This is a genomic window from uncultured Porphyromonas sp., assembly GCF_905372525.1.
Taxonomy (GTDB): Bacteria; Bacteroidota; Bacteroidia; order Bacteroidales; family Porphyromonadaceae; genus Porphyromonas.
This window is the reverse complement of the sequence record NZ_CAJPPN010000012.1, coordinates 1-54,009: the sequence shown is the minus strand read 5'-3', so window position 1 is coordinate 54,009 and position 54,009 is coordinate 1. Positions and strand designations below refer to the sequence as shown.

The following is a 54,009-nucleotide window of genomic DNA, read 5'->3' as shown; positions in this document are numbered from 1 at the left end:
ATCGGGAGCGTGCGGGCTATCCACAATGCTCGCATCCACGATAGCCCCTTGGTCATTAGGGGGCTTGAATTTCAAAAAAAATGCGGAATTACCTAAGAAAGGCAATTCCGAAAGGATTTCTATTCAATTTAAGTTTTACCAGACAGCAATATTTAGCAATATAATATCACTTGTGTATCCCGACTATTCATAACTAGGATACCATTTTATACGCTCAACAGCAGCACGTGCATCAGTAATATTCTCTCTTGTATTCTGATGATCAATAGCATATTGTGCTACCACCTCAGCAAGATGTTGTGAAAAAGAAGTTATTTTGTTCACAGGAGGGAGTACTGCTGCACCAGGTTGTGATGCATTCACAATTCCGCCTAATGCATGCGCTGCAGCTGATAATAGTGATTGATCTACTAATTTTGCAGTAGAAGCTATCACACCTAGTCCTAATCCAGGATACATTAGAGCGTTATTTGCCTGTCCGATAGTGTAAGTTACTCCTTTATAATTGACAGGTGAGCTTGGTATACCAGTAGCGACGAGCGCACGTCCGTCGGTCCATTCTATCAAATTAGAAGCCTTTGCTTCTGCAAGTTCTGTTGGATTTGATAGTGGGAAGATAATAGGACGTTCTGTATGTGCAGCCATTTCCTTCACAATTTCTTCTGTAAATGCTCCTGGACATGTAGAAGTTCCTATTAATATGGTAGGCCGAATAGCACGAACTGCTGCGAGTAAAGTAGGTTGAGGCGCCTGTAAATCACTTGTCGAGCGTGCAAAGAACTGCTGTCCTTCTGTCAAATCAGTCATGTCATCAGTGAGTAATCCCTGCTTATCTACTAAATAAATATGTTGCTTTGCCTCATCAGAAGATAGTCCTTGTTGCATGAACTCTTCGTAAATCTGATGTGCAATACCGGCGCCTGCTGTTCCTGCACCAAACACCATCACACATTGGTTAGTAAATTTCTGTTTTGAGATATTCAGCGCGCCGAGAATACCCGCCAAAGCAACTATACCTGTTCCCTGTATATCATCATTGAATGTTGTAATCTTATTTTGGTAGCGTTCGAGAATGGCCGCTGCATTAGGGCGACCAAAGTCCTCCCAATGAAGGTATAAGTTCGGAAAGAGACGTTCTGCTGTTTCAACAAACTTATCTACAAATTCATGATATTTTTTACCACGGACGCGTTCATGACGATTGCCTAAATAAAGAGGATTGTCGAGCAACTGTTTATTATCAGTTCCCACATCAAGTACTAATGGCAATACCTCATTAGGGTTAATACCAGCCGCTGCAGTATAAACCATTAGTTTTCCAATGGCAATAGCAACACCATTTACACCCCAGTCACCTATACCTAATATGGCCTCGGCATCAGTAACCACAATGAGTTTTATATCTCTTCCTTCTGAAGCATTGCGCAATGATTTCTCAATATCTTCAGGATGGTCAATAGAGAGGAATCCTGCATCCTGTGGCTTCATGAATAATTCGTCGTATTGTCGAATAGCATCTGCAACAACTGGATCATAAACAATCGGCATGAACTCCTCGATGTGTTGCGCCATAAGTGCATAAAACAGAGTGCGGTTGGTATTGAAAAGTGTCATCAAATATACACGTTTCTCCAGATTATTTACCTTTTTCTGATATTCCAGATATGTTCTTTCTATCTGTTCCTCAAGTGTCTGCACAACCGGAGGGAGTAATCCTACGAGATTTAATTTCTCACGCTCAGCCATGCTAAAGGCTGTTCCTTTGTTAACGAAAGGGTTGTTCAAGATTTCATTAAATGTACCCATACTTTCTTGTCTAATCTTTCAGTGTTATATTGTACGTTGTCAAACAAAAGTGCACAACTGCAAATGTAGTTATTTACTCTGATATTTCATTGTTTTATTATCAAAAATTCTTTTGTGCACATTCCATCCCCAAGCGCGTCAGTTCAGCGCGAAAGCGACAGATGGTGCTGTGGTCTGGAGCTGGAAGGCCCATATCCAAGAGGAGGAATTCGCTGAAGAGGAGGGAGTCGTTGATCCGTTCTTCGACTTCGTAATCACTCAGGCCGTACCATGTCTGAAGCAGTAGGATCTTGAACATCATCAAGGCATCATAGGCTGGATTACCTGTGGCGTTCTGGGTCTTTGTATACTTCTTGTTGAGTAGTGTGCGAATACCTCGCCAGTCAACGCATGCGCTAATCTGTCGAAGGAACGAGTGCTTCATGTGGTCGCGACGCACCTGCGTATAAACTTGCAGGAAGCTCGGAGCGGATTCGGTTTGTTTGGTAGGCATAGCTATATGACTGTTTTGGTTATGAAGATGCTAAATATCAGTGATATATGAAGTAACCACAACCCTGTACACCTTTGAATACCGTGCAATGGTCTCATATATATAATGTAGTGTGTGGGGGGCAAGTGATGCTGGAAGGGGGGCAGGGCTGATGCATGATCTCTTGTTTGTATTCAGCCATCTTGGTCGCTTTTGGGGTGCTAATTATGTGTCCCATTGAATCTTATCTGTGTCTCTGGAGCTCCTAGCGTTAGCTCCGAGGAGAGCTGCATACGAGAGCCCTATAAAGGACATACCTAGAGCGATGTTGTGTACACGCGTGTACACAGTTGTATACACGTGGGTATACTGTTGTGTACACACGTGTACACTTTTCCCTCCTAGATAGTAGGTGTATCCTTGGCGCGTTTATGCCTAGAATACAGGTGTTTCTATCTTCGGTGTGTGCTTCTCGATTACTTTGTCTTCGGCCTCTAGTGCTTTCGTACGTCAGCCCTGTGGGTAGTCATGAAGCGCTTCCCGAGAGAGGGCTAGAGGACTCGGTATGCTCCCTAGGGTGGACGCGGTATGTTCGTATCCATCGCCTTACAAGGGTCACGGGTATGAGCATTATATGTCCTATGCCCCCCTCTATCGGTATGCTCTCTAGTGACCCTCTCGGTATGCCCGATGCGGAGGGCGTTGGGAGGGCTGTTCCCCCAAGTGGGGGGGCTCCTTGCTTCCTCCTAACGCTTGGGGTGGAGACGACTGGCCTAGAGAGGGGGATGTCGGAGGGGCAGTCGTGGGGGCTATTCCTCGGTGAATAGTGGACTAGAGGAGACCTTTTGTGGGGGAGTTTCTGGGAGCTATTGCTCTTTGGAATTATTTGCTACCTTTGCTACGACGCTTGGAGGGGCATCCTCTTCCTGCGCCGTTATCGCCGACCAACAAACATAATCAGATATGGACGCAAAGATTCAAGAACTGACGGACAAGATCTACACAGAGGGTGTCGAGAAGGGTCAAGTCGAGGCCAACCGCCTAATCGCGGAGGCAGAGGCCAAGGCTCAGAAGATAGAGGCAGAGGCTAGCCGTCGCGCTGAGGAGATCATCCGCTCCGCCGAGGTACGCTCCGCTGAGCTGAGGAAGAATACCGAGTCCGAGCTACGGCTCTACTCCACCCAGCTCATCGAGTCCCTCAAGAGTAGTGTGGCCGAGCAGATCCAGGGCGAAGTGGCTAAGTCGAGTGTACAAGCCCTCACGACAGACAAGGCCTTCGTGCAGGGGCTAATCCTGAGGCTCGCTGAGCGATTTGACCTCTCCCACGGGCTCGAGATCACGACGGCAGATGCTGATAGCCTCAGAGCCTACTTCACTGCTCATGCCAAGGGACTGCTGGAGCAGGGCGTGACGATCCGTGAAGTGGCTGGTAAGCCGACGGACTTCGCTATCGCACCACGAGATGGGAGCTTCCGAGTACAGTTCGGTGAAGCAGAGTTCGTGGAGCTATTTAAGAGCTTCCTTCGTCCAGAGATGACCAAGATGCTCTTCTAATACCAAGCCGGAAGTGCAATGGCTAAGTACTATGCCCTAGTCTCTGGGTTACCCACCTTAACTGCTGAGATGCAGCGTCCGCCACTGAGTGTGGCGGACTACTATGCCGACCTACAATCCCTACTCACCTCACATGACCGTGCCTATCTGGAGCTCCTACACCTAGAGCAGGAGCACCCTAGGCTCCTAGACTGGGTCCTCAGCCTCTGGGCCGGGGGAGCCTCTGCACGTGAGCTACCAGAGTCTGGGGAGGAGGCGGAGGAGCCCTTTGCCTGCCTACATGCCGTAGTCGATGCAGCGAGCCGTGGGAGTAAGCTACCCAGAGAGCGAGGTGTGCCTGCCTATCAGGCTCACTTCGTCTATGATCTCTTCTTCGTCCCCGATGAGCTGAGTGATGCCGAGGTGCGTACTGCTCGGATCGATGAGATCGGGGAGGATCGCCTCACGCTAGAGAACCTCCTAGCACAGTACTACTATGACTGGGCAGAGCGCTCTAGTAGCTCCTTCCTGAGGGCGTGGTTCCGTCTGAACAAGAATATCCGTAATATCCTCGCCGTCTCCACCTGTCGTCGCCTCGGCTGGGATCCGAGTAGCTACATCGTCGGGGAGGGAGAGGTCGAGGAGCACCTGAGACACTCCCGAGCCAAGGACTTCGATCTGGCTGGGGAGCTCCCCTATCTAGGAGACGTCCTTCGTATCGCTGAGGAGCGGGACATCGCCCGCCGAGAGCGCCTGCTCGACCTAATGAAGTGGCAGTGGATGGACGAATGGACATTTGTCCGTGTCTTCGATATAGACAATGTGCTCTGCTACTACCTCCGCCTCTCGATCCTAGAGCGATGGTCTCGGCTCGACGAGGCAACGGGTGAGCGTACCTTTAGGGAGATCGTCCTCGGCCTCAAGGGCGAGAGCGCACGGGTGCTGCAGGACTTCAAGCGGCGTCAGCACCACTAGAGCGTCAGCACCCTACACAGAACCAAGGAATAAAGAATAGAATACGATAGAATGGCAACAAAAGGTATAGTAAAGGGGGTCGTCGGTAACCTCGTGACCATCGAGGCTGACGGACCCGTGGCGCAGAACGAGATCTGCTATATCACTGTCGATGGTGTCGCCCTCATGAGTGAGGTCATCAAGGTGATCGGTAAGAATGCCTATGCGCAGGTCTTCGAGTCCACCCGTGGTATGCGGATCGGTGACCCCGTGACCTTCGAGGGACACATGCTCGAGGTCACCCTAGGTCCAGGGATGCTCTCCAAGAACTATGATGGGCTACAGAACGACCTCGACAAGATGGAGGGCGTCTTCCTCAGCCGTGGTACCTACACCTATCCCCTAGACGAGGATAAGCAGTGGGACTTCAAGCCCCTAGCTCAGGTGGGCGACCGTGTCGCTAGTGGAGCTTGGCTCGGCGAGGTGATAGAGAACTATCAGCCGATCAAGATCATGGTCCCCTTCACCCTAGAGGGGCTCTATAGTATCAAGAGCATCGCCCCAGAGGGTGCATACACTGTCAAGGATACCATAGCGATCCTCACTGATGAGGCGGGCACAGAGTATCCCCTGACCATGGAGCAGAAGTGGCCCGTCAAGCGACCCATCACCTGCTATGCCGAGAAGCCTCGCCCTCACAAGCTCCTAGAGACTGGGGTGCGTATGATCGACACGATGAACCCCATCGTAGAGGGGGGGACGGGCTTCATCCCTGGCCCCTTCGGTACGGGTAAGACGGTGCTCCAGCACGCTATCAGTAAGCAGGCAGAGGCCGATATCGTCATCATCGCCGCTTGCGGTGAGCGTGCTAATGAGGTCGTGGAGGTCTTCAAGGAATTCCCCGAACTCAAGGACCCCAATACGGGTCGCCCTCTGATGGAGCGTACGATCATCATCGCCAATACCTCCAACATGCCAGTCGCCGCTCGTGAGGCCTCGGTCTACACCGCTATGACCATCGCGGAATATTATCGCTCGATGGGGCTGAAGGTGCTCCTGATGGCTGACTCTACCTCCCGCTGGGCACAGGCGCTTCGTGAGATGTCCAATCGCCTAGAGGAGCTCCCAGGCCCTGATGCCTTCCCTATGGACCTCTCTGCTATCGTAGCTAACTTCTATGCACGTGCAGGCTTCGTCCACCTCAATAATGGGAAGACAGGATCTGTGACCTTCATCGGTACAGTATCACCTGCAGGGGGGAACCTCAAGGAACCCGTGACGGAGAATACAAAGAAGGTAGCCCGCTGCTTCTATGCCCTCGAGCAGGAGCGCGCCGACCGCAAGCGTTACCCCGCCGTCAATCCTATAGATAGCTACTCGAAGTACCTAGAGTACCCCGAGTTCCAGGCCTATGTCCGAGAGCGTATCAGCGCTGACTGGATCGCTGAGGTCAATGAACTCAAGCGTCGTCTACAGCAGGGGAAGGAGATCTCAGAGCAGATCAATATCCTCGGGGACGATGGTGTGCCCCTGGACTACCACGTGACCTTCTGGAAGAGTGAGCTCATCGACTTCGTGATCTGTCAGCAGGATGCCTTTGACGAGATCGACTGCAACTGCTCGCTAGAGCGACAGCACTACATGGTAGACAAGGTGATGCAGATCTGTCGGACAGAGTTCTCCTTCGAATCCTTCACCGAGGTTAGTGAGTATTTCAAGGAGCTGATCAATGCCTTCAAGCAGATGAACTATGCCATCTACCCCAGCGAGGAATTCTCTCGCAACGAGGCACAGGTAGAGGCTCTCGTCGCTCAGCGGACAAAAAACTAAACGACTATGGCAGCAAAAGCATTCCAAAAGATATACACCAGGATCGACAACATCACCAAGGCTACCTGTACGCTACGTGCTACAGGGGTGGGTAATGAAGAGCTAGCCACGATCGATGGACGTCTAGCTCAGGTCGTACGTATCATGGGGGACGAGGTGACCCTACAGGTCTTCGGGGGCACAGAGGGTATCCCTACCAATGCGGAGGTTATCTTCCTAGGCAAGGCTCCCTCACTCCAGGTCGGGCCACAGCTCGTGGGTCGGTTCTTCAACGCCTACGGGGAGCCTATCGACGGCGGTCCCGCTGTCTCGGGTAAGGAGGTAGAGATCGGAGGCCCTAGTGTGAATCCTGTCCGACGAGAGCAGCCCTCTGAGCTCATCGCCACTGGGATCGCAGGTATTGACCTCAATAACACCCTAGTGACTGGGCAGAAGATCCCCTTCTTTGCCGACCCAGACCAGCCCTTCAATGAGGTGATGGCTATGGTCGCCCTACGAGCCAAGAGCGATAAGATCATCCTCGGGGGGATGGGTATGACGAATGATGACTACCTGTTCTTCAAGAATACCTTCAGCAACGCAGGGGCACTTGACCGCATCGTGAGCTTCATCAACACCACTGAGGACCCCTCCGTAGAGCGACTCCTCATCCCCGATATGGCTCTCTCGGCTGCCGAGTACTTCGCCGTAGAGCAGCAGGAGAAGGTACTCGTCCTACTGACGGACATGACGAACTATGCCGACGCACTGGCTATCGTCTCCAACCGTATGGACCAGATCCCCTCTAAGGACTCTATGCCAGGCTCGCTGTACTCCGACCTAGCGAAGATCTACGAGAAGGCCGTACAGTTCCCCGACGGTGGCTCCATCACGATCATCGCTGTGACGACGCTCTCGGGTGGAGACATCACGCACGCTGTACCTGACAATACAGGGTACATCACCGAGGGACAGCTCTATCTGCGCCGAGATAGCAACGTGGGGAAGGTCATCATCGACCCCTTCCGTTCGCTCTCTCGTCTCAAGCAGCTCGTCATCGGTAAGAAGACCAGAGAGGATCATCCTCAGGTGATGAATGCCGCCGTACGCCTCTTCTCTGATGCCTCAGGGGCAGAGACCAAGCGCGAGAATGGCTTTGACCTCACGGACTACGATGAGCGTGCCCTGAGCTTCGCTGCGGACTACTCCCGTGAGCTCCTCGCTATCGACGTCAATATCGATACCGAGCAGATGCTCGATACGGCATGGCATCTCTTCGGTCGGTACTTCCGTCCAGCAGAGGTGAATATCAAGCAGTCCCTCGTCGATAAATACTGGCCTAAGGCCTAAGGGAGCTCGCGACAGTATGTTGGCCCACGGGGAGCCTCCGCTCCCTATAGGTGTGGCTGGTAGAGTCAAATAGTACAGAGAATGAACCCAAATATCTTCCAGAGAATGAACCCAAATATCTTCCTTTTCCTCTGCTCCTCTTTCGCCGATGTAGCTCCTCTACTAGAGCAAGCCTGCCCTATGGAGCTACGGGAGAAGGTCGTCACCTTTATCCCCACAGCTAGCATCCCGGAGTCCTATACGGGGTATGTCGGGCTGGGGCGAGAGGCCTTGGAGCAGCTGGGGCTGAGGGTCGAGCCCTTGGATGTCGCAGAGGCTTCGGCCGAGGAGATTGAGGCCTCGCTCTCTCGGGGGGATCTTATCTACATCTCGGGAGGCAATGCCTTCTACCTCCTTCAGGAACTGAAGCGTAAAGGTGCGGATAAGCTTATCCAGCGGGAAATAGAGAGAGGAAAACCTTATATAGGCGAGTCGGCAGGGTCGGTGATCCTGGCACCTAGCATCGAGTATGTTCAGCTAATGGATGAGACCCAGGCGGCTCCTGAGCTGACCTCCTTCGCTGCACTAGGCTTGATCGAGAAGTATCCTTTGCCGCACTACCGGTGCTTCCCCTTCGTCGAGATGGCGGAGACTGTGCTCGCTACGTATGGTGGCCGACTCTCTCTCGTACCGATCACGAACCACCAGGCTATAATCGTCCGGGGTCGAGAGCTCACCATCGTGACTAAGGAATAACTAGGTAGCCATCAAACGTCTTATGGCGATACGATTTCAATACAACAAGACCTCGCTCCAACAGCAGGAGAAGGCACTGAAGATGCGCGTACGCACCTTGCCCACGATCAAGAGCAAGGAGAGTGCCCTCCGGCAGCAGGTCAAGCAGACGAAGACCGAGGTCGAGCGTCTGGAGGTGCAGCTCGAGGCTGAACTCCTCCGCTACCAAGGGATGGCCAGACTATGGGGAGAGTTTGACTCCAGCCTCATCACGGTCAGCCATGTCGATCTCTCGATGAAGAAGATCGCTGGCGTCCTACTCCCAGTCCTCGGGGAGATCCACTACGAGGTACGTCCCTTCAGTATCTTCAATGCCCCCAGCTGGTGGGCGGAGGGCATCGAGCTCCTCAAGACCCTCGCTACGACGGGTATCGAGGCAGAGTTCACCCGCCTCAAGATGGAATACCTAGAGCATGCCCGTAAGAAGACTACTCAGAAGGTAAACCTCTTCGAGAAGGTACAGATACCGGGCTATCAGGATGCCATCCGAAAGATCAAGCGTTTCCTCGAGGACGAGGAGAGCCTATCCAAGGCTTCGCAGAAGATCATGCGCTCCAATATGGAGAAGCGTGCACTCAAGGAAGGAGGTGCTGCCCTATGATCCAACCAATGAATAAGTATGCCTTCCTCATCTTCCACCGCGAGTATGAGGCCTTCCTCGGAGAGCTCCGCTCCCTCGGGGTCGTCCACGTACAGGAGCAGAAGCAGGCCAAGGAAGTAGAGGAGCTACAGCAGATCATCCGTGAGCGGGCACACCTCTCAGAGGTGCTCCGTGCCCTACGCCCCTACGCTACGGGCAAGGCTCCTGAGACCACGGAGGGTACAGAGACGACGGAGGGCAAAGCTACCCCGATCTCGTCGTCCCCGACTGCTCAAGTACTCCGCAGTGAGGAGGAGGGACGCCAGCTCATCGCAGAGGTAGAGGCACAGCTAGCTCGCCTCGCTACTCTCCAGGAGCAGAGGAACGCTCTCAGCCAAGAGGCTCAGGAGGTATCTCCTTGGGGGCAGTTCTCTACCCAAGGGATCGCTAGGCTCTCGGAGGCTGGCTATACACTCAGCTTCTTTGCTCTAACCGTGTCACGCTTCACCGAGGACTTCTGTCAGAGCCACGACGTCGTCTCGGTGAGTGAGCGCTCGGGCAAGGTGTACTTTGTCCTCCTTCATCTCTGTGGTGAGTCCCCCGAGCTCCCAGAGGCTGAGTGCCTTCACCCTCGGCGGAGTATCGGGGAGGTAGAGGCTGAGCTCCAGGCTACGGAGAAGACGATACAAGAGGTACGAGGACAGCTCTCTTCCTCTGTCCCCCACTATGAGGAGGCTCTGCAGAGCTATGATGTGATGCTAGAGAACCGACTGACCTTCGGCACAGTACGTCTGCAGGGGGATGCTCTGGCAGACGAACGTCTGATGCTCCTAGAGGGATTTGTACCAAGCGACCTAGCTCCGAGCTTCGAGGCTGCACTTCAGGCTCGTGGGTACTACTTCCGTCAGATCGACTTCGATCCTGAGGTGGAGCGAGTACCGATCCAGCTCAAGAACAATGCCTTCACCCGTAGCTTCGAATTCATCACAGAGCTCTATTCGCTACCCAACTATCAGGAGATCGACCAGACGTACCTCATTGCTCCCTTCTTCATGCTCTTCTTTGGGCTGTGCTTCGGGGATGCAGGTTATGGTCTAGTCTTGCTCGCCGCCACTACACTAGTCCGTCTACGGAGCAAGGGACCCGTCCCTAGCATCCTGACACTCCTGCAGTGGCTCGGAGCGGGAGCCTTCGCTGTCGGACTCATGATGGGGGGTATCTTTGGGATCGAACTCCCCTGGGCACATAGCCCTGTGAACATCTTCAGCCAGGAGAAGATGATGACGACCTCGGTAGTCATCGGGATCATTCAGGTGCTCCTAGCTAAGGCTATCGGAGCGTACAAGAGGGGACGACAGCAGGGCTGGCGCTACTCCCTCTCTGGCTTTGCTTGGGTGCTCCTACTCTCATCGGCAGGGCTTGCCTACGCCCTGCCGATGGCGGGTGTTATACTTCCCATGAGCGTAACCTATGCTCTCTACGGGCTCGCTGGACTCTCTGCCCTTGTGGTCTTCTTCTACAATAGCCCAGGCAAGAACCCCTTGGTGAACTTTGGCTCTGGTGTCTGGACGACCTATGAGACGGCCTCGGGGCTCCTAGGGGACTCTCTCTCCTATATCCGTCTCTTCGCTATTGGGCTGACAGGGGGGATCCTGGGGGGAGTCTTCAACCAGCTAGCCCTATCGTGCGTCCCCGCCTCGGGGAGTGGTGCCTCGGTGGTCGCTCATGTACTAGGCTGGCTCTTCGCCCTAGTGATCCTTGCCCTAGGGCATGGGATCAACTTCGGGATCGCTATGATCGGAGCCTTTGTCCATCCACTGCGTCTGACCTTTGTAGAGTACTACAAGAATAGCGAGTTTGAGGGCGGAGGTAGAGCCTACACCCCTTTTAGGCAGAAATAAGAACAACATAAACCCACATTAACTTAAGTAAGATTATGAATGAGATGTTATCTTTCCTCGGCATTGCGCTGATGGTAGGTCTGACAGGTATCGGTAGCAGTATCGGTGTGACGATCTGCGGTAATGCTACCGTTGGTGCGATGAAGAAGAACCCCGACGCTCTAGGGCAGTACATCGGGCTCTCTGCACTCCCTAGCTCACAGGGGCTCTATGGCTTCGTCGGCTTCTATATGACCAAGGGAGTACTCAATAAACTACTGGCTGCGGGTGCTATCTCTACCTTTGCTGCCTGGGCAATCTTTGGTACAGGGATTATCCTCGGGGTGGTAGGTGCCTACTCGGCTATCCGCCAGGCGCAGGTCTGTGCTAACGGTATTCAGACGATCGGGAATGGGACGAATGTTTTCAGTGCGACGATGGTGATGGCCGTCTTCCCTGAGCTGTATGCGATCCTTGCGCTGCTGGTGACGATCCTCACGGTGCTCTCGCTCTAGCCCCCTACCATATAATATAGCGACGAGGCGGCGGTGTAGTCTACGGACTGCACCGCCGCCTCGCTTTGGCTACTAGTGGGGGGATTACTGCTCGACAGTCTCCTGATCCGCTACACCAGCCTCGTGCACTCGGACAAGTCCGCTATAGGCTTCGCTCTGGATGGACTGGGCTAGGGTATGGACGACCCCGTCATGGAAACGTAGCTCGAGCGCTTGGCCTACAGAGATGGAGCTACTCGAGGTGAGGATAGCCCCGTGGGAAGAGACGATACTGAAGCCTCGCCTGAGGATGTTGTCGGGATGGGAGAGGCGGATAGCCTGTTCCCAATGACTGAGCTGCGTACGCTCTCGGTCTAGACGATGGGTCAGCAGTAGAGGAAGAGGTGCTGTGAGGCGGATGAGGCTGTGCTTCATCTCTTGTATCCGATAGCGGAGGCTGGAGGGGATGCGCTCTACCTGCCGGCCGAGGGTGTGTCGTGCGTGCTGTAGATAGGTCTGTGTGCCTAGCTGTAGCCGAGCTCGTAGGCGCTCACCCAGCCGAAGCTCACGCTCGAGGTGCTCTCGTGGAGCGAGCTGTAGTCGGGTGATCAAGCCCTGCAAGGCCAACCCACGGCCTAGGGAGAGCCTCTGTAGGAGCTCGGGGAGGCGTCGCTGTATCTCCTGTAGCTGGCTGAGGAGTACTACCTGACTATCGATGAGGAAAGCTGCTACGGCTGTCGGGGTCTTGAGGGACGTATGGGCGATAAGGTCGAGGACGGACTCATCTCGCTCATGTCCTATCCCAGAGATGATGGGTAGAGGATACTGAGCGCAGACCTCGCACAGACGGTATTCGTCGAAGGCTCGGAGCTCACTCACAGCTCCCCCTCCACGGATGATGACCACGGCGTCGAAGTGCTCACGGTGTCTATCGATACGATCTAAGGCCGCCAGCACACTCTCGGTCGTGTGCTCTCCCTGCATCTGGGCGGTGAAGAGTGCGGTGTAGAAGGGTACACCATAGGCATTGTCATGGAGCTGGCGCACGAAGTCCCCATATCCAGCTGCGGTGGCTGAGGAGATGATCGCGAGACGCTGTAGGGGACTAGGCAGGGGGAGCCCCTTGTTCATGTCGTAGAGCCCCTCCTTGCGTAGCCGAGCGAGGGTCTCTAGTCGTAGCCGAGCGATCTCTCCCAGCGAATAGCTTGGGTCTATATCGGTGATCTGTAGGCTCAGCCCGTACTGCTCGTGGTAGGATATACGGACGAGTGTCAGGATACTCATCCCGGAGGAGAGCTGTCCGATACCACTACGTACGAAGCGACGCTGTATCTCGGCATAGACTGATGCCCAGATAACCCCACGGACACGGGCTACGATCTCTCCACGGGCACCCTTCTCTAGGAGCTCCAGATAGGCATGTCCCTGTAGCCCTGATTGGCGTAGGTCGCTCACCTCTGCTCGCACCCAATAGCACTGGGGGAAGGAGTGCTCTAGACAACGCCTTACCGAGCCAAGGAGCTCCGATAGGCTAAAGGAACGTGGGGTCTCGGGCTCCACTATAGGGGTACCTCTGTGGGGATATGGATACTCCGCTCGAAGCCTACATCTAGGGAGATGAGCGTCTCGGTAGCGATGACGCCAGGGATCCCCTGGATCGTCCCGTTGAGGATGCGCATGAGGTCATTGTTATCCAGTGCATAGAGCTTGACCATCAGCGTGTATGGCCCTGTCGTGAAGTGGCACTCCGTGATCTCGGGGATCTCCTTGAGGCGCTCGGCCACCTCCTTGTAGAGCGAGCCCTTCTCGAGCTTTACACCGACAAAGGTACACGTATTATAGCCTAGTTTTCTAGGATCTACATGGTACTTCAGCGAGGTGATCACGCCGCTCTCTATCATCCGCTGCAGTCGCTGATTCACCGAGGAGCGAGAGCTGTTCTCTCCCTCAGCTACGTCACGCAGGGGGACGCGGGCATTGGTCGTGAGTCGCCTGAGTATCTTTAGATCCAAATCATTTAGCTTCTTCATTGTGGGTAGGTACTTTCGTGACATCTATTCTACAAAAATAGTAAACTTTCGTGGATACAAGCCTCTATTTTCTCCCTTAGTATGGGGCTTAGTCTGTGAGTCTTCTCATCTCAGGTGCAAGGGGGGGCTGATTGGGGAGGCGATAGTCGCCCGGCCTATACAGAAGGGGAAGGAAGCGTTCGTTGCCTCGGCTGAGGGTACTTCACCCATTTCACTGAGTGAATAGCTGGTGTGTGCTTAGGGTAACGTCCTCCTTAGGCCTGGTGTGTTGGTGTGTCTTGCCTCGGTCTCGTTGAGGTCTTGTCCTGGGCTCCTCTCTATGCGGATGTACCCCTTTTTAGTGTGAGGGGTAGCGTATAGGGCGACGAGCCTAGGGGGATGAGCGTGCCTCTCAGGCGAGCTCCTACTGTGCGCTCTCCTGGTTCATCTGTGCACGGGTGCGTCGCCAGAAGGCTAGGAGCTCCGTGTGATCCCCCTCGGGATAGTTCCCCTCGAGGAGCTGGATGACGAGCTCGATCCCCTCACGGCTACCTCGTTCGGCGGCTACCTCAGCATAGTAGAGTGCCGTGTCGTAGTCTACGGGGGGACGCTTAGGGTTCATGCACTGCTTGGCCAGAGAGAGGAGGGACTCTGCGGAGATATTCTCTACTCGTTCGGTCTGCTCGATAGCCTCTAGGGTGGGATAGGTTGTGTATCGGGTCGCCTCGTGGTCGGGCGTGTGGAGGCCTTCTTGACTAGATCGTTGGGCTCCCTGACCTCTGAGCCACTGTAGGAGCTGCGTGAAGATGTTTGCCATTACCTTGATGTTTTTTAGTTCGTGATCCTACTCCCTCATGGTTACCCGTGTTACTGGTAACCCATCTTTCTTACTACAAATTTATAAAGAAAAACGATATGTTCTACTCTATTTTAAGCTTTCCGTGTCTTATTGTCTCGTTTTTAATAAGGTTGCCTATTTCTTGTTTATTTGTTGATGTGTACGCTGTGTTTATAAAGTTGTTTTCGTATGGTGTCGGAAAATTAAGTGGATGTGAGGTTAATCCGAGGGGAATAACCTTATGAATAAGAAGCCACGATGTCTCCAGGGGGGCATATCCGTTCTACTCAGAGAGCCTATAGCCCCGTTGCATCCAGTTAGGTGGGGTATAGGGTGGGGCGGGAATGGCCTGCAGGCTGAGGGGCGGACGATAGAGTCGGAGAAAGCCATAGAGGCTACCCTCAGCACATAGGCTGGAGGTGGCCTCTATGGTTACTTTGTCTAAGTCGTAGGCTGAGGGACTACTTCTTACTCCAGGGGAAGAGTGCCCGAGCTCTAGGAGTCTCTACGCCTCCCACATAGTCCGCGATCACTCTGAGGGGGCCAGCCGTCTCCGACCCAGTGAAGCCAGTGATGTCCTGCTCACCGATGTGGTCGTGGTAGTACTGGAGGTAGACTTCGGCGGCTGGGAGGTAGGACCAATGCCACTTCTCCAGCTCGTAGCCTGGACGTCCACCCGTCTTCTCGGTGAAGACCTGAGCGAAGCCGTATTCGTGACCATGCCGGCAGAGCCACTCATACTCGGCCTTTCCCCGGCCTGTAGCGAAGTAGGAGTTCTCGAGATTGTTGATGTCGATGTCCGTCCCCCAGTGGTGGCGGGAGGTCATAGGCATGGAGCTGTAGAGGAGGATGTCTCGGGCACGCTCCTCGGGTGCCCCCTTGCGGGTACTCCACTTACGCTCCCAGATCCCCTTCTGCTGCTCGAAGGTACGTGTTCCAGAGAGTGCTCTGAGGGTGATTCCTTCCTGGGCTGCAGCCTCGCTCATCGCCTCGAACTGGTCGGCGACGATCCGCTGGAGGTAGATCTGACGGGAGGGGACAGAGTACTTAGAGCCCAGCTGGCGGAAGTGTGGGTTTCTCACATAGGATACCCTACCTGTCACCAGGGCGCGACTCGCTGGGAGGAAGGTCTTCGCCTGCGTACTGTCTGAGCCCGCTGTCGCTGACGTGGCCGTCTTCGGAGCTTGTACCTTGCTCCGTTTGCCCCGAGGTCTCTGCCCGTAGAGCGTCCCTAGGCTGAGCATGAGGAGAGCGAGGAGGGCTGGGCCGAGGAGTCGCTTAGTCTTCTTCATAGACCACGATAGAGTCTTCTTCGATATCCTCGCCCAGATCGATGTAGCGGGCTAGTACCCAGGCTCGTTGCTTGCTCTTCAGCGTCTGTACGTAGTACCAGAGCTCGTTGGTGATGGTCTTGACCGAGGAGCGGTCAAGCTTGGCATGGCCCCTGAGCCCAGCATTGACATAGGAGACGTGGTAGACATCTGCGTCGGGATCGAAGGCGAGTAGTACTACTGCCTTACCCTTAGGGAGGGTGAAGCGGTATTCACCCTCCTGGGAGTAGAACTTAGCGTCCTTGAGGAGGATTGCCTCGATCCTATCGCTGTTGGTCTGTGATCGCTTGAGGACGAGGACGGCATCCCCTTTCTGTAGCTTGCCTACGACCTTGGACTGGACGGAGGGGGAGCTACGCATATTGACGTTGGCAGCATTGACGTAGCCTGTCTTGTCACTGCTCTGGGCATGAGCACTAGCTCCTAGGCTGAGCAGGAGGCCTAGGGCTAGGAGGTGCTTTCTGAGAGAGTTCATAGGGATCTTAGTATTGATATGAGTTGTTCGACGCCACCCATTCCTCCCCCTCGTGTGAGGTCGGATCAGGGTGTACGTATAGCTTTCGTGAAGGGTCAGAAGGTGAAGAGGTAGCTAAGGAAGCCCCCAAAGCGTACCTCTGAGGACTGGACATAGGTCTGGGTGTTGGAGCGGTCGGTATCCCAGATGTTGCCGAAGCCGTAGACGAAGCGTCCCTCGAGCTCTATTCGGTGATGAGCCCCGAGCCCGATACTAAGGCCCGGCCCTCCGCCTAGCCCCCAGAAGAACCGACTCTGTAGCGCCTTGGCGTGGCGCACGAGGTCTGTTGCAGACATATTGGCCTCTCCTGTAGCGGTGCTCCGCTCCGAGAGCGCATAGCCAACAAAGGGTCCAGCATTGACGAAGAGGCGCATGTTACGCTCTCCGAGGTAGAGGTGCGCCATCAGAGGCGTCTCCAGATAGGTTAGGTCTCGCACGTAGCTCGTGGCAGCGGCGTCATACTTCTCCCTCCATCCCGTCTGTACCGCATTGACCTCCAGCTGAAGGGAGGCGCCACGCTCCACATCGTAGCGAAGCTTCATCCCCAGCATAGGCCCTAGGTGTAGCCGCTGGCTGACTGTAGGGACAAAGGAGAAGCGACTCGCCAGGACACCCCCATGTACCCCGAGGGAGAGCCTCTGATGAAAGGCTGGCTTCGCGGTCTCCTGAGCCCCGAGGGATAGCGGGGGGAGTAATAGGAGAAAGAGAGATAGTAGGGTAGCTCGTCTCATCGGTTAGATTGATTCGCGCTGGATAGAACCTGAGCTACTGTAGGTGACCATATAGAAGCGGGTATTGGTATACACCCCCTCCTGGGTAGGCTGTAGGAATAGGTCGAGCTGTAGCCCGCTGTAGGGGGTCGTGTTGCTCGTGACAAAGCCCTTGCCGTAGGTCGCATAGGAGCGGATGAAGTAGCGGGCTAGGTCATAGCCCAGTACGCTGTACTTGGGGTAGGTGTTGTCGATCTTGTGACCAAACCAAGTATTGTACTGGGTGAGGAAGTCCTTAGACTCCGAGCTCGTAGGGTCGAAGAAGAAGGAGGTATAGATCGTTGCATTCAGTCGGTGTAGGCTCTGCTGGAAGGGGCTTCCGTAGCTCTGCCACTGTGGGTAGCCGAAGAGTGTGATCCCCGAGGTACGCTCCCCGATGAGGTTTATGGTCGCCTGGGCGAGTGCCTGGTTAGCCCCTACAGGGACGACGACGATGTTACTCCCGAGGTTCGTAGGGCTATCGCTCCCGATGGTGATGGTACGGGCGGAGATGCCAGCCTTCTTGAGGGCAGGGCGAAGCTTGGTGACAAAGGGCTCCTCCGTGTCGCCCGCTCTACGGGTGAAGACGACTTCACGCCCCTTGTAGCGCTGTAGGAAGAAGGGGATCGTACGCTCGACGATATCTGTCGAGTGGGCATTGGCTAGGATGATACGGCCAGCCCGTGGGGTGAGGCCATCTATACGGCTGAAGGGGACGACGTAGTAGCTGTAGCCCGAGGCCTCTGCTATGGCACGTATCTGGAGCTCGTCGACGCCCCCGATCACGAGATCCTTGTCCGCAAGCTGCCCCGTGGCGATATAGCTCTGTAGTGCCCCGACGTTGGGGACATCGAGGGCTGTGAGCTGGATGGAGATACCTGCACGCTTGAGATCATACATACCGAGTAGGAACCCTTCGTAGAACTCTATGTAGCGTCGCCCCTTCGTCAGGGGTAGGAGGATCAGGACACGTGTCGGGGCGGAGGCTACTCGGCTAGCGACGGAGTCCACCCGGTGCTCGGTCTCTCTCGTCTCCTCGGCTTCGCTACCCTGCTCCCGGCGAAGGGGGATATTGAGCTCCATGCCCACCTGTACGTTGGCGGAGGTCACTCCAGGGTTGGCACGGAGTAGGTCACTGAGCTCGATCCCGTAGATCTTGGTGATGCGATAGAGGGTCTCTCCAGCCTCCACTCGGTGCTTTTGCATGCGCTCCTGTACCTTCAGGATGTTTGTGGTGGTGTCGGTCGGGATGAGGAGCTTGTCTCCGACCTTGATCTGTCTCTTGGCCCAGGGGTTGAGCTCGTAGATACGCTCCACCGAGGTATTGTACCTGCGGGAGATACTATAGACGGTCTCCTCGCGCTGTACCTCGTGCTCCCGCATTCGCCGAGAGCTCTGTGCGAAGGCCTCCACGCTGAGGGAGAGGAGGAGGGCTAGTAGGATACTGATGTGATATCGTCTCAGATGAGTCATGAGTCGTATGATGATGTTGTAGCGAATACTTACTACCGTAAAGCTATGCAAAGTTACGGAAACGAGGTCACATATCTCTGATGCGAGTCGTGCTCCCCAGCGCTGGCACCCGATCCCGCTCGGCATACTCCACGCTTTGGCTCTACGGAGATGTTGCTTGGTGTCTCCTAGAGCCCAAGCCGTACCTCTGCCCTCTGGGTGGTGACGCTGATGGGGAGTATGTGCGAGAGAGCCCTATCGAAGCGTGCAGAGGGAGCCCTACGGGGAGATACTTAGAGCGTGCTAGTGTACACGTGTGTACACTATGATGTACTCACGTGTACACAAAGGTGTACCCACGTGTACACTTTTCCTCTCTAGGTAGCAGCTGTCTGCCCGGTACACCTATATTTAATGTATAGATGCTACTCTCTGTAGTCCGAGCTTCCCAGCCACTTTGCCTACACCCCTAGGGGGTTCTTGTATGAGCCCTAGGCTATTCCTCGCTAGGGGTGGTGTCGGGTTGTGCTACCTCGCCTTCACTTGGTTATCTCTGAGAGGGGATAGCTCAGCCTTCCTCCTCCTAGGCAATACCCTCTATCCCCAGCATGCAGCGGGGATAGAGATGGATATGCCGAGAGGTCTTGTACGACCCCGCTGGGGGGCTCCGATCGCCTCGCCTAGGTGATAGTGGTGTCTATCATAGGGGTTCGGGTGCATTCCTGATAGGGTTCGACCTCATCCGTCCAATATGCCTGGTACCGTAGTCGTGAGATGGCCCCGCTGTCCGATGTTATCTAGCCGTGGGGTTAGATGGCTGGTGGACGATCGTCCCCTGGCTGTCGCTTTGTATCCCTACGGTTACACTTATGGGTAGATACCCCGAGAGGTAGTGATGGTGCTCGCTGTTTGCTGGTTAGGCAAAGAATTTGTAATTTTGCGCACTCGTTGGTGCATGGCGATAGCATGAGGCGCTGATGAGCACAATAGATATAAAGAGTAAACGATAACAAATAAAAGATAAGACTAACAGTATTATGATCGTAGTTCCAGTAAAAGAGGGCGAAAACATCGAAAAGGCTCTAAGAAGGTTCAAGAGAAAGTTTGAAAAGACCGGTGCTGTACGTGCCCTACGTGCTCGTCAGGCCTATATCAAGCCTTCCGTAGCACGCCGAAAGAAGATGGAGAAGGCCGTCTACGTCAAGCAGCTGCAGCAGGCCGAGGAGCAGTAGTCTGCTTAGGATTACTTCCTCCCCCCGATGTGTTAGCCATCCCCCTCGTACCCTACTGTCACGAGGTGATTAGGCATGGCATCAGCCCCTCAGTATGAGGCTACTTTCATAGGGCGTTAGGGACGTCGTCTAGTCCCACCCCATATGCCGCACCAGATACAGCACCCGAAGCCAGTCTCTTCGGGTGCTGTTGCTTTATTCCCCCCTTAGGTCTCGTTGCCTTTTCTTCCTTAGGGGGCTGTTGTATCCCTGCCGTGGGGTAAGTCACTGTATCCCCTCCCTCATGCTCCAGCCTAGCGTCGAAGTCTCGTCTCCTATGGGGGGAGTAGTGTTGGGATGGAGGTATATGGGGCTACCTGGGGACTCGGGTAGGATAGCTCGGGAGAGCACAGAGAGACTAGGGTGGAGCGTAGAGCTGTGTAGGAGCTAGGATAGTTCAGTATATCTTACTACCTTTGGGGTACAACATGTACAACTACCAAACTAGTAAGAAGCAAACATGAAGACTACTCCATTTACTGCCATTCACAAGGCACTAGGGGCAAAGATGCACGAGTTCGCAGGCTATGACATGCCCATTGAGTACAGTACGGGGATCATCGACGAGCACCATACGGTGGTCAAGGGTGTCGGTGTCTTCGATGTCTCCCACATGGGTGAGTTCTGGGTCAAGGGGCCGAAGGCGCTCCAGTTCGTGCAGGACATCACGAGCAATGATGCCGCCAAGCTGAAGGTGGGGGATATACAGTATACCTGCTTCCCCAATGCTGATGGGGGGATCATCGATGACCTCTTGATCTACCACTATGAGGATGAGAAGTATCTCCTAGTGGTCAATGCTGCAAATATTGATAAGGACTGGGCCTGGTGTCAGGCACACAATGCGGTCGGGGCAGAGCTAGAGAATAGCTCTGATCATATCGCTCAGCTCGCAGTCCAGGGGCCTCTAGCCACTCAGGTACTACAGCGTCTGACCTCGGTGAACCTCTCGGAGATCCCCTACTATACGTTTAAGGTCGGTGAGTTTGCTGGATGCCCAGATGTGATCCTCTCCAATACAGGGTACACCGGGGCAGGAGGCTTTGAGCTCTACTTCTATCCTCAGTATGGAGAGAAGATCTGGAATGCAATCTTTGAGGCTGGTAAGCCCGAGGGTATTCGTCCAATAGGTCTCGGGGCTCGAGACACGCTCCGCCTAGAGATGGCCTTCTGCCTCTACGGCAATGACATCTCAGACACGACTTCGCCCCTAGAGGCAGGCCTCGGGTGGATCACGAAGTTCAAGGAGGATAAGAACTTCCCCAGCAAGGCTCTCCTAGAGAAGCAAAAGGCTGAGGGCGTGACCCGCAAGCTCGTTGCCTTCCGTCTGAAAGATAAGGGGATCCCCCGCTCCCACTATGAGATTGCCGACAGCGAAGGGAATGTTATCGGTGAGGTTACCTCTGGGACGATGTCCCCTACACTCAAGGTCGGTATCGGGATGGGCTACGTCAAGAAGGAATTCTCCGCCGTAGGTACACCGATCCAGATCGTCGTGCGTGGACGTGGCCTAGCCGCTGAGGTCGTCAAGCCCCCCATGCGTGCCACGGAGTAGTAGGGTAGGGATATGCCTCTGCACACCCCCACCTACTGAGACTGACTCGGAGAGACTAGTCTCCTGAGATCATGACCCTATGACACTTGCCCCAGAGCTCTAGGCCTAGAGCTCTGGGGCAAGCCTTATCTAGCATCTAGGTACCCCCATCACCGGATACTCTAGTATAGGTGTAGTGTGTCGCCTTCACTCCCCCCACCGAGGAGCTGGGAGGTGAGAGAGTATCAGGCTTAGGGGCTTTTTCGTACCTTTGTGAGGCTCTGGCTGAGGACAGCTAGGGCTAGACCACTGTGATGAGCAGTGGCTCTCTCCAAGGAAGAGATACAATAGTAAGTAGTAAGTAAAGACGAGACACTCTATGGACGACTCCCTCCCTCCGAATGCGCGCATGGCATGCGCTCGATAGCGGTCGTCCTACCTTCATCACTAGCCTAGGTCATCAGCCTAGGGTGAGGCATGGTAGGTCGGCAGCCCCATAGTGAAGACCTAATGAGGCTTCACCCTGCATCACCTAACCCCCTCCAATCATAGTAGATAAGACCTATCCTATACTATCCCCATAAATAGGGTAGCCGTGGTCGGTCAGAGATAAAGATGAAGAGTTTCATAAGCATGGAGCCCGGTCTACCGGAGCTAGAAGAATATGCCCCCTCCTGCTGGGTCAATGTGGAGTGTCCAGATGAAGATGACTTCCTATTCCTCACCGAGGATCTGGGTATCCCGAGGGAGTTCCTCTCCGACATCGCAGATATAGATGAGCGCCCACGTGCCGAGCGTGAGGATGAGTGGCTCCTGACAGTGCTACGTATCCCGCTGGATGGTGGGATGCAGGGCATGCCCTATCAGACGGTACCTATAGGTATCATCACGGGGCATGAGGCTACGGTCTCTGTGTGCTATCGTAGGACTCAGATGCTCCCAGACTTCATCAATCATATTCGTCGTAAGAATATCCAGATAGCAGGTCAGCGTGAGTTCATTACTCGTATGATCTACTCCTCGGCGGTGTGGTTCCTAAAGTATCTGAAGCTGATGTACCTCGAGATCAATCGGGCAGAGAAGGAGCTGGAGCAGAGCATCCGTAATGAGGATCTCCTGCGTATCATGCGTCTGCAGCGATCGCTCGTCTACTTCAGTACCTCGATCCGAGGGAATGAGGCGATGCTCGGACGTCTACGTACGACTTCGCGAGCGAGCAGCGTCGATCCAGACCTCTTCGAGGATGTAAGTATCGAGCTGCGGCAGGCCTACAACACGATCAATATCTATACGGATATTGTCCGTAGTATGATGGATGCCTCAGCAAACATTATCTCGAACAACGTCAATACGATCATGAAGCGTATGACGAGTATCTCGATCGTGCTGACCATCCCGACGATGATCTCCAGCTTCTTTGGGATGAACGTCGATGTCTATCTCGGGGAGTGGTATTGGGCCTTCCTCGTGATCTTCCTCGTCTCGGTGTGTATCTCCTCGCTTGCCTTCTACCTCTTCCGTAAGATCAAGTGGTTCTAGTATCCCTCGACGCTGTCTCGCGCAGCAGCATGCCTTTGTATGGGTGAGTGAACTCACTCGGCATAGTTTAGATTAGATTTATACGACATAAAGTACAATATACATAGAATAGAGAGCAATGACCTCAAAAGAGATTCGCGAATCCTATAAAGAGTTCTTTAGAAGCAAGGGGCATCAGATCGTCCCCTCTGCCCCTATGGTCATCAAGGGTGACCCAACCCTGATGTTCACCAATGCAGGGATGAATCAGTTCAAGGATATCATCCTAGGGAATGCCGAGATCAAGTATCCCCGAGTGGCTGACTCGCAGAAGTGCCTTCGTGTCAGTGGTAAGCATAACGACCTCGAGGAGGTCGGCCACGATACCTACCACCACACGATGTTTGAGATGCTGGGGAACTGGTCCTTCGGTGATTACTTCAAGCATGAGGCGATTGACTGGGCATGGGAATACCTAACGAGTGTCCTAGGGCTATCCCCTGATCGTCTGTATGTCACCGTCTTCGAGGGCTCTCCCGCTGATGGGCTAGAGCGAGATGATGAGGCGGCCAGCATCTGGGAGAAGCACCTATCCAAGGAGCGAATCATTAACGGGAATAAGCATGATAACTTCTGGGAGATGGGAGACCAGGGACCCTGTGGCCCTTGCTCTGAGATCCATGTCGATATCCGCTCTGATGAGGAGCGCAGTCAGGTCTCTGGGCTCTCACTCGTGAACCAGGGGCATCCTCAGGTGATCGAGATCTGGAACCTCGTCTTCATGCAGTATAATCGCAAGGCTGATGGTTCTCTCGAGCCCCTGCCTAAGCGAGTCATCGATACGGGGATGGGCTTCGAGCGACTCTGTATGGCTCTGCAGGGCAAGACCTCAAACTACGATACTGATATCTTCACTCCGATGATCCAGGCTATCGCTACCCTGACGGGTATCGAGTACGGGGCTGATGCCAAGAGTGATGTGGCTATGCGTGTCATCGCCGACCATATCCGTACGATAGCCTTTGCGATCACGGATGGACAGCTTCCCTCTAATGCTAAGGCCGGCTATGTCATCCGCCGTATCCTGCGCCGTGCGGTACGCTATGGCTATACCTTCCTTGGGCGTCGTGAGGCCTTCATCTATAGCCTCCTGCCTATCCTCATTGAGACGATGGGAGATGCCTATCCTGAGCTAGTCGCAGGACGTGAGCTCATCGGGAAGGTGATGAAGGAGGAAGAGGAAAGCTTCCTCCGTACCCTAGAGACAGGGATACGTCTACTGGAGAAGCAGATGGAGGATACCCGTGCTAAGGGGCTATCTGTCCTCGATGGGCACGATGCCTTCGTTCTCTATGATACCTATGGCTTCCCTCTTGACCTCACAGCCTTGATCCTCAATGAGCATGGGATGAGTGTCGATGAGGCAGGCTTCGATGCAGCCATGCAGCAGCAGAAGGAGCGAGCACGCAATGCCGCTGCCATCGATGCTGGTGACTGGCAGATTGTAGCCGAGGGGGCTGTACGCTTCGTAGGTTATGACCTCATTGAGTGCTCAACAGAGATCCTTCGCTATCGTCAGGTCAAGCAGAAGAACCAACAATACTACCAAGTCGTCCTCTCCGAAACTCCATTCTATGCAGAGATGGGGGGACAGGTTGGCGACAAGGGCTTCCTCATCGATGCTGAGGGGAAGAAGTACGAAGTCTTCGATACTAAGCGTGAGAACAACCTCGCCATCCACCTCATGAAGGAGCTCCCCTCTGACCTAGAGGGGGCGTTGCGTGCAGTGGTCAGTGAGGAGCGTCGCCATCGTATCGAGGCTAATCACTCTGCCACCCACCTCCTTCACGAGGCTCTTCGTGAGGTGCTTGGTGCCCATGTGGAGCAGAAGGGGTCGTTCGTCTCGGACGAAGTCCTACGCTTTGACTTTGCACACTTTGCCAAGGTAGAGCCAGAGCAGCTACGACAGGTCGAGCGTCTCGTCTCTGCTCGTATCCGAGCTGACCTGCCTCTACAGGAGTTCAGAGAGGTACCTATCGATGAGGCACGAGAGATGGGAGCAATGGCTCTCTTCGGCGAGAAGTATGGGGATCATGTACGTGTCATCCGCTTTGGTTCATCCACAGAGTTCTGCGGGGGGACGCATATTCACTCTACGGGGCGTATCGGTACCTTCCGTATCCTCAGTGAGTCCTCTGTGGCTGCAGGTGTACGACGCATCGAAGCTGTATCGGGTGACGCTGCAGAGGAGTACCTCTATGGTATCGATGATATGGTACAGAGCATCCGTGGGCTCTTCAATAATAGCCCTCAGCTCATCACTGCCATTAAGAAGGTGCTTGAGGAGAATGCTGATCTAGGCCGTCAGGTGGGGGACTTTGTCCGCCAGCAGACCTCTGAGGTGAAGCGTCGTCTCCTAGAGCAGCGTGTAGAGGTCAATGGTATCCGCCTCTTCCTGGTCCGCAGGGAGGCACCCGCTGAGATCATCAAGGATATAGCCTTCCAGATAGCAGGGGAGCTCAATGAGCCCTTTGTGTTCATCGCAGGTACCCCTCAGCAGGATAAGGCTAGTCTGACGCTCATGATCTCCAAGGACCTCGTCGAGAGCCGTGGCTGGAACGCCTCTCAGCTCATCCGTTCGGCAGCCAAGCATATCCAGGGAGGTGGAGGCGGTCAGCCTCACTTCGCTACTGCCGGGGGGAAGAACCCCGATGGGCTCGGAGATGCTATCGATGAGCTCCTAGAGACTCTTGGACTGAAGCCCTAGGTCACCCCTCTCGGACCAGACTGTATGATCCTAGGGACGAACATCCTCGATCGCAAGCTCCCCGCCTATCTACAGGCGGTGGCTTGCGATCGCCTTTTTATCCTCTGTGATGAGGTCGTGGCAGAGCTACATGCCCCTCTCATCGAGCGACTACGTATGACACTGCCCGAGCCTACCCTCCTCGCTGTGCCAGCCACAGAGCAGGCCAAGGGGACAGATAGCCTTGCTCGAGTCTGGTCTTGGCTCGCGGACGAAGGGGCGACGAGGCGTAGTGTCCTGATCTTGATCGGAGGAGGAGCACTCCTTGACTTCGGGGGCTTCGCAGCAGCTACCTATATGCGGGGTATCCGAACGGTCAATGTGCCTACGACCCTCCTAGCGATGGTGGATGCCTCGGTCGGTGGTAAGACAGCCATCGACTACCAGGGAGTGAAGAACCTCATCGGTGCCTTTCATCTCCCACAGGAGGTCTTTGTCGATATTGACTTCCTACGTACTCTCCCTATCGAGGAACTTTTGTCGGGCTATGGTGAGATCATCAAGCATGCTACGCTGATGGGCTCTGAGGCCTGGCGTGAGGTCTGCCGTATCGGTGATCCTATCGGCCTGATGGACGATGAATGGGAGGCCCTGATCGCTAAGAGCATTGCCTACAAGAGCTCCATCGTGGAGGCAGATCCAGAGGAGCAGGGGCTGAGGCGTATCCTCAATGCAGGGCATACCGTAGGACATGCCCTCGAGGCCTATTCGCATACGAATACTTTTCGCCGTGGGCTACGTCACGGAGAGGCAGTCGTCTTCGGCCTACTCATCGAGAGCTATATCACGGCACTAGAGCGAGAGGGAGGGCGAGACTATATTCGCCAGCTCATGTATCTCGCTCGTGAGCTCTATAGCCCCTTCTTCTATACCTGCAAGGACTATCCTGAGATCATCCGACTCATGCGGCACGACAAGAAGAATAGCTCGGGGAAGATCCTCATAATGGGCATCCTATCTCCCGGTGTGGTAGAGCCCATCGAGCTGGAGGATGAGGGTCTAATCAAGCAGGGATTAGACTTTCTGCGGGAAACATTTGGTAGTTAGAGATGATCTTTGTACCTTTGCACCGCAAACAAGCAAGAGCGGGATGTAGCTCAGCCCGGTTAGAGTACTCGTCTGGGGGGCGAGTGGTCGCTGGTTCGAATCCAGTCATCCCGACTCGATATGTGAGGCTTCGCACCTAGTGTGGAGCCTCACTTTGTTTATTACTGAAGTCCCCCCTTTTATTCCACTCAGGATATGCCCTCGGAGGGAGTGCGCTTATGATACATTAAACTACGTCCTGATTTGCTCCTCTAATGGGGTATCGGACAGCTGTATCCTCTCCGATGTTGCCGAGACGCTAGAGATAGTACTACGACTACCATAAAGGGGATAAGTTGTGCCTTTGTTCGGCTGGTTACTCGCATCTTTTATCCCATATCCAGCTTCTCGTCGGCCGAGAAAAGGAACGAAAGATATGCGGGGAGTACGCATACCGGTTCGTGCAAGTAGTGATTACTAAATACGATTATTCGACACAATACATTATGATGCGACGACATCCATTCACCACCTCACTTAGTCTGTGGCTTGTAGCCCTAGGTCTCGGTATTTTTACACCCTCTTGCTCCAAGGGGCAGGGCGATAAGCAGCACCAGGAGGGGACCCTAGAACTCCCCGTGCGTACACTCACTGTAGCTGACTTCACTCTAGATAATAGCTATCCAGCTGTGATCCGTGGGGAGGAGGACGCTGAGATACGCCCCAAGGTCTCCGGCTTTATTACCAAGGTCTTCATCAACGAGGGGGAGAGAGTGCGTGCTGGACAGCCCCTCTTCCAGCTCGATGACGTCACCTTTCGTGCAGCTGTTACTCAGGCCTCAGCTAGCCTTTCTGCGGCAGAGGCTAGTCTAGCTACTGCACGACTGAACTATAAGAATAGCCAAGACCTACTAGCAAAGAACATCATTAGTCAGAGTGGCTTCGATGAGGTCGCCAATGCCCTCAAGAGCGCTGAGGCCAACCTAGAGATGGCCAAGGCCAACCTCGTCTCAGCACGGGAGAACCTCTCCTTCTGTACCGTCACTAGCCCCGTGGCTGGTGTCGTCGGAGCTGTGAACTATACCTCGGGGAACCTCGTCGGACCACAGAGTACGCCCGCACTCGCTCAGGTCTCTGGGGGGAGTCTCGTCTATGTCTACTTCTCCATCTCCGAGCGCCAGCTCCTCTCCCTGAGCAAGGGCGGGACGAGCGAAGCCGAACTAGCCAAGCACTTCCCACCGCTACGCCTACGACTGGCCGATGGCTCGATCTACCCAGAGACGGGAGTCGTCAAGGGGATTAGCGGTGTGGTCGATCGTACTACGGGCTCCATCAGCCTACGTGTAGACTTCCCCAATCCCCATGGAGTGCTTCGCAGTGGTGGGACAGGGACGATCCTTGTGCCCACACAGACCCAAGGGGCTATCCTCGTACCGCAGACGTCGGTTGTAGAGATGCTACATAAGAAGTTCGTCTACACCGTCGATAAGGATGGCAAGCTAACCTTCACCGAGATCACTGTAAGCCCCGTCGATGATGGACAGAACTACACGGTCACGAGTGGGCTGAAGGCCGGTGATCGTATCCTCGTCGCAGGTACCACGGGGGTCAAGGAGGGCGATATCATCAAGCCCCTCACCGAAGAGGCCTATGCCAAGCAGCAAGAAGCGATCAAGCAGCAGATGATGGGTATAGGTGCCTCCGCTGGGAAGCACTAATCATCGCCCTAATAGGAAGCATACAGAGCTATGAATTTCGATAGATTTATTCACCGACCCGTGCTCTCGACGGTGATCTCCATCTTCATCGTCGTACTCGGGATCATCGGCCTCATACAGCTGCCTATCGAGCAGTACCCCAATCTCGCTCCACCTACCGTACAGGTCTCCACGGCCTATGCAGGTGCGGATGCCCAGACGGTGCTCAACTCCGTCATTATTCCTCTCGAGGAGCAGATCAATGGGGTCGAAGGTATGACCTACATGACCTCGACAGCGACCAACTCTGGGGGAGCATCCATCACAGTCTACTTCAAGGAAGGTACTGACCCCGATATGGCTGCCGTCAATGTACAGAACCGCGTACAGCAGGCGCAGTCCCTCCTACCCGCTGACGTCGTACGTGTCGGGGTGACGACACAGAAGCGCCAGTCCAGCATGCTTATGGTCTACTCTCTGACGAGCAAGGATGGACGCTACGATGCACAGTTCCTAGCGAACTACGCCGACATCAATATCCTGCCGGCGCTGAAGCGTGTCCCAGGTGTAGGCTCTGCCAATACCTTCAGTCAGGATACCTATGCTATGCGTCTCTGGCTTGACCCAGACAAGATGCGTGCCTTCTCTCTCGTCCCGAGTGATGTGTCAGCTATCCTCTCCGCGCAGAACTTCGAGGCTGCACCGGGTAGCCTAGGTGAGTCCGGTAACCGCACCTATGAGTACTCGCTTCGCTACAAGGGGCGCCTAAAGAGCATCACTGAGTACGAGAATATCATCCTCAAGTCTGAAGCCTCGGGCAATATCATTCGCCTCAAGGACGTGGCAAAGATAGAACTCGGATCCCTCAGCTACAGTAGCAACTCACTCTCTAATGGTAGCCCAGCTGTCACTGGGATGGTCTCGCAGATAGCAGGCTCCAATGCCAATGACATCGTTACAGCTATCAAGGCTGAGATCAAGGAGCTCGAGAAGGACTTCCCTCCCGGCATGGAGATGACGTATGTGCTTGACGTCACGGACTTCCTCTATGCCTCCATCTGGCATGTTATCCAGACGCTCCTCGAGGCTTTCCTCCTTGTCTTCATCGTCGTCTATATCTTCCTTCAGGACTTCCGTAGCACACTGATCCCAGCGATAGCTGTGCCTGTGTCCCTTGTAGGGACATTCTTCTTTCTGCAGATCTTTGGCTTCTCACTGAACCTCCTCACACTCTCAGCCCTTGTCCTAGCTATCGCTATCGTTGTCGATGATGCCATCGTCGTCGTCGAGGCCGTGCATGCTAAGCTTGATGAAGGGTATGACTCGGCTCGTACGGCGAGTATTGATGCAATGCATGAGATATCGGGGGCTATTATCTCGATCACCCTCGTTATGGCTGCGGTCTTCGTGCCGGTATCATTCATCTCGGGGATTAGTGGTACGTTCTATCGTGAATTCGGGGTTACTATGGCGGTCTCGATCGTCATCTCGGCAGTCAATGCCCTGACTCTTAGCCCTACGCTCTGTGCCCTCTTCTTGAAGCCACATAACAAGGATCACGAGGGGAAGAAACTCAGCTTCATTGACCGCTTCCATGTAGCCTTCAATGCAGTGTATGAGAATCGCATCCTACGTCCCTATCGCAGTGGGGTAGAGTTCTTCGTCCGCCACAAGGTTACCTCGGGGCTGATTGTCCTCGTGAGCATCATCGTCATGGTACTCCTAATAAAGGTGACGAGTAGTGAACTCGTGCCGAGTGAAGATACAGGTACGGTCATGGTGACTGTCGCTACGCCTCCAGGTACAAGTCGAGAGAATACTGAGATGCTCCTCAAGGAGGTCGCCGATGTGGCGAAGGCTCAGGATGGAGTCGAGCAGGTGATGAGTATCTCGGGCTTTAGCCTCATGGGGGGAGCAGGATCTAACTATGGTTCGATGTTCGTCCGTATGAAGCCCTTCAGTGAGCGCTCCAATAGCACAACTCAATTAGCTGGTAAGCTCTTTGCCTATGGGGCTACGATCAAGGATGCCTCGGTACTGGCTATGACCCCGCCGATGGTGCCTGGCTATGGGATGGCCTCGGGGGTGTCACTCACGATGCTAGATAAGTCTGGGGGATCACTAGACAAGTTCTTTGCTGAGACGCAGAAGTTCCTCGCTGCCCTCAATGCACGTCCAGAGGTAGCCTATGCGATGACACAGTACAATCCCAGCTTCCCACAGTACGTCATAGATGTCGATGTCTCGGCTACGATGCGCTCTGGTACTACTCCACAGGCCGTACTCTCGACCCTGCAGGGATACTTCGGGGGAATGTACGTCTCGAACTTCAATAGCTATGGCAAGCTCTATCGAGTCCTCCTACAGTCCCCGCCTGAGCAGCGACTAGATATCAATGCTCTGAACAATATCTATGTACGTACGAGCTCGGGGGCAATGGCTCCGATCACCTCCTTCATCACCACCGAGAAGGTCTACGGCCCAGCGAGTGTGAATCGCTTCAACCTCTACACCTCCATCGACGTGATGGCTTCGCCCGCCGAGGGCTATGCCACCGGGGATGTCCTAAAGGCTGTCTCCGAGGTCGCAGGTACCACGCTCTCCGCTGGCTACGGGTACGACTATGCTGGTCTGACGCGCTCCGAGCAGCAGTCCTCCAATACGACGGCGCTGATCTTTGGGCTCTGTCTACTCTTCGTCTACCTGATCCTCAGTGCCCAGTACGAGAGCTACCTCCTACCCCTATCGGTCATCCTCTCTATCCCCTTCGGCTTGGCTGGTGCCTTCCTCTTCGGCAATATCTTTGGGCATACGAACAATATCTACATGCAGATCGCTCTGATTATGCTCATCGGACTGCTGGCTAAGAATGCGATCCTGATCGTGGAGTTTGCCCTCGACCGCCGACGTACGGGTATGGCACTCACGTGGAGTGCTATCCTCGGGGCGGTAGCTCGTCTGCGCCCGATCCTGATGACTTCGCTAGCGATGATTGTCGGTCTCCTACCTCTGATGTTCGCTAGTGGTGTCGGGGCTAATGGGAACTCCACGCTCGGCGCAAGTACTGTCGGTGGGATGCTCATCGGGATGATCCTACAGATCTTCATCGTCCCTACTCTCTTCGTTGTCTTCCAGACACTGCAGGAGCGCTTCAAGCCCCTGCGCTTTGACGACATCATCACCTCGAAGCCCTCGGGCGAGGTCCTCCAGTTCTCCAACACCACCAAGACTGCTCCACAAGATGAAGCTCAAGCATAGCCTGCCCCTCCTAGCCCTAGTCCTCACCCTCTCGGGCTGTGGACTCTATCGGAAGTATCAGCGCCCCACGATACAGACCTCAGTCTATCGTGGTGACCAGATCGATACACTGAGCCGAGATACCACCTCCTTCGGTCAGACGCCTTGGCGTAGCCTCTTCACCGATGTACACCTGCAGGCGCTCATCGAGAAGGCGCTCCAGCAGAATGTCGACCTCCTCACTGCTCACCTCTCCACGCAGCAGGCCGAGGCACAGCTACGGTCTGCACGCCTCTCCTTCCTTCCCTCGCTGAGTCTGGCTCCTTCGATCTCCGCGAATAAGACTGAGGGGCTTCCTGCCTCCTACAGCTATACCCTGCCGGTGCAGGCTAGCTGGCAGATAGACCTATTCGGCTCGCTCCTCAATGCCTCTCGCTCCACACAGGTGCAGCTCCTCAGGGCACAGGCCTACCAGCAGCTCGTACGGAGTCGGGTCATCACAAATGTCGCCAATAGCTACTATACCCTCCTGATGCTCGACCGACAGCTCCAGCTCAGCCGTAGTGCTGCGGAGCTAGCTACTCACACCCTAGAGGTGATGAAGGCTCAGAAGGAGGTCGGCCGAGCTATGGAGTCCTCCGTACAGTCTGCTCAGGCCAACCTACATGCTGTCGAGGCTTCTATCCCCGAGATCAAGCGACAAATCACCACGACGGAGAATGCCCTAGCACTGCTCCTCGGGGAGTCTCCCCGCTCCTATCCCCGCTCCTCGCTCCAGGCTCAGCAGCTCCCTAGCTCCTTTGCTCTCGGGGTGCCTGTGCAGCTCCTATCGGCTCGTCCCGATGTGCGTGTCGCCGAGCTTGCTCTAGCCAGCTGCTACTATCAGACGAATAGTGCCCGGGCTGCCTTCTATCCTTCGCTCAATATCAGTGGTAGTGCTGGCTGGACGGGAGCACTAGGGGAGGCTGTATCGAACCCTATGAAGTTCATCGCCTCTGCCCTAGGCTCGCTAGCGCAGCCCCTCTTTGCTCATGGCAAGCTCGTCGCAGGTCTTCGGGTCGCCCAAGCCGAAGAGGAGAAGGCTCGGCTAGCCTTCCAGCAGAGCCTCTATAATGCAGGGGCAGAGGTGAGCAACGCTCTCGCACTCTACCAGGCCTCCGAGGCCAAGGTCAAGGCAGAGACCCTACAGGTGGAGAGCCTAGAGAAGAATGTCGAGATCGTCGAGATGCTCTTCAAGACGGGGAAGGCCTCTTCCTACCTCGAGGTCATCACTGCCCAGCAGTCTCTCCTGCAGGCGCAGCTCTCGCTCGTGCAGGATAGCTTCAGCAGGATGCAGGCGGTCGTCAATCTCTATAATGCCCTCGGTGGAGGCACCAACTAATCTCCCTTGTCAAGCGGATACACTATGATCAGTCCACAAGCCTATATAGCTCCCGGTGCCCAGATCGGAGCGCGTGTGAGGGTCTACCCCTTTGCCTACATAGAGGATGATGTCGTCATCGGCGACGACTGTGTGATCTATCCCCACGTCAGCCTGATGAGCGGCACACGCCTCGGGCAGGGGAATACGATCTACCAGAATGCTGTCCTCGGAGCTTCCCCTCAGGACTTCTCTTGGCAGGGGGGCACCTCTAGTCTTGTCATCGGAGATCACAACGTCATCCGAGAGAATGTCGTCATCAGCCGTTCCTCGCTCCCTACGGTCTCTACTCAGATCGGAGATCATAACATCCTGATGGAGGGGACGCACATCTCACACAACTGTGTGATCGGTGACCACAACGTCTTCGGCTATGCCGTGAAGATCGCCTGTGACTGCACGATCGGCTCTAAGACGATCTTCAGTAGCAACGTCACGGCCAAGCCCCAATGTCACATCGGGGATCTGGCCTTCATCCTCACGGGCTGTCGCTTCGGCGAGGATATCCCTCCCTACATCACGGTCAAGGACAACCCCGCGACCTATGCGGGGATCCATGCGGGGATGCTCGCCAAGGTCGGGGGGATAGACGAACGCACGCAGCGTCACCTAGCGATGGCCTACCGCCTGGTCTTCAATGGCAAGGTCAGCCTCTATGATGCGATCCTTCAGATCGAGGAGCAGGTACCTGATGGCCCTGAGATACGCCAGGTGATAGCCTTCCTCAGAGCCTCCCACGGCATCATCTCCAAGTAATCTCCCGAGAGAATAATATCACGCCCCCGACAGCCAAGCTGCTGTCGGGGGCGTGGTCGTTTGTATCGGTCGCATGGGAGTGCGAACCTGCGGAGAGCGTGGGTGGCATTAGGAGGATCGGGGAGCTAAGTGAGGGAAACCCTAGAGGAGAAAAGGTAAAATAAGATTGGTGTTTTTATCAAGTATCCTCTGTATACGGGCATTCTTTGTAGAGATTTGTTTTCTTCTCTATTTTTCTTTAAATTTGAGCGTAAAAAGATTGTCTCCCAACACCCTCAAAGGGGGGGATAGTAGTTGGGCATATGTCCCCACCCTAGGGTGTGGACTCGTTACCGCCCTATAGGCTTGATCGCCATGGGCTTATTACCGCCAGATACACCTCATTGCTTCCCTAGTAAGGGAAGGGTTTAGTAGGTGTCATCTCTCTCTCCTGTGTAGTCGTATCGTCTACACAGCACATTCTATCCTGTCATTTTAAACCAAGTTAAAGATTAACGAATGAAAAAGCTATTTATCCTGCTTGCTCTAGGAGGGATACTCTATTCCTGCACCAAGGAGGCCCCTGTTACCCCCTCAGTAGAGCCTGAACCAGAGAAGCAGCAGGACGCTCCTGTCGATCTCACCAAGGGATCAGGCTCGGAGGATGGTCTGCGTGTCAGCTTCACGGCTGAGGTTGCTCCCTTCGAGGAAGTAGCTGGTGCCCCTGATGAAGCAGGGGAAGCTAAAGGAGCATCTGCAATCATCAATCCCGGAGCAGCTAATAACAAGTTTGTGGATCTAAGGGCCCTCGCCGATGCTACGGATGCCTCGGGTGCACCTCGGGTGTACGCCCTCACCTATATCTACGATAATGTTGCGAATGAGCGTGTTGCCTTTTGGACTCCGCTCAAGATCTCTAATGATGGCAAGAGCCTTAGTTACGATGAGGCTATTGACGAAAACTTCAAAGGCACAGCGAACCAGAAGGCCATATTTAGGCGGATGATCCAAAAGAGAATGAGGGATAGCTATATCTCAATCCTCATAGGCATCAAGTCTGTGTCGGAGACTGATCCAGCTATAGCTACCTACATCAATCCTGGTGCCCATCGTATCGACAGCTGGCAACAGGGTGCTGCACTCCCCAATAACTTCCTCCTCATCAAGAGCGAGGCCAATAAGCTCGAATGGCGTATAGATAAGAAGGGAAAGCACTATGAGGTCGGTATCGAAGGGGATCGCAGGATCAAGTTCCGCATGATGGGATATCTGATGATGATCCGTGTCTACAACCACTTCCCTGAGTATGTCTATAAGCGTGAGCCTGATGGAATCTCAAATGGGCAGTATCATACAAGGCCAGTCTTTGATGCTAACGGCAAGCAGTATCGGACTCGTCGTCCTAATCTGAACATCGCTATCCACCTCTCCGAGAGACTCTCTCCCGTAAATAAGCTATACCACGAGTTTAGCTCTGATGGGAAGTTCTCCTTCTATGAAAAGAAAGGGAGCAACGGATTCCGTTACGACCATAATACAGAGACCTTCCTCCCTGGACCTTCAGTTCATCGTTGGGACGGAGAGCACTACAACTACCTGAAGGCTCAGATCAATGGCAGTGATGCTGTGGCGAGCATTGCCCCCAAGAGTCCTCAGCCCACTCCATCCAAGTATCCTCAGGTAGGGGAGACCGTTGTGGCTCTCTACTTCCCTCTAGCTGATGACCGGGGGTCTGTCACCGTTACGGCTGCCAAGCCCGCCCGCTTCTATACGGGGAATACCTACTCTCAGGGAACGGGAGGCTACAAGCAAAACAAGGAAGGGTATTTCTACTACAGAGGCTACGAGATGACGAAGACGAATAAGAACATGGAGGGTAAGGTCTACTACCCCATCTTCAATATCACGTATAACCAGTACGGCCGTGGCACGGCTCTGCCTATGACTGTCGCTAACCATACGAAGGACTTTGAGTTCTACAAGAAGTGGACGAGTGACCCAGCTCGCAACTGGCAGCCTGAGCCCTAGGGGCCAAGCTTACTGAGACATCATATGTTTCCCGATTAAGAAAAGACAAAGATGAATAAGCTACATAAGGAACCCTACCAAGCTCCTGAGGCTTGCCCCTTCGAGCTTCCACAGACCCTCCACTTCCTCGTCGGCTTCTCCTATTCAGGGGATATCGAGGACCCCGATACAGACGATGACTGGGGGACTGGTAAGATTGTCTAGGATGGGAGGCGGGCTCTTGCACCGCTACCTCTAGTCTATCCCCCCATAGTCCACCGAGGGAGCGTATCCCGCCCCCTCGGAGACAAGAGAGTCCCACGCTCGGAGTAGGTCTTAGACCTACCCTGAGCATGGGGCTCTCTCTATATATCTGCGCACATCCTCTCGTCCCTAATGCCCATTCGTGTCTTCCCCCTAGCTCCAATGTCTAGTCGCTAGCTCATATCTCGAGGAGGGCTTTCCCGAGAGCTCCGTACCTCATCCTATTATCTCTCTATGGTGGCCTCTGGGAGATGGTGAACTCTGGGTGGGGAGGGGTGGGGTAGACTCGCTGTTTGCCACGAGTGAGTGTCTTGGCTCATGTTATTATAGAGGAGGAGGTGATACGTGCACCCTTACCCAGGCTAGGGAAAGGGCGGAGTCAAAGAGTGTGTAGTGTGTAAGGATTGTCCAGGCTTTCCACAAAGAAAATAAGAACCCCCATAGCTAGTAGACTAGCTGTGGGGGCGTCGTGTTGTGGTGAATTCCTTGCAAAATACCTAGTCGCTCTTCCTCTTGGGCTTGAACCAAGGACCCTCTGATTAACAGTCAGATGCTCTAACCAACTGAGCTAAGGAAGAGTATTGTCTCACCTGTCTTGCGACTGCAAAGGTAATACAATATCCTCATTCCTGCAACATCCCCCATCGTACCCCCTATGGGGAGTGGGGCTATGTAGCTACACAAGTGCCTTTCTTTTACTTATTTACCCCATTGTACGCTCGGTGTAAATATTTTGTCGAGTATAGGGTGGATAGTAGCGATTAGTAGGGAGAGGGCTAGCTTACCGCTCCCCCTAGCTCTGGCTCAGGTAATCCCTAGAGGCTGAGACTAGGGTAGTCAAGGCGCATGTACACGGGACGGCGACCTCTACCCCTAGGTATCGACTTACCCAGCATCCCCCCATACTCTAGGAGGGAAAAGTATACACGTGAGTATACCTCTGTGTACACGTGGGTACACCACAGTGTACACGCGTGTACACTGCCTCGCTCTAAGTATCATCGCTGTAGGGCTTGTCTGTAAGCACCCCACTCGGGTATGGGCACATCGCTCGGGCATAGATAGGTACTCTTAGGGAGAGGAGGACGGGGAGAGGAGGATGGGGAGCGTGTCAATATCCGAGGCTGAGTCCCCCACATCCTACCTCTGGCCTCCCTATTAGTTCGTTGGAGTAGAGCATGATGAGAGGTGGGGGATACGACATATGGAGATATTGTTACCTTTGTAGTACCACCACGAAGCCCCAAGGCAAAACGAGCACATTAGCTACTAAATACTGAAGACAAATGAGACTAAGAGAAATGATCCACACGCTTCTGCTCGGTATCACTACGCTCGCCGTAGCGGTCTCTTGTGACGAGAAGAAGCCAGAGAATCCCTATCCCTTCGATGGGGACTATACCGTCACCCAAGTGAAGACAGAGCCCAGCAAGTTCTCCTTCGAGGGGGTCGAAGTCGATCTCCAGGAGCTCTTCCTCGGGAAGGCGCTACTGAAGCTCGGTACGATCCACACCATCAAGGTCGAGAAGGGCAAGTATCAGCTGGCCAACAAGGAGGGTAAGACCTTCCCCAGCAAGGAGACCCAGGCTGGCGAGCTGAGGGTCAGTGCCACCGGTACGCTCTCCATGAACATCTCCGCTGTACCCAAGGAGATACCCGTCGGACAGGTGACCCTATCGGGAAAGCAACTGAGGACGGAGCTCTCCATCCCCGGGTGGTATTACTCCTTCCTCATTGCAGCCTACAAGCTCTCTGGGGGTACGGAGCAAGATCCAGCCTACCGCGTACTGAAGGCTCTTGCGGATGCGAACCAGCGGGTGACCATCCACATCGAGGCGACGAAATAATGACTCATAGACAGAAGTTTCGCTCATAGAACGCTGTTCTTTTTAGTTATGTTATGCTTTTCAAGGGGCAGGTGCAGGGATGTACCTGCTCCTCCTCTTTTTAGGGGGGGGACGTGCACACAGAGTCGCCCTCCACACCTAGTGGAGGAGGGTGGTCGCCTATACTCCGCCCCCTCAGGTCGTAGATAGGATATGCCGTAGATACGATGTACAGATTGCCCCAAAAGCCTTACCTTTGTGCTGACACTTCGGGGGCTCGGGGATAGACCACTCCTCCTGCTCCCAGACTTCATCAATAACCTCTTGGAGGGGAGGACTCACTAGGATACTCTAGGATACTCCCCGATAAGCCCATTATGAACAAAACCTATCTTACAGTGAGTCTCCCGAGACTCCTCCGTCTAGCCTCCCTCAGTGCACTCCTTGGCACCCTGCTCGGTGCCTGTAGCTCTGAGCCCCCCCAGATCCCATCACCTACCCCTCCTGCCCCCCCGAGGGCTCGTGTGCAGGAGTCCCCGCTACTAGTCGGGCAGACACGCACCTTTGATCAGGGTGTCTTCCGCTCCTGCACCCTCACGATGAATACCAATGATCAGGTCGCCTCGGCCACGATCACCGATGGCAAGCTCTCCGTCACGGGGCTTGCCTATGGTACGACCTTACTCTCGGTGCGAGATACCCTGACGGGGCGTGCCCGTAGCTACGAGTTCTTTATCACAGGGCCACGTCCACAGATGGTCACTGAGCTCTTCGCCCCATACAATGTCGCCCCCGATGGGCAGCACCTTGCGACGACTCATGCCCCCGGAGCCTCTGGCTTCTTCACCTTCGCCGAGGCACAGGCCATCCGTGTGGTAGGCTACCGTGTCCCTACACGGCTGGAGCTCCGAGCACTCTTCCCCTACCACGCTACCTACAGCTATGGTCGAGGGGGGCACCTGTCCTATACCGAGCGGGTAACACTCTCTGGAGTGACGAAGCTGTACGACGAGACATTCTTCTCCCCAGGCCGACACGTGGGCTATGCTCTTCGCTTCGGGAAGAGTAGGCAGGGGGCTGCCGATGGTGCTCAGGACAATAGCCAGCTGACGGCCTTCCGCTACGAATACTCACGCAACGAGTCAGACCCTCGTGGCTGGAAGGTAGTTTCATAGCTTACCCACACTGTATACTCCACTCATACAAGTACAACTTATGGATACGAATTACCTACACCACGGGAGGAGGGGAGCCCTCGTAGCTCTCTCTGCCACCCTCCTCCTTACCCTCGTGAGTGTCTCTTGCTCCCAGAGAAGACGAACCCCCGAGGAGCCTAAGCCCGACCTCGGGGTCGTCACTCCACCCAAACTAATCGATCCTCCAGTACCTCAGCCTAAGCCCGAGCCAAAGCCCAAGCCCAAGCCCCGCTTCGAGGGCTGGACTACTCGGCCAGTCCTAGCTGAGCAGCAGCCCCACCTAGTCCTCCTCACCGAGAGAGCACGGGGAGAGAAGATCCGCTTCTGGGTCGATGCCCCACAGGACAAGCGTAAGGATGTATGGGTAGACCTCAACAATAACGCTCGTAAGGACAAGGGGGAGGAGATCGACCGCTTCGGAGCGATGAGCTACCGCTATTCAGCCCGAGAAATAGAGTCCCCCGTGATCACGATCTACGGCGAGGTGTCGGCGCTCGGCTGCTACGCTAGTAGCCTATCAGCCCTAGATGCGAGTGGGAATACCCACCTAAAGAGCCTATCCTGCTACCAGAATGCTCTGAAGGAGCTCCGTCTAGGAGCCAACAGCGTGCTCACCGAGCTTGCCTGCGGGACAAACCAGCTCACAGAGCTGGAGCTCGATAGGTGTCCTGCCCTCACGGAGCTCTATGTCTCGGAGAATAACCTCACCACCCTCGACGTGAACGGGTGCGAGCGACTCCAGAAGCTAGTCTGCTTCGGCAATCAGCTGACGAAGCTGAACGTACATCCCGCCCAAAGGTTTATCCTCCTACACCTCTATCGGAACAAGCTCTCCGAGACCTCACTAGTGACGCTCATCAATTCTCTTACCCCCGGTCAGAGTGGGGAGCTCATCCTCTATGATGAGCGTGGAGACGGGAACGTCGTCTCCACGGAGAGTATCCGCTTGGCACAGCACAAGGGGTGGCGGGTCAAGTACTTTCCTCGAGAGGGCAAGGGTGTAGCGGTAGAGTATCCCACGAAATAGTCCCTATACCCCCCCTATATAGTAGCCCCCCTAGCCTCATAGATATGAGGCTAGGGGGGCTACGTCGTATGTAGGAGCAGGAGGTCTAGGATCGTCTCCCTCTAGGGTACACAGAGGGAAAGAATGCCTAGATATGTGTCTTTTCGTATATATTTCGTATGTTTGTCCGTATAGAAAATAGGACAGTTATATGATATACTCTATGACCGGCTTCGGGAAGGCTGTGGCTCGCTTCGATACCCGCACCATCACCGTCGCAATCAAGTCTCTCAATAGCAAGCAAGCCGACCTCTCCGTACGTATAGCCCCTGCCTACCGTGAGGGTGAGCTGGAGCTACGAGCCCTAGTGGCTGATCGTCTACAGCGGGGCAAGATAGACATCTCCATCACGATGGAGGATGATGCCCTGGAGGGGAATGCAGCCCCGATCAACAAGGAGGCTCTGCATGGCTACGTACACCAGCTCCGCACGATCCAGTCTGAGCTCGGGATCGATGCCCCCATTGACCTCGTCTCGCTCCTACGCCTCCCCGGAGTCATGGATAGCGAGAGTGCACGCACTAGCGAGGTGAGCAAGGAGGAATGGGAGGTAGTACGCACTGCTACCCGACAGGCAGTAGAGGCACTGAATGCCTTCAGAGCGCAGGAGGGACGGATGCTCTACGAGGTATGTGCTACTCGTATCGCTAAGATCTCCGAGCTCCTAGGTAGGATCACCATCCCCGAGGCAGAGCGGATCGCCGCTATCCGTCAGCGTCTGGAGGAGGGGCTTACGAAGATAGCCCCTGCCGGGGGCTACGATAGCTCCCGTCTAGAGCAGGAGATGATCTTCTATATAGAGAAGCTAGACATCAATGAGGAGAAGTCCCGTCTAGCACATCATCTCAGCTACTTCCTAGAGGTACTAGATCAGCCTACCCCAGGGCAGGGTAAGACCCTCGGCTTCATCGCTCAGGAGATCGGGCGTGAGATCAATACCATGGGCTCCAAGAGCAACCATGCCACCATGCAGCAGCTCGTCGTCCAGATGAAGGACGAGCTGGAGCAGATCAAGGAGCAGGTACTGAACATCCTCTAGCCTAACACTCTCCTCCTCCCCCCTCAGAGTGAGGGGGGAGGAGGAGACGAGCCCTAGGTAGCCCCTCCCATCTATTATAAGAGAGACGCACCACAGTGAAGACCGTATCGGGGTCTCCACTGTGGTGCGTCTCTCTTATTCTCTTCCTCGGGGAGGGGAAGGGGGGATAGGTGCTACTTCTTGGGCTCGGTGGTCACTCGGACGATGGTATAGTGGTCGGAGTTCTCCACGTGGAGGGGGAAGGTGAAGGTCATTCGCCCCGTCTTGAGGTCGATCGTACCCTGAGGGGCGATATAGCTCCCAGTCCTCCCGCCGATACTCTCCGAGTGGTCCTCGTCGATCCCCGTATTGCTAAGTAATGAGTAGAGGTTGAAGCCATTGACTTGTGTCACCCTGTCGAGGAAGGTAGGAGTACGCTTGATCTCGGCTAGGACTCGGTCAAGGATCGAGGTCTCGTAGCTGAAGGGGACAACAATAGGATCAGAGGTATAGAGCCCCTGGACGAGGAAGGGGAAGTCCCTCGGGATACCCTCGGAGCGAGGCCCTGTGTAGGCGAGTTGTCCTCCCTCCAGACGGATGTTGTCCAGCGTGACGTTGAAGGTCTCAGGGCTATCACGCTCCCAGCCGATCTCACGAGCGACGGCCATAGACTCCTCCTGCTTGCGGAACTCGAAGTCATTATCGATAGACATCGCATACCAGATACGCCTGAGGATAGCATTGAGCCCAAAGGCATTGTAGGAGAAGGTCAGGATAGGACGCTCTGCCGTAGCCCGCTGGCTGAGCTCTACACGCATGATCTCACTGGAGAGGCGCATCAGCTCTTCCCTGAGAGGTGCCCCCTCGGGCCCATAATCATAGTCCCCGAAGCCCGCAAAGGCAACTGTCCCCGAGACCACATGGAAGCCCAGTACACGGGAGAGGTCAATCCCCTTGGCCCTATAGCCTGCGATGAGCTTCTCTTGCTCAGGAGTGGGGTTCCAGGACCTAATGGGAGTGACTCGTAGGGTTAGGTCGCCATCTGATGGGAGCTGGGAGGTGACGTGTAGGGTCGCTTCGAGGGGCTCGGTCAAGACCTTGAAGTGGGGCGTGATAGATAGCTCCCCTTCGAAGGAACCCGTAGGGATGGTCACCGTCTGAGTGGAGAGACTAAGAGAGGGAGCAGCCGATCCCTCTAGCCTAAAGGATAGGGTCAGAGGGCTCTCTACGGGACGCGTCAGTCGGATGAGGACACGGATAGGACGAGTCTCTAGGCTGGAGATCGTACCCGACCTCGTCCCATCACTTAGGGAGAGGTATACCTTATCCTGACCTGTGTATCTATTGGGCGAGGGAGAGTCCTTGCGACAGGAGGTCAGAGCTAGGGAGAGTAGTGCCAGTAGGGTATACAGGACGGTGGTGATCGGTCTAGTCATATTCATTGTAGGGGGGGGATGGGGGTGATGGGATAGTAAGTCTAATAGGTCTAATAAGTCCAATAGGTCTAATGAGGGCGTTAGGGCTGGTGAAGATTATTGGGCCAGCCGGGGTTCTGTGTCCCTATGCGAGAGTTGGACCGCTCGGAGGGAGGGATGGGTAGGGTACGCTTGTAGCTATCAGCCGGGATCGTGAGGCTGATACGTACCTCGTTGGGGCTATAGTGGACGATAGGTAGGCCGAGCCGCTTGAGATCGTAGAAGCGTAGTGACTCACCTGCGAACTCCCGTTGCTTCTCATGAAGTATATCCTCTAATAGCTGCGTCCCTGTGTGGCTGGAGGCTATGGGAGTAGCGTGGCAGGCTGAGAGGTAGGTATTGAGGAGTGTACGAGCCTCGTCCTCTTTCCCTAGCCTAGCGAGTGCCTCGGCACGTAGGAAGACCACTTCGGAGCGACGCACGACATAGGCCTGTGTGGGATTGTTCCGCTCGAGGATGAGCTGTACGTACTTGCCTGGGAGCTGCAGGGCGCGGGTCGTGGTAGCATCTACGACGAGGGTACTATCTACTACATAGCTACGACGGCGTAGGTCTCCCGTCTCTAGGTATAGGCTCCGAGGGAGCTGGTAGGCAAGGCTGCCCTTCTTGTTGGACTCCTGTAGGTAGATACGACTAAAGTAACTACTAGGTATGGTGCTGACAAAGAGGGCAAACCTCTGGTCGCCACTCCTCCAGTCCGCTATCTGCTCTGGGATGAGTGACCTAGTGATCTGCCCGGAGGTGAGCCCCGAAGTAGCCTCCTCAGCCCCGCTCCAGTCGCCCTGATAGACGCAGAGGCGTGCAAGGATAACCTTCGCAGCCTGCCGACCTAGGAAGCCTGGAGCAGAGCCATGGGCTGGAGTCCCCGAGGAGGCAAAGGCCGTGATGGCCTCGGTAAGGAGCGCCTTGATCCTATCGGCGACCTCGGCCTTGGGGCTACGGGGGAGCTCCTCACGCTCTACACGATCCTTGAGGATGATACCGGCAGGATGTGCCGTGTCGCTATAGGGGGTGGCGAAGAGCTGCAGGAGCTCTAGGTAGCATAGAGCCTTCAGCGTCTTGGCCTCGGCCTCTAGATAGTCAAGCTGGTGTTGCTCTTGGGTGGAGAGGGTGGGGCGCAGGGCTGGGAGCCGAGTGAGTACGGCATTGAGGTCACGGATGGCCTCATAGTAGCTCCTCCAGAGACCCTCTGCCAGCTCTTGTAGCTCAGACTCGGTATAGCTATAGAGGCGGTAGGAGCTGGGGTCCTGCGACGCCGTGAAGGTAGGTACGAAGTCGTCCGAGAGGAGACTGAGGTGGTAGGCCTCCTTGGGGTAGGAGGTGTAGGCCGAGGAGAGGGCTTCGTAGGCTGTCTGCACCGACGTGATCGCGTTGGGGTCAGTCAGTTCGTTCTCTACGGGGATATCGAGGCTACAAGAGCAGAGCCCTAGGATGAGGAGGACTTGACGTAGGGCACGTAGACACTGGGACATAGGGCTAGAAGCTGAGGTTGATATTGAGGGAGAGCACTGGCTGTACCCCTAGGTCGTAGATACCGGACTCGGGGCTCCCACCTTTGTAGGGAGAGAGGGTGAAGAGATTGGAGCCCTGTAGGGCGACGGAGGCGTACTTGACGATCCCCGAGGTCTGAGCTAGGAGACGAGCTGGTAGGCGATAGCGTAGACTGAGCATAGAGAGGCGTAGGTAGTCGCTCTTGGCAATCATTCTCGTGTTGGGATAGCTGGAGAGGTTGTTGTAGGTCTGTGTACCACTCTGTGGCGATGGATAGAGCTTGTCTACGTCTCCAGGGGCAAACCAGGTACGCTCGAGTTGCCCTCGGATCGCATTCTTGTTAATGCTCCCGATACCTCGGACGTAGGTCATAGAGTAGCTCTTGATCCCACCAAAGACATAGTAGAGCTGTGCCTCTAGCTCCAGCGCATCATAGCCTAGCGATAATGATAGTGATCCGGTATAGGGTGGGGTTCGGAAGCCAAGGGGGATGAGGTCCTCTCTCTTGATCTCCTTCGAGAAGGGTTGCTCCTGCCCCTTTTGGTCACGGAACATCAGCTCCCCTCGTAGTGGGTGCACCCCGAGGGCATCTAGCCCGTAGACATAGTCGTAGGGCTTGCCTACCTCGTAGTCGGGTATGATGTTATCACTATTCGTATAGATTACCTGCTTGCCGTAGAGATCAAGCACCTTACTGCGGTTATATGCGAGGGAAGCACGTAGGCCCAGTCGCCAGTCTCCACTATTGAGTATGCGTGAGCTAGCCGATAGCTCTATACCCTCGTTGCGTAGGCTCCCGACATTGTCAAGCATGGAGGAGAAGCCGTTGCTGGAGGGGATCTCTCGCTCTAGGAGGGCATCCTTGGTATCCCGCAGATAGAGGTTGAGGTCTAGAGAGTGTGCCCCAGCGATCTGTATCCCGAGCCCGAGGTCGATGCTCTGGAGTTGCTCGGCCTTGAGTCGCTCATTGTACATGGCCGATAGACGGATGAGTCGATATTGCTCTGCATAGAAGCTCGACTGCTGGTAGGAGAAGATCGGCACGGCTGAGGCCGAGGTGATCCCACCGAGGCTAGCCGTGAGGCCTAGGGAAGCCTTGAGGTTAAGCCCCGTGATGACCTTCCCCTCACGCAGCTGGGGGATGAGCTGTGTCAGATGGAGTCCGCCCCCTAGTGCCCAGGCTGTGTTCCAGCGCTTGTCTCGGGGGAGGAGGCTAGAGGCATCCGCCTTGTAGGCAGCGAAGAGATCGATCCAGCTATCGTAGGTATATCCTAGTGCGAGTCCGAAGCCCATCTGTGCCGAGGTCGTATTCGTACCACTGAAGTCAGGGCGTAGGTCGGAGCTAGTCAGGCCCTTATTCACTCCAGCTAGATACTCCTGTCGCCCTATGCCGTGCCCCGTGACGCTGAGGATGCGACCCTCGTTGTAGTAATAGTCGGTATTGGCAGAGATACTCAGGTCGTGTTTGTCTGCAAAGACTTTGGTGTAGGTCGCACGTAGGTTGGCTGAGTAGTTGAAGTCCGTGTTCTTCCCCACGGTGATGACCCCTCGTTCGGTAGGCTTGCGTCGGGTTACTTCGTCGTAGGCTGTCGCAGGAGTGATCTGTTCGCTCTCACTCAGTACGTAGTCAATGCCTAGGATGGCATCCAACTGTAGCCCCTGTAGCGGATGGAGGTTGGCACTTAGGCTAGAGCCCAAGCGAACCTCCTTGCTCCAGCGTCGGAATTGGTTGGTTAGATCCTGATACCTACGCCCTAGGTGGGAGAAGAGGATGGGAGAGTCCTTTGATTCGTAGGGGTTGAGGTCGTAGACGAGTTGTTGGGGAGAGTAGTTGCTGCTGTTAGGGCTGTTCGTCTTGGCATATCCCCCGCTTAGCCCTAGGGAGATAAAGCCGATCTTGTTCTGCCAGTCTAAGCTATTGGCTAGGGCAAAGCGCTTGGTGTCGTTACCCTCCAGCTGTCCGCCCTGCCGGGTGAAGTTCCCCGAGACATAGTAGGTCACCTCTTTGCTTCCTCCCCGTAGGCTGAGGTTGTGGCTTTGGTAGGTGTTGGGGCGAATGAGTAGCTTCCACCAGTCGGTCTCTATGCGTCTCAGGGAGTCTAGCTGTCGTGCCCCGTAGGCTAAGTATTCGTCTCGAGTCCAGGTAGGAGCAATACCGAGGATCGACTGGTAGGCTTGCCGCAGGTCACTGAGTGTGGCTGTACTGATGAAGTCAGAGGAGAAGAGATAGCCTGGGGTATTCACATTTCGCATGCGTCGCTCGATCTCTAGCTTCTCCTCGGTACGCATCATCGTGGTCGTCTGTCTACCTCTGAGGGTAACCCCTAGGCTGGAGCTTAAGCTGATACTCATCGGCCCAGTCGCACCTCGGCGGGAGGAGATCTCTAGGACTCCATTAGCGGCCTTGATCCCGTAAAGGGCGGTCGCTACAGCATCCTTGAGCACCTTGATCTCACGGATGTCTAGGGGATTGAGGGTCATGAAGGCTTGGGGGGAGATAATCTTACCATCTAGGACATACAAAGGCTCGTTGGCTAGATCTCCCTTGACGAAGGAGTTGTTCCCTCGGATACGTATCTCGGGCTTCTCCCCCAGCTCTCCTCGACTGATCACTGTGAGCCCAGGGACAGACCCTTGTAGGGCAAGGGCAAGGTCGATCATGGGCTTCTGCTGGAGCTGCTTCATGTCCACCTCCGCCACGACACCAGAGCGGGAGCGCAGGTCGATAGCGTTGATATTGGGACGAGCTGTGACGACTACCTCACCTATCTGCTGCGTGTCCTCGCTGAGGACGATGCGTAGGGCTTGGCCTCGGTAGGTGACCTCTCGGGTCTTCATCCCGAGGTAGGAGACTCGTACCGTAATCCCAGAGGACGCAGGGCGGGAGCCCAGATGTAGGGTAAAGTGCCCCTCTCCATCAGTCGAAGTCTTCAGCCCCGCAGCCCGTACAGCTGCGCCTACTAGAGGGCTCCCAGAACTATCTACGACTACCCCAGTGAGCGTATAGGTCATAGGTCGCTGCGTAGAGGTCGTGCCCTCTGCTCGTAGATCAGAGGTGCCCGAGGTGAAGGCTAGGACTAGGCTAAGGCCAAGGCTAAGGCCAAGGCTGAGCGGTAGTATAGGCTTCTTCATAGATGTAAAGCTTGTTTGTATAGCGGGGATACGGATATGCTCCCCTCTGACTCTAGGATGACCGATGATATGCATCCTCTGAGACGATGACTAGAGTGGGCTCTGACTATCTTGTCTTGTGAAGGATTATTCCTTCAGAATGTAACTCTCTGTCTGAAGAGTACTATGTCCCCATCTACGGGACAGAGCATAGCCCCATGAGCGGAGCTAAGGGAGCCAAGTATCTGCTAGAGCTCCATCCGAAGCTCTAGCCAGATCGCATTGTAGATATAGGGAGGAGAGGGAAGGGGATACATCAAGGTCTCGGCCCCCATCACCTATCCCTAGATATACGAGGGAGACTAGCGGGACCCCTCCCGTACCGCTACTTCTTCTCCTCGGGCATTGCCTCTTCGGGGACGTAGTAGACATTGCCATCCTCCATCTCATAGGCGACACCTACACGGCGTCCACGTGAGCTGGACTTGTCACTCTTCTCCCGAGAGGGGGTATATCGCTCGATCTTATTCCCAGACCTTGTTATGATCTCCATGTTGTCCTTCCCAGGGTTCTTCACTATGGAGAAGTCCTCCTGAGTAAAGATCTCGGTCATATTCATATTCATGACCATAGCGACCATGAGGGCGACAGCGAAGACCATCGCTACGTCGAAGAGATTGACTACGACGGTTAGCGGGTCTGTGTCCTCGCCCTGCATGAGCTTTTTGAGGCGGCGGGCTTTACGTGCCATACTACTTGGTCTTTGAGGCGAGGAGGAGTGAGGATACGTACTCGAGGATATTCACGTCTCGTGTGTACCAGCGCTGCTTGTACTGGAGGGTAATCAGCCCGACGAGGCTGATGACGAGCCCGACGACGGTAGTGGCGAAGACGACCTGCATGTTGTATGCCATCGCTCCGATGTCCCCAGAGGATAGACCTACGAGGGCTGGACTCATAGCGATCAGTGTACCTACGAGCCCTAGGACAGGGCCTATCTTGGTCAAGAGCTTGGAGAGGGTAAGGTCTTTCTCGCAGAGGTTCTCGTAGTTGCTGAGCTGGAAGTTTACGTAATCCTCGGTGAGTCCCTCGCGTTTGATAAGGTCATCGAGGTACTCTACGAAGGGGGAGCGGTTCTTATGAGGAAGCTTCTCTGCTAGCTCCTTTAAGCGCTCTACAGTCAGCTGGCGAGTGTCTCCTAGTAGAGTAGCGATGTGCCTACGCTGCATGAAGCTATTGTAGAAGCTCCCGACAAGCAGTAGCGAGCGGATGAAGAGCAGAATGAGGAAGAGGATGTCTGGTATGAGCAGACTATTGGCAATCGTAAAGAGGACTTTTGAGATCTGATCCATCTCGTCGTATTATTTATGCTTAAGATATTGCTTGATACGCTGTGCGAAAGCTCCTAGGATGAAGCATAGACCAGCTACTCCTAGAGTGAGGACTAGCCCCCGCCACTCGATCGGGCTCTCTGTGGGTGCCGTCCGTATCGTCTCCTCCACCGAGGCGATGATACCGAGGATGAAGACAAAGAGCTGCACGAGGAAGTACACCTCTAGGCGAAGCTCCTCCTCGGGGAGGAGATAACGCATGAGGTAGCCTAGGCCTACGAGTAGTAGAAGACTGCTCAGGGCTAGAAGGAGTGAGACGATACCGAAGTCTACCCCCGGTAGGGCGAAGATGAGCGTAGACTGTAGGTAGAAGAGGACAGGGAAGATAAGTAGCCCAGGGTAGAGTCTTAGTCCGAGGGCGATGAGCCTAGCTCGCTTCGTACGAGGGAGCTCAAGGCGAGAGAAGCTGTAACCGACGAGTAACGCCACCTCCAGAGAGATGAAGATAGCTGCGTACTCTCTCAGGGAGCGGTCAGCGATGTAGCCTGCTAGTCCTGCCTTGGTCTGCTCGATCGCCAGAGGGTATGTGAGGTAGACGAAGGCAGCAGCTACTAGGCCAAAGAGGAGGGAGACCCAGACTCGCTCGAAGGAGAGACGGACAGCCGTCCCTACGACGATGAAGAGCATGAGGATCTGTACGACTAGTTCCATCGCAGTTGTAGCTAGGGACGATAGGACTTACTCGGCATCTCTGCGGCGCTTGATCCTCAGGACGACGAGTAGGATGACGAAGAGGACGGCTACCCCTGCCACGACATAGAGCCCACTGAAGCTCTTGGTCACCGAGCCTGTGCTGTCGGAGACGGTCTCTCGCTTCATCACCACACCATCCTGAGTAGAGGCATTAGCGTCAGAGCCTTGGTCTAGGTGCTGCATAGAGCCCTTGTACTGCTTGGCTGTCTCGGGGGAGACATGCTGTGCGATGAAGTCACGGAGCTTGTGGTTCTCTGTCGTCATCCCACCCCCAGAGGGGCCGTACTTGGCTACTAGCTCGGTATGCCGAGCGGCTAGGGTAGAGAGCTGCTCAGGTGAGGCCTGCCACATCCCCTTGCGTGCCGTCTCGAGCATGACTGCGGTGAGCTCCTCTAGCGCAGCAGGGCTCTTCCCCTCGAAGGCCTGTGTGACGCCTAGCCCATGTATGTCACGGACGTACATATCGTAGAGGTTATCCCAGAGCTCCTTGTCGATGACCTCGGGCTTCATGACGTTCCATCCATAGGTGTTGGTGACGACCTCGGTGATATTCGCTACGCTATTGGCTCCACCTGCGAGGGCCTCCTTGACGTACTCGGGGTTGAGGACGGTAGCACGGCTCTCTACACCGATAGCCTCCTTGAGGTCTTGCATGCGCATGTGGCTGTGGTTGCGGTAGTCTGCCAGATAGGTGTCGGGATCCTTGCCGGTGACGTTACGCACGGATAAGGTTAGCCCGCCCATGAACTCGTAGACGTGGTCTAGGCTGAGGGCGCCCCAGGTGTTGTTCTGTCGGGGTTGGATCACCACATCGGTGTTCTTGAGCGCCGCACGGAAGAGGGGCTTGACGAAGCGTCCCCAGTCCTCCTTCTTCCCCGTGTAGGCTGCTCCCATGTTGTTGAGGTACACATCGGCGATCTCCTTTTCCTGCTCCCACTTGTCTCCAGCGGTGACCATCTCTTGGATCCCCGTACCATACATGCCGTTGATACCACCGAAGATACGTACGTTGGCCAGAGCACGGGCTTCCTTGGGGGAGAGGCCTTGCTCGACGAGCTCCTTCTCTGTATTGATAGATCCTTGGGCGACGTAGTTCTCCTCGCTCTCCTTGCCTTGGCTGGCAACGAGCTCAACGGCCTTGGTGATGAGAGCTAGGCGTGAGGCTGCGAGGTCTCTGAACTGTCCAGAGGTCTGGATCACCACGTCGATACGAGGGCGACCAAGCTCCAAGGTCGGGATCAGTCGGACATCCTCGACCGAGCCAAACTGTGTACGTACGGGCTCTACACCCAGCATATAGAGTACCTGTGCAATCGTGACTCCCTCGGTCTCTACAAACTCACTGCTCCAGAAGGTATAGCTCACCTTCGTGGGATACTTGCCGTGCTGTTCCTTGTAGGCCTTCAGTGTGGCTTGAGCCAGCTGGACACCTTGGCTCCAGGCTCGCTGCGAAGGGGTACTCTCTGCCCGTACGGAGTAGAGGTTGCGACCTGTCGGTACGGCCTGTGGATTGGCCACAGCATCGCCGCCTGAGGAGGGCGCGGTGAAGCCCCCATTGAGGGCATTGATCGTAGCATCTAGCTCTAGGCGGGGGCTCTCGATGATCGCCTTATGGTTGGCCAAGATCCCATTGAGGGCTCGCTCTAGGTCGGTGATTGCCTCCGCCTTGTCTCGCTCCTGCTTGCTGGGTTCTTTCTCCGTTTCTTTCTCCTTCATCATCCCCTTCTTAGCGTCTTCGGGGTGCTGGCCTGCACTCTTTCCCTGTGCAGGGGCTTGAGGATGAGCTTGAGTACCTCCCTGAGCTTGTTGGCTCTGGCTAATGGCCTTGCCCATACCCATGGGGTTCTTAGCAGTAGGATCCTGCGGAGTATGGGTGGGCTGCTTGTCTGTCGGCTTCCCAGGCTGGTCGGGCTTCATCCCAGGTTTCATGCCAGACTTCATATCAGGCTTCATCCCGCCTCGCTTCTTGGGGGCACAGATCTTGTGTGCCTCGTCGAGCTCGGTCTGCGTGATCCCTCCATAGGTGAGTACCAGACTCGGGCTGATGGACTGGGAGGAGAGGACACGTAGGACGAGCTGCTGGGCAGGATGTAGGTACTGCTTGTAGAAGAGATGCTTGTTGCTGGTATTGTCCTCGTGCTTGGTGGAGCGCATACGATCCAGTCGAGCCTTGGCGTAGGCAATCGGGTCAGCACTCATCGCCACGACGGTGGAGGTCACCTTGGCGGGTGCGTAAGCCTCTCCTGTCGTATAGAGAGTGCCATTGACCTTCTCGGAGGCGATCTCCTCGGCGAAGTTGTCGATACGCTCGACATCCTTGGCCGAGTAGGGCTGGGTGAGTATAGAGTCTAGGCGTAGCTCTCGGTGTAGGCCTAGGCCGACGGTATGCTTCTTGACCTCTAGGCTCTGCCGATCCTTGGCAGTAGGATCCTTGAGCTCATAATACTTCTCGATAGCCTCCTGGAGGGCAGTGAAGGTGTGGCGGGTCTTGCTCTCATCGAAGGGTGGGGTGATGTAGGAGATGAGGCTGGCATATGATCTACGCTTAGCCATCATACTCTCCCCGACATTACCTATAGTATAGTAGTAGAAGTGTGGTAGAGGAGCGATCAAGGCATCCCCCCAGTCATGGTTACTCAGGGCTACCTGCTTCTGTGGAGTGAACTCTAGGCTACCGTGTGTGCCGAAGTGCATGATGGCATCAGCCTGGAAGGCATGCCGAGCCCAGAGGTAGGCACATACGTAGGGATAGGGTGGTGGGGAGGCTGCTCCATGGACGATGGCGAAGTTGTCACTGCCGATACCAGCTACGGGCTGAGGAAGGAGGACGACATTGCCATACTGGATACGTGTCGTAGCCAGCTCAGGTGCACCACCTGCGGTGCGGGTCATGTACTGGCCGGGTACGTCTCCGTAGGTCTCTTTGAGCTCCTTGATCTGCTTAGGGCTCAGGTCTTGCTGGATCCATTGCTCTAGGTCGGACTTCTTCACCCAGGCGGGATGTCCGTGGGCTAGATACTGCTCCATCTGTCCTCCTGCTACGGACTGGATCACGGGGCCTTCGGTCATGAGCTGACGCTCAAAGGTCTTGACGTCCCCGGGGAGCCCCGTGAGGTCATAGCCCTCAGACTGGAGGCGACGGAGGAGGTTGTAGAGCGAGGGGACAACCTCTAGCCCCTGAGCGGTGAGGGTCTCCTGGCCGGGGCCCTTGAAGTAGTAGATCGCGAGTCGCTTCTCCCTATTGGGTTTGGTCTTTAGACTGAGGAAGCTATGGACGAGCCTAGTGAGCTTCTCTAGTCGGTCGGGGATCGCACGGAGCATATAGAGTCCCTGCTTGTTCTCCTCCTGAGTGGTCAGTACATAGGGGTAGACGGCTCCATCTAGCTCGGGCATCCCGATCGTCTGGGAGAGGAAGCCCCCCATCATCCCCTGAGCATCCTCCTCCCACTCCTGCTGACTGGTCATGAGGGTTAGAGGGGCGATGACGGGGATATTGCGCTCACGTAGATACTCGACGACAGCCTCGCCCCCACCCATAGAGATACGTCCGTGTGGGAAGTGTAGGACGAGGTCTGGAGAGACCTCTTGCAGGAAGCGCAGGCGGTCGGTGAAACTCGTCACGGGATAGACATTGAGCCCAGAGCGATGTAGGCTCATGATGATACTGTCGAGGTTCTGCTTATTCCCGCTGAAAGGGTCGTTGAGTCCACCGATCATCAGCACCTTCTTCGCTCCCTCGTGATAGAAGCCGTTCTTCTTCATGTAGGCCTCATAGTCAGCGAGCTTCTCGAAGGCGACCTCCTCGTCGATGTGATAGTATACCTCGGTGGAGCTCTCGGCTACGGAGTCTGGCTGGGGGGCGAACCACTTCTTGCCATCGACATACTTGCGGATGTAGTTCGCCAGGCTACGGTAGTTCTTCCTATTGCCGCTCCCCATATATTCGTTGATCTTCTGGGCATGGCGGTCGCCGAGGGTGTTGATCTCGTTCTCCTCCGTTGTGGCATAGAGGACGAGTAGGGGGAGACCCTTCTTACCCTGCTTCTTGATCTCGGCTCGCTGCTCTTCGTTCCACTTGAGCCCCATTCCGAAGGCTAGGACACAGTCATAGCTCCCGAAGCGGTCTAGCTCCTCGGCCTTCAGCTCATCGTATCGGACATGAGAATTCTCATTCGAAAGGATAATCCCCGAGGAGAGGTATCCTGGGAAGTTCACTAGGGCAATGCGTGTGGTAGCTCCATAGTGTCTCCACACGAAGTAACTGCCGACGGCAAGGATCAGGGCAAGGACAATCCCGATGATCCCAAGCCAGCGCCTTAGCCAAGGCCTCTTCTTATCTCTCATCTGCGGTATATCGTTTATCGTATTTATTCCATATACAAGGGCTCCGGTGTCTGTCCTATGATCCATAGCAATACAGACACACAGCTAGCTGGTGCAAAGGTACTCTACCCCCTAGCCCTATGAAATACCTACAAGTAGTGATTTCGCTCGTATGGGGGTGTGCTCCTTAGGTATAGGTAGGTACGGGGATCAGATGGAGGCTATAGATAAGACGAGGGCAGAGGCTAGCCTGCGCTAACCTCTGCCCTCGCTGTGTGCACCCCAGCACTCCCCACGCAGGCTATGCCGTCTCTCTACACAGATACTTACTAGTAGGGGCGGGCGGACTGGGTGGGGAC

At 55.0% G+C, this 54,009-nt stretch carries 39 protein-coding genes, 2 tRNA genes and 1 pseudogene; 25 read left to right on the top strand and 17 right to left on the bottom strand.

Annotated elements, in window-relative coordinates; genetic code table 11:
* Positions 1 to 193 (top strand): hypothetical protein (locus QZ170_RS03720; RefSeq protein WP_297177308.1); only part of this gene is annotated, 193 nt, incomplete at its 5' end.
* On the opposite strand, the gene QZ170_RS03715 is transcribed toward QZ170_RS03720, so the two are convergent.
* Both QZ170_RS03715 and QZ170_RS03710 read right to left on the bottom strand, forming a co-directional pair.
* Entirely contained in the window at positions 184 to 1,806 is a 1,623-nt protein-coding gene (locus QZ170_RS03715; protein ID WP_297177305.1) for a malolactic enzyme, read from the bottom strand. The genes QZ170_RS03720 and QZ170_RS03715 overlap by 10 nt on opposite strands.
* A gap of 127 nt (positions 1,807 to 1,933) precedes the next feature.
* Positions 1,934 to 2,227, bottom strand: a pseudogene (locus QZ170_RS03710) (transposase); the annotation flags it as partial.
* Between the two features lie 1,014 nt (positions 2,228 to 3,241).
* On the opposite strand from QZ170_RS03710, the gene QZ170_RS03705 reads away from it, so the two are divergent.
* The 8 genes from QZ170_RS03705 to QZ170_RS03670 all read left to right on the top strand — a co-directional run bounded on the left by QZ170_RS03705 (position 3,242) and on the right by QZ170_RS03670 (position 11,673).
* Complete coding sequence (locus QZ170_RS03705; RefSeq protein ID WP_297177302.1) at positions 3,242 to 3,832, top strand: hypothetical protein; 591 nt, start codon at positions 3,242 to 3,244, stop codon at positions 3,830 to 3,832.
* A gap of 18 nt (positions 3,833 to 3,850) precedes the next feature.
* The gene (locus tag QZ170_RS03700; protein ID WP_297177299.1) at positions 3,851 to 4,786 is read left to right on the top strand and encodes a DUF2764 family protein; all 936 of its coding nucleotides are present in this window, start codon (positions 3,851 to 3,853) and stop codon (positions 4,784 to 4,786) included.
* Positions 4,787 to 4,837: 51 nt separating this feature from the next.
* Positions 4,838 to 6,595, top strand: coding sequence for a V-type ATP synthase subunit A (locus QZ170_RS03695; RefSeq protein WP_297177296.1), 1,758 nt, complete (start codon positions 4,838 to 4,840; stop codon positions 6,593 to 6,595).
* Between the two features lie 6 nt (positions 6,596 to 6,601).
* Entirely contained in the window at positions 6,602 to 7,924 is a 1,323-nt protein-coding gene (locus QZ170_RS03690) for a V-type ATP synthase subunit B (protein ID WP_297177294.1), read from the top strand.
* Positions 7,925 to 8,005: 81 nt separating this feature from the next.
* Positions 8,006 to 8,659, top strand: coding sequence for a Type 1 glutamine amidotransferase-like domain-containing protein (locus QZ170_RS03685; RefSeq protein ID WP_005467307.1), 654 nt, complete (start codon positions 8,006 to 8,008; stop codon positions 8,657 to 8,659).
* Between the two features lie 22 nt (positions 8,660 to 8,681).
* The gene (locus QZ170_RS03680) at positions 8,682 to 9,299 is read left to right on the top strand and encodes a V-type ATP synthase subunit D (protein ID WP_297177290.1); all 618 of its coding nucleotides are present in this window, start codon (positions 8,682 to 8,684) and stop codon (positions 9,297 to 9,299) included.
* Complete coding sequence (locus QZ170_RS03675) at positions 9,296 to 11,179, top strand: V-type ATPase 116kDa subunit family protein (RefSeq protein WP_297177287.1); 1,884 nt, start codon at positions 9,296 to 9,298, stop codon at positions 11,177 to 11,179. Before QZ170_RS03680 ends, QZ170_RS03675 begins: the two co-directional genes overlap by 4 nt.
* A gap of 35 nt (positions 11,180 to 11,214) precedes the next feature.
* Positions 11,215 to 11,673 carry an ATPase gene (locus QZ170_RS03670; protein WP_297177281.1) on the top strand — a complete coding sequence of 153 codons (459 nt, stop codon included), beginning with the start codon at positions 11,215 to 11,217 and terminating at the stop codon, positions 11,671 to 11,673.
* A gap of 84 nt (positions 11,674 to 11,757) precedes the next feature.
* On the opposite strand, the gene xseA is transcribed toward QZ170_RS03670, so the two are convergent.
* The 7 genes from xseA to QZ170_RS03635 form a co-directional block, all read right to left on the bottom strand.
* Complete coding sequence (gene xseA, locus QZ170_RS03665; protein WP_297177278.1) at positions 11,758 to 13,212, bottom strand: exodeoxyribonuclease VII large subunit; 1,455 nt, start codon at positions 13,210 to 13,212, stop codon at positions 11,758 to 11,760.
* On the bottom strand, positions 13,212 to 13,682 hold the full coding sequence (locus QZ170_RS03660; protein WP_297177275.1) for an Lrp/AsnC ligand binding domain-containing protein: 471 nt from the start codon (positions 13,680 to 13,682) through the stop codon (positions 13,212 to 13,214). Before QZ170_RS03660 ends, xseA begins: the two co-directional genes overlap by 1 nt.
* Positions 13,683 to 14,085: 403 nt before the next feature.
* Entirely contained in the window at positions 14,086 to 14,478 is a 393-nt protein-coding gene (locus QZ170_RS03655; RefSeq protein ID WP_297177272.1) for a hypothetical protein, read from the bottom strand.
* Between the two features lie 482 nt (positions 14,479 to 14,960).
* Positions 14,961 to 15,791, bottom strand: a complete 831-nt coding sequence (locus QZ170_RS03650) for a M15 family metallopeptidase (protein WP_297177269.1) — start codon at positions 15,789 to 15,791, stop codon at positions 14,961 to 14,963.
* Entirely contained in the window at positions 15,778 to 16,305 is a 528-nt protein-coding gene (locus tag QZ170_RS03645) for an SH3 domain-containing protein (protein ID WP_297177266.1), read from the bottom strand. Before QZ170_RS03645 ends, QZ170_RS03650 begins: the two co-directional genes overlap by 14 nt.
* A 95-nt stretch (positions 16,306 to 16,400) precedes the next feature.
* Positions 16,401 to 17,075 (bottom strand): porin family protein, encoded by a 675-nt coding sequence (locus tag QZ170_RS03640; protein ID WP_297177264.1) that lies wholly within the window; start codon positions 17,073 to 17,075, stop codon positions 16,401 to 16,403.
* A 3-nt stretch (positions 17,076 to 17,078) separates the two neighbouring features.
* On the bottom strand, positions 17,079 to 18,566 hold the full coding sequence (locus QZ170_RS03635; protein WP_297177261.1) for a LysM peptidoglycan-binding domain-containing protein: 1,488 nt from the start codon (positions 18,564 to 18,566) through the stop codon (positions 17,079 to 17,081).
* Positions 18,567 to 19,582: 1,016 nt separating this feature from the next.
* Here QZ170_RS03635 and rpsU point away from each other — a divergent pair.
* From rpsU to QZ170_RS03575, 12 genes are all read left to right on the top strand, one after another.
* Positions 19,583 to 19,777, top strand: a complete 195-nt coding sequence (gene rpsU, locus QZ170_RS03630; protein ID WP_297177258.1) for a 30S ribosomal protein S21 — start codon at positions 19,583 to 19,585, stop codon at positions 19,775 to 19,777.
* Between the two features lie 499 nt (positions 19,778 to 20,276).
* The gene (gene gcvT, locus QZ170_RS03625) at positions 20,277 to 21,371 is read left to right on the top strand and encodes a glycine cleavage system aminomethyltransferase GcvT (RefSeq protein ID WP_297177255.1); all 1,095 of its coding nucleotides are present in this window, start codon (positions 20,277 to 20,279) and stop codon (positions 21,369 to 21,371) included.
* A gap of 594 nt (positions 21,372 to 21,965) precedes the next feature.
* Positions 21,966 to 22,889, top strand: coding sequence for a magnesium transporter CorA family protein (locus QZ170_RS03620; RefSeq protein ID WP_297177216.1), 924 nt, complete (start codon positions 21,966 to 21,968; stop codon positions 22,887 to 22,889).
* Between the two features lie 118 nt (positions 22,890 to 23,007).
* On the top strand, positions 23,008 to 25,635 hold the full coding sequence (gene alaS, locus QZ170_RS03615; protein ID WP_297177213.1) for an alanine--tRNA ligase: 2,628 nt from the start codon (positions 23,008 to 23,010) through the stop codon (positions 25,633 to 25,635).
* Positions 25,636 to 25,659: 24 nt separating this feature from the next.
* Entirely contained in the window at positions 25,660 to 26,721 is a 1,062-nt protein-coding gene (gene aroB / locus QZ170_RS03610; protein WP_297177209.1) for a 3-dehydroquinate synthase, read from the top strand.
* A gap of 39 nt (positions 26,722 to 26,760) precedes the next feature.
* A tRNA-Pro gene (locus QZ170_RS03605) sits at positions 26,761 to 26,835 on the top strand.
* A 371-nt stretch (positions 26,836 to 27,206) separates the two neighbouring features.
* The gene (locus QZ170_RS03600) at positions 27,207 to 28,418 is read left to right on the top strand and encodes an efflux RND transporter periplasmic adaptor subunit (protein WP_297177206.1); all 1,212 of its coding nucleotides are present in this window, start codon (positions 27,207 to 27,209) and stop codon (positions 28,416 to 28,418) included.
* Between the two features lie 30 nt (positions 28,419 to 28,448).
* Positions 28,449 to 31,655 carry an efflux RND transporter permease subunit gene (locus tag QZ170_RS03595; protein WP_297177203.1) on the top strand — a complete coding sequence of 1,069 codons (3,207 nt, stop codon included), beginning with the start codon at positions 28,449 to 28,451 and terminating at the stop codon, positions 31,653 to 31,655.
* Positions 31,639 to 33,015 (top strand): efflux transporter outer membrane subunit, encoded by a 1,377-nt coding sequence (locus tag QZ170_RS03590; RefSeq protein WP_297177200.1) that lies wholly within the window; start codon positions 31,639 to 31,641, stop codon positions 33,013 to 33,015. Before QZ170_RS03595 ends, QZ170_RS03590 begins: the two co-directional genes overlap by 17 nt.
* A gap of 24 nt (positions 33,016 to 33,039) precedes the next feature.
* Positions 33,040 to 33,810 (top strand): acyl-ACP--UDP-N-acetylglucosamine O-acyltransferase, encoded by a 771-nt coding sequence (lpxA, locus tag QZ170_RS03585; RefSeq protein WP_297177196.1) that lies wholly within the window; start codon positions 33,040 to 33,042, stop codon positions 33,808 to 33,810.
* A gap of 498 nt (positions 33,811 to 34,308) precedes the next feature.
* Positions 34,309 to 35,817 carry a hypothetical protein gene (locus QZ170_RS03580; RefSeq protein WP_297177193.1) on the top strand — a complete coding sequence of 503 codons (1,509 nt, stop codon included), beginning with the start codon at positions 34,309 to 34,311 and terminating at the stop codon, positions 35,815 to 35,817.
* A 51-nt stretch (positions 35,818 to 35,868) separates the two neighbouring features.
* Entirely contained in the window at positions 35,869 to 36,021 is a 153-nt protein-coding gene (locus tag QZ170_RS03575; RefSeq protein WP_297177190.1) for a hypothetical protein, read from the top strand.
* Between the two features lie 543 nt (positions 36,022 to 36,564).
* Here the strand turns inward: QZ170_RS03575 and QZ170_RS03570 are convergent.
* Positions 36,565 to 36,638, bottom strand: a tRNA-Asn gene (locus QZ170_RS03570).
* A 708-nt stretch (positions 36,639 to 37,346) separates the two neighbouring features.
* On the opposite strand from QZ170_RS03570, the gene QZ170_RS03565 reads away from it, so the two are divergent.
* From QZ170_RS03565 to QZ170_RS03550, 4 genes are all read left to right on the top strand, one after another.
* Entirely contained in the window at positions 37,347 to 37,907 is a 561-nt protein-coding gene (locus QZ170_RS03565) for a hypothetical protein (RefSeq protein WP_297177187.1), read from the top strand.
* A 356-nt stretch (positions 37,908 to 38,263) separates the two neighbouring features.
* Positions 38,264 to 39,061: a hypothetical protein gene (locus QZ170_RS03560; protein ID WP_297177184.1), complete on the top strand. Its 798-nt coding sequence runs from the start codon at positions 38,264 to 38,266 to the stop codon at positions 39,059 to 39,061.
* Between the two features lie 40 nt (positions 39,062 to 39,101).
* Positions 39,102 to 40,109, top strand: coding sequence for a hypothetical protein (locus QZ170_RS03555; protein ID WP_297177181.1), 1,008 nt, complete (start codon positions 39,102 to 39,104; stop codon positions 40,107 to 40,109).
* Positions 40,110 to 40,299: 190 nt separating this feature from the next.
* Positions 40,300 to 41,187, top strand: coding sequence for a YicC/YloC family endoribonuclease (locus QZ170_RS03550; protein WP_297177178.1), 888 nt, complete (start codon positions 40,300 to 40,302; stop codon positions 41,185 to 41,187).
* A gap of 173 nt (positions 41,188 to 41,360) precedes the next feature.
* Here the strand turns inward: QZ170_RS03550 and QZ170_RS03545 are convergent, their stop codons facing one another.
* From QZ170_RS03545 to QZ170_RS03515, 7 genes are all read right to left on the bottom strand, one after another.
* On the bottom strand, positions 41,361 to 42,608 hold the full coding sequence (locus tag QZ170_RS03545) for a DUF4929 family protein (protein ID WP_297177175.1): 1,248 nt from the start codon (positions 42,606 to 42,608) through the stop codon (positions 41,361 to 41,363).
* A gap of 74 nt (positions 42,609 to 42,682) precedes the next feature.
* A complete protein-coding gene (locus tag QZ170_RS03540; protein ID WP_297177172.1) occupies positions 42,683 to 44,113 on the bottom strand; it encodes a RagB/SusD family nutrient uptake outer membrane protein in 1,431 nt (476 codons plus the stop codon).
* A gap of 4 nt (positions 44,114 to 44,117) precedes the next feature.
* A complete protein-coding gene (locus QZ170_RS03535; protein ID WP_297177169.1) occupies positions 44,118 to 47,264 on the bottom strand; it encodes a SusC/RagA family TonB-linked outer membrane protein in 3,147 nt (1,048 codons plus the stop codon).
* A 364-nt stretch (positions 47,265 to 47,628) separates the two neighbouring features.
* A complete protein-coding gene (locus QZ170_RS03530) occupies positions 47,629 to 47,994 on the bottom strand; it encodes a DUF2149 domain-containing protein (protein WP_297177166.1) in 366 nt (121 codons plus the stop codon).
* A 1-nt stretch (position 47,995) separates the two neighbouring features.
* On the bottom strand, positions 47,996 to 48,595 hold the full coding sequence (locus QZ170_RS03525) for a MotA/TolQ/ExbB proton channel family protein (protein ID WP_297177164.1): 600 nt from the start codon (positions 48,593 to 48,595) through the stop codon (positions 47,996 to 47,998).
* A 9-nt stretch (positions 48,596 to 48,604) separates the two neighbouring features.
* Positions 48,605 to 49,285 (bottom strand): hypothetical protein, encoded by a 681-nt coding sequence (locus QZ170_RS03520; protein WP_297177162.1) that lies wholly within the window; start codon positions 49,283 to 49,285, stop codon positions 48,605 to 48,607.
* Between the two features lie 27 nt (positions 49,286 to 49,312).
* The gene (locus QZ170_RS03515) at positions 49,313 to 53,671 is read right to left on the bottom strand and encodes a cobaltochelatase subunit CobN (protein WP_297177159.1); all 4,359 of its coding nucleotides are present in this window, start codon (positions 53,669 to 53,671) and stop codon (positions 49,313 to 49,315) included.
* Positions 53,672 to 54,009 lie beyond the last annotated feature (338 nt).

Coding starts and splice junctions, on each gene's coding strand:
- lpxA (WP_297177196.1), top strand. CDS start 33,040: ATGATCAGTCCACAAGCCTATATAGCTCCCGGTGCCCAGATCGGAGCG.
- QZ170_RS03555 (WP_297177181.1), top strand. CDS start 39,102: ATGGATACGAATTACCTACACCACGGGAGGAGGGGAGCCCTCGTAGCT.
- QZ170_RS03655 (WP_297177272.1), bottom strand. CDS start 14,478: ATGGCAAACATCTTCACGCAGCTCCTACAGTGGCTCAGAGGTCAGGGA.
- aroB (WP_297177209.1), top strand. CDS start 25,660: ATGATCCTAGGGACGAACATCCTCGATCGCAAGCTCCCCGCCTATCTA.
- QZ170_RS03545 (WP_297177175.1), bottom strand. CDS start 42,608: ATGAATATGACTAGACCGATCACCACCGTCCTGTATACCCTACTGGCA.
- QZ170_RS03685 (WP_005467307.1), top strand. CDS start 8,006: ATGAACCCAAATATCTTCCAGAGAATGAACCCAAATATCTTCCTTTTC.
- alaS (WP_297177213.1), top strand. CDS start 23,008: ATGACCTCAAAAGAGATTCGCGAATCCTATAAAGAGTTCTTTAGAAGC.
- QZ170_RS03550 (WP_297177178.1), top strand. CDS start 40,300: ATGATATACTCTATGACCGGCTTCGGGAAGGCTGTGGCTCGCTTCGAT.
- QZ170_RS03620 (WP_297177216.1), top strand. CDS start 21,966: ATGAAGAGTTTCATAAGCATGGAGCCCGGTCTACCGGAGCTAGAAGAA.
- QZ170_RS03705 (WP_297177302.1), top strand. CDS start 3,242: ATGGACGCAAAGATTCAAGAACTGACGGACAAGATCTACACAGAGGGT.
- QZ170_RS03640 (WP_297177264.1), bottom strand. CDS start 17,075: ATGAGACGAGCTACCCTACTATCTCTCTTTCTCCTATTACTCCCCCCG.
- QZ170_RS03565 (WP_297177187.1), top strand. CDS start 37,347: ATGAGACTAAGAGAAATGATCCACACGCTTCTGCTCGGTATCACTACG.
- QZ170_RS03680 (WP_297177290.1), top strand. CDS start 8,682: ATGGCGATACGATTTCAATACAACAAGACCTCGCTCCAACAGCAGGAG.
- QZ170_RS03635 (WP_297177261.1), bottom strand. CDS start 18,566: ATGACTCATCTGAGACGATATCACATCAGTATCCTACTAGCCCTCCTC.
- QZ170_RS03645 (WP_297177266.1), bottom strand. CDS start 16,305: ATGAACTCTCTCAGAAAGCACCTCCTAGCCCTAGGCCTCCTGCTCAGC.
- QZ170_RS03560 (WP_297177184.1), top strand. CDS start 38,264: ATGAACAAAACCTATCTTACAGTGAGTCTCCCGAGACTCCTCCGTCTA.
- QZ170_RS03575 (WP_297177190.1), top strand. CDS start 35,869: ATGAATAAGCTACATAAGGAACCCTACCAAGCTCCTGAGGCTTGCCCC.
- QZ170_RS03580 (WP_297177193.1), top strand. CDS start 34,309: ATGAAAAAGCTATTTATCCTGCTTGCTCTAGGAGGGATACTCTATTCC.
- QZ170_RS03600 (WP_297177206.1), top strand. CDS start 27,207: ATGATGCGACGACATCCATTCACCACCTCACTTAGTCTGTGGCTTGTA.
- QZ170_RS03670 (WP_297177281.1), top strand. CDS start 11,215: ATGAATGAGATGTTATCTTTCCTCGGCATTGCGCTGATGGTAGGTCTG.
- QZ170_RS03700 (WP_297177299.1), top strand. CDS start 3,851: ATGGCTAAGTACTATGCCCTAGTCTCTGGGTTACCCACCTTAACTGCT.
- QZ170_RS03695 (WP_297177296.1), top strand. CDS start 4,838: ATGGCAACAAAAGGTATAGTAAAGGGGGTCGTCGGTAACCTCGTGACC.
- QZ170_RS03515 (WP_297177159.1), bottom strand. CDS start 53,671: ATGAGAGATAAGAAGAGGCCTTGGCTAAGGCGCTGGCTTGGGATCATC.
- QZ170_RS03540 (WP_297177172.1), bottom strand. CDS start 44,113: ATGTCCCAGTGTCTACGTGCCCTACGTCAAGTCCTCCTCATCCTAGGG.
- QZ170_RS03520 (WP_297177162.1), bottom strand. CDS start 49,285: ATGGAACTAGTCGTACAGATCCTCATGCTCTTCATCGTCGTAGGGACG.
- QZ170_RS03650 (WP_297177269.1), bottom strand. CDS start 15,791: ATGAAGAAGACTAAGCGACTCCTCGGCCCAGCCCTCCTCGCTCTCCTC.
- QZ170_RS03675 (WP_297177287.1), top strand. CDS start 9,296: ATGATCCAACCAATGAATAAGTATGCCTTCCTCATCTTCCACCGCGAG.
- QZ170_RS03590 (WP_297177200.1), top strand. CDS start 31,639: ATGAAGCTCAAGCATAGCCTGCCCCTCCTAGCCCTAGTCCTCACCCTC.
- QZ170_RS03530 (WP_297177166.1), bottom strand. CDS start 47,994: ATGGCACGTAAAGCCCGCCGCCTCAAAAAGCTCATGCAGGGCGAGGAC.
- QZ170_RS03595 (WP_297177203.1), top strand. CDS start 28,449: ATGAATTTCGATAGATTTATTCACCGACCCGTGCTCTCGACGGTGATC.
- QZ170_RS03715 (WP_297177305.1), bottom strand. CDS start 1,806: ATGGGTACATTTAATGAAATCTTGAACAACCCTTTCGTTAACAAAGGA.
- QZ170_RS03690 (WP_297177294.1), top strand. CDS start 6,602: ATGGCAGCAAAAGCATTCCAAAAGATATACACCAGGATCGACAACATC.
- rpsU (WP_297177258.1), top strand. CDS start 19,583: ATGATCGTAGTTCCAGTAAAAGAGGGCGAAAACATCGAAAAGGCTCTA.
- QZ170_RS03660 (WP_297177275.1), bottom strand. CDS start 13,682: ATGAAGAAGCTAAATGATTTGGATCTAAAGATACTCAGGCGACTCACG.
- QZ170_RS03535 (WP_297177169.1), bottom strand. CDS start 47,264: ATGAAGAAGCCTATACTACCGCTCAGCCTTGGCCTTAGCCTTGGCCTT.
- QZ170_RS03525 (WP_297177164.1), bottom strand. CDS start 48,595: ATGGATCAGATCTCAAAAGTCCTCTTTACGATTGCCAATAGTCTGCTC.
- gcvT (WP_297177255.1), top strand. CDS start 20,277: ATGAAGACTACTCCATTTACTGCCATTCACAAGGCACTAGGGGCAAAG.